The sequence below is a fragment of the Marinobacter sp. genome (assembly GCF_033722195.1).
Lineage (GTDB): Bacteria > Pseudomonadota > Gammaproteobacteria > Pseudomonadales > Oleiphilaceae > Marinobacter.
In genome coordinates, this window is record NZ_JAWVZL010000021.1 from 1 (window position 1) to 46,760 (window position 46,760).

Annotated in this window: 46 protein-coding genes and 1 pseudogene; 32 read left to right on the plus strand and 15 right to left on the minus strand. The window is 64.2% G+C overall.

Annotated elements, in window-relative coordinates:
• From R3280_RS06025 to R3280_RS06045, 5 genes and pseudogenes are all read left to right on the plus strand, one after another.
• Positions 1 to 866: pseudogene (locus R3280_RS06025) on the plus strand (PrkA family serine protein kinase); the annotation flags it as partial.
• A 66-nt stretch (positions 867 to 932) separates the two neighbouring features.
• The gene (locus R3280_RS06030; protein WP_318997726.1) at positions 933 to 2,222 is read left to right on the plus strand and encodes a YeaH/YhbH family protein; all 1,290 of its coding nucleotides are present in this window, start codon (positions 933 to 935) and stop codon (positions 2,220 to 2,222) included.
• Positions 2,219 to 3,766 (plus strand): SpoVR family protein, encoded by a 1,548-nt coding sequence (locus tag R3280_RS06035; protein WP_318997683.1) that lies wholly within the window; start codon positions 2,219 to 2,221, stop codon positions 3,764 to 3,766. The genes R3280_RS06030 and R3280_RS06035 overlap by 4 nt, the downstream gene beginning before the upstream one ends.
• A gap of 48 nt (positions 3,767 to 3,814) precedes the next feature.
• Positions 3,815 to 4,549: a DUF72 domain-containing protein gene (locus R3280_RS06040; RefSeq protein ID WP_318997684.1), complete on the plus strand. Its 735-nt coding sequence runs from the start codon at positions 3,815 to 3,817 to the stop codon at positions 4,547 to 4,549.
• Entirely contained in the window at positions 4,546 to 5,055 is a 510-nt protein-coding gene (locus R3280_RS06045; RefSeq protein WP_318997685.1) for a DUF5615 family PIN-like protein, read from the plus strand. The genes R3280_RS06040 and R3280_RS06045 overlap by 4 nt, the downstream gene beginning before the upstream one ends.
• Here R3280_RS06045 and R3280_RS06050 read toward each other — a convergent pair.
• The 4 genes from R3280_RS06050 to R3280_RS06065 form a co-directional block, all read right to left on the minus strand.
• Positions 5,038 to 5,517, minus strand: a complete 480-nt coding sequence (locus R3280_RS06050; protein WP_318997727.1) for a nuclear transport factor 2 family protein — start codon at positions 5,515 to 5,517, stop codon at positions 5,038 to 5,040. The two genes, R3280_RS06045 and R3280_RS06050, sit on opposite strands and share 18 nt — an antisense overlap.
• A 42-nt stretch (positions 5,518 to 5,559) precedes the next feature.
• Entirely contained in the window at positions 5,560 to 5,922 is a 363-nt protein-coding gene (locus R3280_RS06055) for a DUF488 domain-containing protein (RefSeq protein WP_318997686.1), read from the minus strand.
• Between the two features lie 211 nt (positions 5,923 to 6,133).
• Complete coding sequence (locus R3280_RS06060) at positions 6,134 to 6,856, minus strand: LrgB family protein (protein WP_318997687.1); 723 nt, start codon at positions 6,854 to 6,856, stop codon at positions 6,134 to 6,136.
• The gene (locus tag R3280_RS06065) at positions 6,849 to 7,217 is read right to left on the minus strand and encodes a CidA/LrgA family protein (protein WP_318997688.1); all 369 of its coding nucleotides are present in this window, start codon (positions 7,215 to 7,217) and stop codon (positions 6,849 to 6,851) included. Before R3280_RS06065 ends, R3280_RS06060 begins: the two co-directional genes overlap by 8 nt.
• 182 nt (positions 7,218 to 7,399) lie before the next feature.
• Between R3280_RS06065 and R3280_RS06070 the strand changes: the two genes are divergently transcribed.
• Positions 7,400 to 7,924 carry a hypothetical protein gene (locus tag R3280_RS06070; RefSeq protein ID WP_318997689.1) on the plus strand — a complete coding sequence of 175 codons (525 nt, stop codon included), beginning with the start codon at positions 7,400 to 7,402 and terminating at the stop codon, positions 7,922 to 7,924.
• On the opposite strand, the gene R3280_RS06075 is transcribed toward R3280_RS06070, so the two are convergent.
• Both R3280_RS06075 and R3280_RS06080 read right to left on the minus strand, forming a co-directional pair.
• Positions 7,921 to 8,379 (minus strand): EVE domain-containing protein, encoded by a 459-nt coding sequence (locus R3280_RS06075; protein WP_318997690.1) that lies wholly within the window; start codon positions 8,377 to 8,379, stop codon positions 7,921 to 7,923. The genes R3280_RS06070 and R3280_RS06075 overlap by 4 nt on opposite strands.
• A 42-nt stretch (positions 8,380 to 8,421) precedes the next feature.
• Positions 8,422 to 9,114, minus strand: coding sequence for a Crp/Fnr family transcriptional regulator (locus R3280_RS06080; protein WP_318997691.1), 693 nt, complete (start codon positions 9,112 to 9,114; stop codon positions 8,422 to 8,424).
• Positions 9,115 to 9,219: 105 nt separating this feature from the next.
• On the opposite strand from R3280_RS06080, the gene R3280_RS06085 reads away from it, so the two are divergent.
• The 4 genes from R3280_RS06085 to R3280_RS06100 all read left to right on the plus strand — a co-directional run bounded on the left by R3280_RS06085 (position 9,220) and on the right by R3280_RS06100 (position 13,610).
• On the plus strand, positions 9,220 to 9,990 hold the full coding sequence (locus R3280_RS06085; protein WP_318997692.1) for a class II aldolase/adducin family protein: 771 nt from the start codon (positions 9,220 to 9,222) through the stop codon (positions 9,988 to 9,990).
• A gap of 14 nt (positions 9,991 to 10,004) precedes the next feature.
• Positions 10,005 to 10,595: an HD domain-containing protein gene (locus tag R3280_RS06090; RefSeq protein WP_318997693.1), complete on the plus strand. Its 591-nt coding sequence runs from the start codon at positions 10,005 to 10,007 to the stop codon at positions 10,593 to 10,595.
• Positions 10,596 to 10,646: 51 nt separating this feature from the next.
• Positions 10,647 to 12,023 (plus strand): GntP family permease, encoded by a 1,377-nt coding sequence (locus R3280_RS06095; protein WP_318997694.1) that lies wholly within the window; start codon positions 10,647 to 10,649, stop codon positions 12,021 to 12,023.
• A gap of 132 nt (positions 12,024 to 12,155) precedes the next feature.
• Positions 12,156 to 13,610 carry a wax ester/triacylglycerol synthase family O-acyltransferase gene (locus tag R3280_RS06100; RefSeq protein ID WP_318997695.1) on the plus strand — a complete coding sequence of 485 codons (1,455 nt, stop codon included), beginning with the start codon at positions 12,156 to 12,158 and terminating at the stop codon, positions 13,608 to 13,610.
• Between the two features lie 9 nt (positions 13,611 to 13,619).
• Here the strand turns inward: R3280_RS06100 and R3280_RS06105 are convergent, their stop codons facing one another.
• Complete coding sequence (locus R3280_RS06105; protein WP_318997696.1) at positions 13,620 to 14,249, minus strand: TetR family transcriptional regulator; 630 nt, start codon at positions 14,247 to 14,249, stop codon at positions 13,620 to 13,622.
• Between the two features lie 291 nt (positions 14,250 to 14,540).
• On the opposite strand from R3280_RS06105, the gene R3280_RS06110 reads away from it, so the two are divergent.
• Together R3280_RS06110 and R3280_RS06115 are read left to right on the plus strand one after the other, a co-directional pair.
• Positions 14,541 to 15,644 carry a ferredoxin reductase gene (locus R3280_RS06110; RefSeq protein WP_318997697.1) on the plus strand — a complete coding sequence of 368 codons (1,104 nt, stop codon included), beginning with the start codon at positions 14,541 to 14,543 and terminating at the stop codon, positions 15,642 to 15,644.
• Between the two features lie 11 nt (positions 15,645 to 15,655).
• Positions 15,656 to 16,729 (plus strand): acyl-CoA desaturase, encoded by a 1,074-nt coding sequence (locus R3280_RS06115; protein WP_318997698.1) that lies wholly within the window; start codon positions 15,656 to 15,658, stop codon positions 16,727 to 16,729.
• Here R3280_RS06115 and R3280_RS06120 read toward each other — a convergent pair whose 3' ends face one another.
• The 3 genes from R3280_RS06120 to hemN form a co-directional block, all read right to left on the minus strand.
• A complete protein-coding gene (locus R3280_RS06120) occupies positions 16,730 to 17,176 on the minus strand; it encodes an Rrf2 family transcriptional regulator (protein WP_318997699.1) in 447 nt (148 codons plus the stop codon).
• Positions 17,177 to 17,589: 413 nt separating this feature from the next.
• Positions 17,590 to 18,027 carry an Rrf2 family transcriptional regulator gene (locus R3280_RS06125; RefSeq protein WP_318997700.1) on the minus strand — a complete coding sequence of 146 codons (438 nt, stop codon included), beginning with the start codon at positions 18,025 to 18,027 and terminating at the stop codon, positions 17,590 to 17,592.
• A gap of 391 nt (positions 18,028 to 18,418) precedes the next feature.
• Positions 18,419 to 19,837: an oxygen-independent coproporphyrinogen III oxidase gene (gene hemN, locus R3280_RS06130; protein ID WP_318997701.1), complete on the minus strand. Its 1,419-nt coding sequence runs from the start codon at positions 19,835 to 19,837 to the stop codon at positions 18,419 to 18,421.
• Positions 19,838 to 20,053: 216 nt separating this feature from the next.
• On the opposite strand from hemN, the gene R3280_RS06135 reads away from it, so the two are divergent.
• Positions 20,054 to 21,586 (plus strand): cryptochrome/photolyase family protein, encoded by a 1,533-nt coding sequence (locus R3280_RS06135; RefSeq protein ID WP_318997702.1) that lies wholly within the window; start codon positions 20,054 to 20,056, stop codon positions 21,584 to 21,586.
• A 145-nt stretch (positions 21,587 to 21,731) separates the two neighbouring features.
• Positions 21,732 to 22,967, plus strand: a complete 1,236-nt coding sequence (locus R3280_RS06140; protein WP_318997703.1) for a transporter substrate-binding domain-containing protein — start codon at positions 21,732 to 21,734, stop codon at positions 22,965 to 22,967.
• 16 nt (positions 22,968 to 22,983) lie between these two features.
• On the opposite strand, the gene R3280_RS06145 is transcribed toward R3280_RS06140, so the two are convergent.
• Positions 22,984 to 24,672, minus strand: coding sequence for an HAD family hydrolase (locus tag R3280_RS06145; protein WP_318997704.1), 1,689 nt, complete (start codon positions 24,670 to 24,672; stop codon positions 22,984 to 22,986).
• 79 nt (positions 24,673 to 24,751) lie between these two features.
• Between R3280_RS06145 and R3280_RS06150 the strand changes: the two genes are divergently transcribed.
• The gene (locus R3280_RS06150; protein WP_318997705.1) at positions 24,752 to 24,895 is read left to right on the plus strand and encodes a DUF2256 domain-containing protein; all 144 of its coding nucleotides are present in this window, start codon (positions 24,752 to 24,754) and stop codon (positions 24,893 to 24,895) included.
• A complete protein-coding gene (locus R3280_RS06155; RefSeq protein ID WP_318997706.1) occupies positions 24,892 to 26,412 on the plus strand; it encodes an FAD-binding domain-containing protein in 1,521 nt (506 codons plus the stop codon). The genes R3280_RS06150 and R3280_RS06155 overlap by 4 nt, the downstream gene beginning before the upstream one ends.
• A 3-nt stretch (positions 26,413 to 26,415) precedes the next feature.
• Here R3280_RS06155 and R3280_RS06160 read toward each other — a convergent pair whose 3' ends face one another.
• Positions 26,416 to 27,339, minus strand: a complete 924-nt coding sequence (locus tag R3280_RS06160) for an AEC family transporter (RefSeq protein WP_318997707.1) — start codon at positions 27,337 to 27,339, stop codon at positions 26,416 to 26,418.
• 209 nt (positions 27,340 to 27,548) lie between these two features.
• Between R3280_RS06160 and fabA the strand changes: the two genes are divergently transcribed.
• A complete protein-coding gene (gene fabA, locus R3280_RS06165; protein WP_318997708.1) occupies positions 27,549 to 28,058 on the plus strand; it encodes a bifunctional 3-hydroxydecanoyl-ACP dehydratase/trans-2-decenoyl-ACP isomerase in 510 nt (169 codons plus the stop codon).
• Between the two features lie 11 nt (positions 28,059 to 28,069).
• Positions 28,070 to 29,284 (plus strand): beta-ketoacyl-ACP synthase I, encoded by a 1,215-nt coding sequence (gene fabB, locus R3280_RS06170; protein ID WP_318997709.1) that lies wholly within the window; start codon positions 28,070 to 28,072, stop codon positions 29,282 to 29,284.
• Here fabB and R3280_RS06175 read toward each other — a convergent pair.
• Positions 29,268 to 29,816 carry a helix-turn-helix transcriptional regulator gene (locus R3280_RS06175; protein ID WP_318997710.1) on the minus strand — a complete coding sequence of 183 codons (549 nt, stop codon included), beginning with the start codon at positions 29,814 to 29,816 and terminating at the stop codon, positions 29,268 to 29,270. The genes fabB and R3280_RS06175 overlap by 17 nt on opposite strands.
• Positions 29,817 to 30,047: 231 nt before the next feature.
• Between R3280_RS06175 and R3280_RS06180 the strand changes: the two genes are divergently transcribed.
• From R3280_RS06180 to R3280_RS06215, 8 genes are all read left to right on the plus strand, one after another.
• On the plus strand, positions 30,048 to 30,503 hold the full coding sequence (locus tag R3280_RS06180) for a hypothetical protein (protein ID WP_318997711.1): 456 nt from the start codon (positions 30,048 to 30,050) through the stop codon (positions 30,501 to 30,503).
• Between the two features lie 276 nt (positions 30,504 to 30,779).
• Entirely contained in the window at positions 30,780 to 32,228 is a 1,449-nt protein-coding gene (sufB, locus tag R3280_RS06185) for a Fe-S cluster assembly protein SufB (protein ID WP_318997712.1), read from the plus strand.
• A gap of 81 nt (positions 32,229 to 32,309) precedes the next feature.
• Entirely contained in the window at positions 32,310 to 33,068 is a 759-nt protein-coding gene (gene sufC / locus R3280_RS06190) for a Fe-S cluster assembly ATPase SufC (RefSeq protein WP_318997713.1), read from the plus strand.
• Between the two features lie 9 nt (positions 33,069 to 33,077).
• Complete coding sequence (sufD, locus tag R3280_RS06195; RefSeq protein WP_318997714.1) at positions 33,078 to 34,364, plus strand: Fe-S cluster assembly protein SufD; 1,287 nt, start codon at positions 33,078 to 33,080, stop codon at positions 34,362 to 34,364.
• A 5-nt stretch (positions 34,365 to 34,369) separates the two neighbouring features.
• Positions 34,370 to 35,623 (plus strand): cysteine desulfurase, encoded by a 1,254-nt coding sequence (locus tag R3280_RS06200; RefSeq protein WP_318997715.1) that lies wholly within the window; start codon positions 34,370 to 34,372, stop codon positions 35,621 to 35,623.
• Between the two features lie 13 nt (positions 35,624 to 35,636).
• Positions 35,637 to 35,990, plus strand: a complete 354-nt coding sequence (locus R3280_RS06205; protein WP_318997716.1) for a HesB/IscA family protein — start codon at positions 35,637 to 35,639, stop codon at positions 35,988 to 35,990.
• Between the two features lie 35 nt (positions 35,991 to 36,025).
• Positions 36,026 to 36,568: a putative Fe-S cluster assembly protein SufT gene (gene sufT, locus R3280_RS06210; RefSeq protein WP_318997717.1), complete on the plus strand. Its 543-nt coding sequence runs from the start codon at positions 36,026 to 36,028 to the stop codon at positions 36,566 to 36,568.
• On the plus strand, positions 36,568 to 37,026 hold the full coding sequence (locus tag R3280_RS06215; protein WP_318997718.1) for a SufE family protein: 459 nt from the start codon (positions 36,568 to 36,570) through the stop codon (positions 37,024 to 37,026). Before sufT ends, R3280_RS06215 begins: the two co-directional genes overlap by 1 nt.
• A 6-nt stretch (positions 37,027 to 37,032) precedes the next feature.
• On the opposite strand, the gene R3280_RS06220 is transcribed toward R3280_RS06215, so the two are convergent.
• Positions 37,033 to 38,262, minus strand: a complete 1,230-nt coding sequence (locus R3280_RS06220; RefSeq protein ID WP_413468744.1) for a flagellar assembly protein T N-terminal domain-containing protein — start codon at positions 38,260 to 38,262, stop codon at positions 37,033 to 37,035.
• Positions 38,259 to 38,789 carry an LPP20 family lipoprotein gene (locus tag R3280_RS06225; protein ID WP_318997720.1) on the minus strand — a complete coding sequence of 177 codons (531 nt, stop codon included), beginning with the start codon at positions 38,787 to 38,789 and terminating at the stop codon, positions 38,259 to 38,261. Before R3280_RS06225 ends, R3280_RS06220 begins: the two co-directional genes overlap by 4 nt.
• 257 nt (positions 38,790 to 39,046) lie before the next feature.
• Here R3280_RS06225 and traF point away from each other — a divergent pair, with 257 nt between their 5' ends.
• The 6 genes from traF to trmL all read left to right on the plus strand — a co-directional run bounded on the left by traF (position 39,047) and on the right by trmL (position 46,687).
• Positions 39,047 to 40,309 carry a conjugal transfer protein TraF gene (gene traF, locus R3280_RS06230; RefSeq protein ID WP_413468745.1) on the plus strand — a complete coding sequence of 421 codons (1,263 nt, stop codon included), beginning with the start codon at positions 39,047 to 39,049 and terminating at the stop codon, positions 40,307 to 40,309.
• Between the two features lie 100 nt (positions 40,310 to 40,409).
• A complete protein-coding gene (locus R3280_RS06235) occupies positions 40,410 to 42,998 on the plus strand; it encodes an EAL domain-containing protein (RefSeq protein WP_318997722.1) in 2,589 nt (862 codons plus the stop codon).
• Positions 42,999 to 43,066: 68 nt separating this feature from the next.
• Positions 43,067 to 44,185, plus strand: coding sequence for a multifunctional CCA tRNA nucleotidyl transferase/2'3'-cyclic phosphodiesterase/2'nucleotidase/phosphatase (locus R3280_RS06240; protein ID WP_318997723.1), 1,119 nt, complete (start codon positions 43,067 to 43,069; stop codon positions 44,183 to 44,185).
• The gene (locus tag R3280_RS06245) at positions 44,182 to 44,952 is read left to right on the plus strand and encodes a pteridine reductase (RefSeq protein ID WP_318997724.1); all 771 of its coding nucleotides are present in this window, start codon (positions 44,182 to 44,184) and stop codon (positions 44,950 to 44,952) included. Before R3280_RS06240 ends, R3280_RS06245 begins: the two co-directional genes overlap by 4 nt.
• Before the next feature lie 85 nt (positions 44,953 to 45,037).
• A complete protein-coding gene (locus tag R3280_RS06250) occupies positions 45,038 to 46,216 on the plus strand; it encodes an acetyl-CoA C-acetyltransferase (RefSeq protein WP_318997725.1) in 1,179 nt (392 codons plus the stop codon).
• Between the two features lie 6 nt (positions 46,217 to 46,222).
• A complete protein-coding gene (gene trmL, locus R3280_RS06255; RefSeq protein ID WP_318997728.1) occupies positions 46,223 to 46,687 on the plus strand; it encodes a tRNA (uridine(34)/cytosine(34)/5-carboxymethylaminomethyluridine(34)-2'-O)-methyltransferase TrmL in 465 nt (154 codons plus the stop codon).
• Positions 46,688 to 46,760: the final 73 nt, after the last annotated feature.

Sequence of the window (46,760 nt, forward strand, 5' to 3'; positions counted from 1 at the left end):
CCCCGGACACCCTGAGCATGCTGGCCCAGTTCACCGTGCTCTCGCGCCTTAAAGAGCCGGAAAACTCCAGCATCTACTCCAAGATGAAGGTGTACGACGGACAGAACATCAAGGACACCGATCCCAAGGCCAAATCGATCCAGGAGTACCGGGATGCCGCCGGGGTCAACGAAGGCATGGAGGGCCTGTCCACCCGCTTTGCCTTCAAGATCCTGTCCAAGGTGTTCAACTTCGACACCACCGAGATCGCCGCCAACCCGGTGCACCTGCTCTATGTGCTGGAGAAGCAGATCGAGCAGGAACAGTTCCAGCCCGAGGTGCAGGAGCGCTACCTGCGCTTCATCAAGGAGTTCCTGGCGCCGCACTACGTGGAGTTCATCGGCAAGGAGATCCAGACCGCCTACCTGGAGAGCTACAGCGAGTACGGCCAGAACCTGTTCGACCGCTACGTGACCTACGCCGACTTCTGGATCCAGGACCAGGAATACCGGGACCCGGAGACCGGCGAGATTCTCGACCGCGGCGCCATCAACGACGAGCTGGAGAAGATCGAGAAGCCGGCGGGCATCAGCAACCCCAAGGATTTCCGCAACGAGGTGGTCAACTTTGTGCTGCGGGCGCGGGCCAACAACCAGGGCCGTAACCCGTCCTGGCTGAGCTACGAGAAGCTGCGCAGCGTGATCGAGAAGAAGATGTTCTCCAACACCGAGGACCTGTTGCCGGTCATCTCCTTCAATCCCAAGGCCAGCAACGAGGACCAGAAGAAGCACAAGCAGTTCGTCGAACGGATGGTGGACCGGGGCTATACCGAGAAACAGGTCCGGCTCCTGGCGGAGTGGTACCTGCGGGTCCGCAAGTCCCATTAGGAGTTCGCGCCGGGCCCGCCCGACGGGTCCGGTGGTCCGTTGCTGAACCGGAGCAGAATTATGGGTATGACCCACATTGTCGATCGACGCCTGAACGGCAAGAACAAGAGCGCGGTGAACCGGGAACGGTTCCTGCGCCGCTACCGCCATCACATCAAGAAGGCGGTGGCCGACGCGGTGCAGCGGCGCTCCATCACCGACATCGAGCGCGGTGAGAGTGTCAGCATCCCGTCCCGGGACATCGAGGAGCCCATTTTCCACCACGGCCAGGGCGGCAACCGGGAAATGGTCCACCCCGGCAACAAGGAGTTTGTCACCGGCGACACCCTGCCCAAACCCCCCAGTGGGGGTGGCGGTGGACAGGGGGACGGTCAGGCCAGTCCCGACGGCGAGGGCATGGACGAATTCGCCTTCCAGATCACCCAGGACGAATTCCTCGATTTCCTGTTCGATGACCTGGAGCTGCCCAACCTGGCCCGCAAGAAGCTCAAGGACACCGAGGCCTTCAAGTACGTGCGCTCGGGCTTCAGCACCCAGGGCGTGCCCGCCAAGCTGGATGTGGTGCGCTCCCTGCGGGGCGCCCATGCCCGCCGGCTCAGTCTCGGCGGGGCCCGCAAACGCAAGTTGCGGGAGCTGGAGGAGCAGCTGGCGGCGCTGAAGTCGGCACCGGACGACCTGGACGCGGCCTTCAGCCACAAGGACCAGATCGCGGTGCTGGAAGTGGAGATCGCGCGGCTGAAATCCAACATCCGCCGCATTCCCTTTATCGACGAGATCGACCTGCGCTACCGCCAGCACCTCAAGCAGCCGCAACCGGCCACCAGCGCGGTGATGTTCTGCCTGATGGACGTGTCCGGTTCCATGACCCAGCTCCACAAGGACATCGCCAAGCGCTTCTTCATCCTGCTCTACCTGTTCCTGAAGAAGAACTACAAGCGCATCGATGTGGTCTTCATCCGCCATCACACCAGCGCCAAGGAAGTGGACGAGGAGGAATTCTTCTACTCCCGGGAAACCGGCGGCACCATCGTCTCCAGCGCCCTGAAGCTGATGCACAAGATCATCGAGTCCCGCTATTCCCCGTCTGAGTGGAACATCTACGCCGCCCAGGCCTCCGATGGCGACAACTGGAACGACGACTCGCCGGTGTGCGGCAAGATCCTGGCGGACCAGATCCTGCCCCTGGTGCAGTACTACGCCTACGTGGAGATCACCCCCCAGGACCACCAGATGCTCTGGTACGAGTACGAGAAGATCATGGCGGAGAACCCCAACAGCTTTGCCATGCAACAGATTGCGGACCCGGGCCAGATCTATCCGGTCTTCCGCCAGTTGTTCGAGAGGAAAGCGGCATGACCGATACCATGGACAAGCCCAACGCCAAGACCGTGGAGCCCATCTCCACCACCTCGGAATGGACCTTCGAGCTGATCCAGCGGTACGACGACGAGATCGCCAAGTGCGCCGCCGAATTCGGCCTGGACACCTACCCCAACCAGATCGAGGTGATCAGCGCCGAGCAGATGATGGACGCCTACAGTTCGGTGGGCATGCCGGTGGGCTATCACCACTGGTCCTTCGGCAAGCAGTTCCTGAGCACCTCCCGGGGCTACCAGCGCGGCCAGATGGGCCTGGCCTACGAGATCGTGATCAATTCCGACCCCTGCATCGCCTACCTGATGGAGGAGAACACCCTGCCCATGCAGGCGCTGGTGATCGCCCACGCCTCCTACGGCCACAACTCCTTCTTCAAGGGCAACTACCTGTTCCGCACCTGGACCGACGCCAGCGCCATCATCGACTACCTGGTATTCGCCCGGAACTATGTGGCCGAATGCGAGGAGCGCCACGGTGTCGATGCCGTCGAACAGACCCTGGACTCCTGCCACGCCCTGATGAACTACGGCGTCGACCGCTACAAGCGCCCGGCGCCCATCTCCGCTGCCGAGGAGCAACGCCGCCAGAAGGATCGCGAGGAATACCAGCAGCGCCGTCTCAACGATCTCTGGCGCACCATTCCCAAGATGGGCGAGGACGACGAGTCCAAGGCGCGGCGCAAGGCCCGCTATCCCAGGGAGCCCCAGGAGAACCTGCTCTACTTCATCGAGAAGAACGCGCCCCTGCTGGAGACCTGGCAGCGGGAGCTGATCCGCATCGTGCGCAAGCTGGCGCAGTACTTCTACCCCCAGCGCCAGACCCAGGTGATGAACGAGGGCTGGGCCAGTTTCTGGCACTACACCCTGCTGCACCGCATGTACGAGAAGGGCCTGGTGACCGACGGCTTCATGCTGGAGTTCCTCCAGAGCCACACCGCGGTGGTCTACCAGCCGCCGTTCAACAGCCCCTGGTATTCGGGCATCAACCCCTACACCCTGGGCTTCTCGATCTTCTCCGACCTGCGTCGGATCTGCGAGAACCCCACCGCCGAGGACCGCCAATGGTTCCCGGACATCGCCGGCAGCGACTGGGTGGAGACCCTGCATTTCGCCATGAAGAACTTCAAGGACGAGAGCTTCATCCAGCAGTTCCTCTCCCCCAAGGTGATGCGGGACCTGAAGCTGTTCGCCATCGCCGATGACGAGGATGAGGACGTCTACCGCATCACCGCCATCCACGACGAACCCGGTTACCGGCTGCTGCGGGAGAAGCTGGCGCGCCAGTACAACCTGAGCTTCCGCGAACCCAACCTGCAGGTCTGGAACGTGGACCTGAGGGGCGACCGCTCCCTCACCCTGCGCCATATCCCGGTTGACGGCATTCCCATGGGCCAGGCCACCGAGGAGGTGCTGCGTCACGTGCACCGGCTCTGGGGCTTCGACGTGCACCTGGAAAGCGTGGACGAGGACACGGTCGTGGACGAATTCCACTGCCCGCCGCGGGATCTGGCGGAGTCCCGCTGACCGGCAGCGGCAGGCAAGCCATCGACAGGGACAGACACGGAGGCCATTGTGGCAACCGGCACAGGTTCACTGCGCATCGGTACCTCGGGGTACCAGTACGATCACTGGCAGAAACGCTTCTACCCCGAGGATGTGCCCAAAAAAGACTGGTTCGATTTCTACGCCGCACGCTTTGACAGCGTCGAGATCAACAACACCTTCTACAGCCTGCCCCAGGCGGACACCTTTGAGCGCTGGCGCGGGGCCGCGCCGGAAGGCTTCCAGTACAGCCTCAAGTTCAGCCGCTACGGCAGCCACATCAAGAAACTCAAGGACCCGGACCAGACCATCGCCACCTTCCTGGAGGTGGCCCGGGAGCTGGGCCCCAGCCTGGGTCCGATCCTGGTGCAGCTGCCACCACGATGGCGGCCCGACCCGGACCGGCTGGATGCGTTTTTAAGGCAAGCGCCCCGCCGCCACCGCTGGGTCATCGAGGTACGGGACCCGGCCTGGCTGAAGGAGGACATCTACGCGGTGCTGCGGCAGCACTCCGCCGCCCTGTGCATCCACGACATGATCAAGGGTCACCCCGCCGAGCTCACCGCCGACTGGACCTACCTGCGCTTTCACGGCAGGCAGTATCGCGGCAGCTACAGCCCGCAATACCTGAGCGCCCGGGCCGACTGGATTGCCGGCCAGCTCAGGGACGGCCGTGACGTGTACGTCTATTTCAACAACGATGAGGACGCCCACGCCCCCCACAACGCCCGCGACCTGAAGCGCTATGTGGACCGTCGCCTGTGACCCTGGTGGAGGGCGCTTTCTGCCCGCTGGAAACCCCGCGCTTCATGTGCGATGAAATGCTCCAGGGCCTGGGGGAATGGCTGCGGGTGGCCGGCTACGACACCCTGCAGGCCCGCAACGGCAGCCCGGATCGGGATGTCCTGGCACGGGCGGTGGAAGACGACCGCTGGCTGGTCACCTGCGACCGGGAACTGCTCCTGCACCGGGACGGCCCCATCCATGTCATCCTGCTCACCAGCGACGGCCAGGAGGCCAACATCCGGGAGCTGACCCGGCGCCTGGACCTGGACTGGCTGCACCGACCCTTCTGCCGCTGCAAACGCTGCAACACCCTGCTGGAAACCGGCCCGCTACCTGACCAGCCCGCCCCGGATGACCGGCCTGACCAGCAGGTCTACCACTGCCCCGAGTGCCGCCAGACCTACTGGGTGGGCGGCCATGTCCGGCGCATGAATCATACGCTCCAGCGCTTCAACCGGTGGCGGCGCTCAGAGGCCCAGCTCTGACAGCCCTGGATGATCGTCCGGCCGCCGGCCCTGGGGCCAGCGGAACTTGCGGTCACTCTCGGCAATGGGCAGATCGTTGATACTGGCATAGCGCTTGGCCATCAGGCCCTGCTCGTCGAACTCCCAGTTCTCGTTGCCGTAGGAGCGGTACCACTGGCCGCTGTCGTCGTGCCATTCGTAGGCGAAGCGCACCGCGATGCGGTTGTCCCGGAAGGCCCAGACTTCCTTGATCAACCGGTACTCCAGCTCCCGCTGCCATTTGCGGGTGAGGAACTCCACGATCTGCTCCCGGCCCCGGGGAAACTCCGCCCGGTTGCGCCACTGGCTGTCCGGCGTATAGGCCATGGAGACCTTGACCGGATCCCGGCTGTTCCAGGCGTCCTCAGCCATGCGGGCTTTCCGGGCGGCGGTTTCGGCGGTGAAGGGTGGCAGGGGTGGGCGTGAGGGACTGTCCATGTACATCTCCAACAATGGGCAAAGGCGCCGCAGGCGCCGGCTCAGCAATCAGACCTCATTATTGTTGAGAAACTCCGCCAGCGCGACCGCGTTGTTGCGGTCGGTTTCCTTGGCGCTGAACAGCAGGGTCACCCGGTCGCGCGCCTCCAGACATTCCTTGAGCCGGGCCAGGTCCTCGGGGTCTTCATCCTTCAGCTCCTGGCGGTAGCGGTCGCGGAACTCGGGCCAGCGGTCCGGGTCGTGGCCGTACCATTTGCGCAGCTCGGTGGAGGGCGCCAGGTCCTTGAACCAGTGGTCGAGCCCGGCTTTTTCCTTGCTCAGGCCCCGGGGCCAGACCCGGTCCACCAGCACCCGCAGGCCGTCGGAGCGGGCGGGGTCGTCGTAGACACGCTTGAGTCGGATATCGGTCATGCTGCCTCCTGCATCGATTCGGTGACTTACAGAAGACTGTGGGTGCTACTCGGGAGTCTACAAGGTTATGCGAAACATATGAGGGAGGGCGCGAGCGAGCGGGCAGGTCTTTCCAAAACACGCTGTTAATACGTCCCTGTACGCTCGGCCTCCGCCATCCATGGCTCCGGACGGTTTTGGAAAGACCTGCCCGCTCCCTCTCACATATGCGTCAAAACAGCAGGTCCACCAGCCAGGGCACGATAATGGCGGTGGCGAAAGCCGACAGCGCCATGGCCAGGCCGGAGAAGGCGCCCATCTGGCCGCTGACCTGGAAGGCCCGGGCGGTGCCGATGCCGTGGGCGGCAACGCCAATGGCAATGCCCTTGACGCTGTCGTCGCGAATGCGCAGCAGCTCGAACAGCTTGGTGCCCAGCACCGCCCCCAGGATGCCCGTGGCCACGGTGAGCACCGCGGTCAGCGACGGCAGCCCGCCGATCTTCTCGGAGATGCCCATGGCCACCGGCGCGGTGGCGGACTTGGGCGCCAGCGACATCTGCACCTCGGTGGAGCCCCCCAGCAGCCAGGCCAGGCCGATGGAGCTGGCGCCGGCGATGGTGACGCCGCACAGCAGCGCCACGGTGACCGGGATCCACAGGGCCTTGAGCCGGGAGAACTGCTGGTAGAGCGGCACCGCCAGCGCGACAGTGGCCGGGCCCAGCAGGAAGTGGACGAACTGGCCGCCCTCGAAGTAATCGCTGTAGGCGGTGTCGGTGGCCAGCAGCAGACCAATCAGCATCGCCACCGAGGTGACCACCGGGTTGAGCAGCGGGTTGGAGCCGGATTTGAGGTAGAGCCGGTGGGCCAGGCCGTAGGCCACCAGAGTGACGGTCAGCCCCAGCAGCGGCGAGGTGGAGAGGTAGACCCAGATATCGGTGAGGCTACGGTCATTCATCCGAGGCCACCTTCTTGCCCAGCGCACGGCCGGTGAGCTGCATGATGCCGGCGGTGGCGGCCATGGTCAGCACCGTGCTGAGTAACAGGGTAATGAGGATGGGCAGCCACTCGTCGGCGATGCGGCCGAAGTGCACCATCATGCCCACCCCCGCCGGCACGAACAGCAGAGACAAGTGACTCAGCAGACCGGTGGCGGCGCTGTCCACCGATTCGTCCACCCGGCCGCGCAGCATCAGTGTTACGAACAGCATCACCATGCCCAGAACCGGCCCGGGGACAGGCAGCCCCAGGAACCGTACCGTGATTTCGCCCACCAGCTGATAGATCAACAGAATGGTGATGCCGTTGAGAAATGCCATAGCCCGACTCCCCTGCCTACTGCCACTGACTGTTCAACCGATGCTAACGCCCGGCACGGGCCGCCGATACCCGACTTTTAGACGGCGTTCACCGTTTGTCGGAGCCAAGGTGGTTAACCTTTCCGGTTACACCGCCCGATCCACCCGTAACCCCATGCACCCGGAAAAGGAAGCCCGTAGCCATGCCCAGCGTCCGCACCAAGCCACTGCTGCCCTCAATCGCCCTCTCCGTCCTTTCGCTTACCGGCACGCTTGCGCTCTCCGGCTGTGCCGGTGGCCTGGTGACCGGCACCACCTACGGCGCCGCCGGTACCGCCGCTACCGCCCTGCACCTGGAGCGCCAGGCCCTCAGGGAGGATCTGCAGGAGGACTACCAGCAGTACCGGGAGCTGTTCCAGGATTCCCGCTGTGCGCCGGACCAGTACGAAATCAGTCCGGAGATTCTGGAGTACGTGCGGGAAAGCGCCCCCACTGAACGCGGCTACGCCCAAGCCCAGGACCTGCTGCTGGAGATCTACCGGGACACCACCCTGCAACGGGACATTCGGGCCCACGCGCTCTACCTGGCGGCGCTGGCAGAGGCCCAGCGGGAAGGCGGCTCCCTGGTCCAGGCCAGGGAATACCTGCAAGCCGTAAAAACCCAGTTCCCCGGCAGCCACGACTGCGCCGTCAACAAACTGCTGAAAGAGGGCCACCGGATCGATTAGCCGGCCATGCGCTGGATCACGTCCCACTGGTGGTCGGTGACCGGCATCACCGACAGCCGGCTGCCCTTGCGCACCAGGGGCAATTCCGACAGCCCCGGTTCCGCCTTGAGATGGGCCAGCGGAATCAGGCTGGACAGGGTGCGCTCGTACACCAGATCCACCGCCTGCCAGCGCGGCGCCTCCGGGTCACTCTTAGGGTCGTGGTAGGGCGAGTCCGGGTCGAACTGGCTGGGGTCGGTGTAGGCCTCCCGCGCCACCCGCACCACCCCGGCGATGCCGATGTTCCGACAGCTGGAATGATAGATCAGCACCCTGTCCCCCACCGCCATCTGGCGCAGGAAATTGCGGGCCTGGTAGTTGCGCACTCCGGCCCAGGGACTGGCTTTGTCCTGCTGCAGCTCGAAATCCTCAATGCCGCATTCGTCCGGTTCGCTCTTCACCAGCCAGTAGGCCATGGCACGCTTCCTCGTTTTGTTGGTCGCAGGGCAAGACGCCCCTCAGTCCAGGCCCTCAAGGTAGGCCGCCAGGGCCGGCGGATCGGTGATGGTGACCTGGCCGTAGGCCGAGGCCAGCAGGCCCTGGCCCTGAAAACCCTTCAGCACGCCGTGCACCCCCTGCCGGGTCATGCCCATCATGCTGGCAATGTGCTCGCGGGTCAGCCGCAGGGTCACCGGATGGCCTGGCACCTCGCCCTCCGACTGCATCTGGCTGAGGAAAAGCAGCCGCCGCCCCACCCGGGCCTCGATACCCCGCAGGGCATCCTCCTCGATCAGGGACATGGCACTCCAGAGCCGGCGGCTCACCAGGTCCAGCGCTACCGGATAGACCTCCGGATAGCGGGCCATAAGCTGCCGGAAGCCCTCCCCGGGCAATTCGACGACCGTGGCCGCCTCGTGGGCAGTTGCGCCGAACACCCGGGGCATGCCAGGGGAGAATACGGTATCGCCGAACCAGGCACCGGGTTCGAAGATCACCAGGATGGCTTCCCGCCCGGCGCTGTTCACCGAGCTGATCCGCACTGAGCCCTCGGCGATTACGGAGAGGGTGGACTGCATCACCCCCTTGCCGTAGATGGGTTCATCGGCACGGAAGCCGCGAACCCGGGCAAGCCCGGCCGCCGCCTCGATGCCGGCGGCGGGAAAGGGTCGGAACAGCGGGCACTGCCGGAGCACGGCTTTGATATCGGTCATCACTTAATTGTAAACCAGTTGACAGTGTTCGCCAGAGTCCAGGGCCTACACTCGTGCTATCCGGTCATGAACCGACAACAACAAACGCAATCCGGGAGGCCCCGCATGTCATCTCAACTCGCTATTCCCTCCAAGAAAGACAGCGTCAGCGCCGAAGAATGGCAGCTGCGTGTTGACCTGGCCGCCGCCTACCGGCTGATCGCCCTGCACGGCTGGGACGATTTGATCTTCACCCATGTGTCCGCTCGCATTCCCGGTGACGAGCACCATTTTCTGATCAACCCCTACGGTATGATGTTCGAGGAAATCACCGCCTCCAGCCTGGTGCGCATCGATCAGGAGGGCAACAAGATCAACCCGGACGACTTCGACATCAATCCGGCCGGCTTCACCATCCACAGCGCCATCCATGATGTTCGCGACGATGCCGTCTGCGTGATGCATACCCACACCACCGCCGGTGTCGCGGTGTCGGCCCAGCAGGAAGGCCTGCTGGCGCTTTCGCAGCAGAGTCTGTTTCCGCTGGCGAGCCTGGCCTACCACGACTACGAGGGCGTGGCGCTGCGGGAAGATGAGAAGGCGCGCCTGCAGAGAGACCTCGGGAATGCCAGCTTCATGATCCTGCGCAATCATGGTCTGCTCACCGTGGGCGGCAGCATCCCGGACGCCTTCCTGGGCATGTTCATCCTGCAGCGGGCCTGTGAGATCCAGATCGGTGCGCTGGCCGGCAACCGGCCACTGACGCCGATCCCCGATGGCATCGTCGACACCATCAAACAGCAGGCGGCACAGGTGACCCGCGGCATGGGCGGCAACCTGGCCTGGCCCGGCCTGTTGCGCAAGCTCGACCGCATCGACGCCAGCTTCCGCCAATAACCCGAGGAAACCCCATGACCGCAACCACCCAGCCCAAAGCCGGCTTCAGCCACATGAAGGACGGCAGTGCCCAGGACTGGCAGACCATCGCCGGCTGCTTTGGCGAGTTTGCCAAGGGCCTTCCGGACCGGATCCTGAGCCACCTCAAACTGCTTGAGGGCGACTTCGGCGGTTTTCCGGTGGACCGGCTGACCCACTGCCTGCAGACTGCCACCCTGGCCCACCGGGACGGCAAGGACGAGGAGTACGTGGTCTGCGCCCTGCTGCATGACATCGGCGACACCCTGGGCACCTACAACCACGCCGACGTGGCGGCGGTGCTGCTGCAGCCTTTCGTGAGGGAAGAGAACCACTGGATGATCAAGCATCACGCCATCTTCCAGGGCTATTATTTCTTCCACTACCTGGGCATGGACCGCAACATGCGGGAGCAGTACCAGGACCATCCCCACTACAGGCACACCCTGGAGTTCGTCAGCAAGTACGACTCGCCGGCGTTCGACGCGGAGGCAGAAACCCTGCCCCTGGACTACTTTGAACCCATGCTCCGGCGGGTTTTGGCCAAACCCAGGCAGTCCCTCTACAAAGCGGCAATGAACGAGTAAACGGTCGGGCCCGGCGGGGCCCGCCACCATAAACAAACAAGGTTCCGATCAATGATTGCAAACATTGGCCTGCTGGCAGGCCTGGCCCTGCTTATTGTCATGGCGCTGCGGGGCGTCAACATTCTGGTGGCGGCACTGCTGGCCAGCCTTGTGGTGGCCATCAGTAACGACATGGGCTTCTCCACTGCCCTGCTGCAGCATTTTCCGTTCGGCCCGCTGGGGGCTTTCAGTTTTGCCGGCAAGTTCTTCGTGCTGTTTCTCACCGGCGCCATCTTCGGCAAGATGATGGCCGCCAGCGGCGCCGCCGGCTCCATTGCCAGCTCGGTCACCCAGTGGTTGGGCGCGAAGCACACCATCCTGGTAACCATGCTGGTCTGCGCCCTGCTCACCTACGGCGGGGTGGTGGTGTTCGTGGTGATCTTCACCATGTACCCCCTCGGCGTGGCGCTGATGCGGGAGGCCAACCTGCCCAAGCGGCTGTTCTGCGGCGCCACGGCCCTGGGGGCCGGCACCTTCACCATGACCGCCCTGCCGGGCACCCCCTCCATCCATAACGTCATTGCCGCCTCGGCATTGAACACCAGCCTGTTCGCCGGCGCCCTGATCGGCATCGTGGCGGCGGTGGTGATGTTCGTTCTGGGCATGGTCTACCTGGAGCGGGAATGGAAGAAGGCCAAACTGGCCGGCGAGGGCTACCAGTCCAACAGTCAGGACCTGAACATGGAGAAGCTGGCGCCGGCCCTGGAGCACGGCCCGAGCTGGCGTCTCAGCGTCCTGCCACTGGCGGTGGTACTGGGCACCATCATCCTGCCGAGGCTGCTGCTGGCCACCGGTGCGGTAACCGCCGACACCGCCCTGATCGGGCCGCTGGTGGCCTTCGCCGACCGTGAACCCATCATCTGGCCCAGCTTTGCCCTGGTGCTGGGCTCGGCCAGCTGTGTGCTGCTGTTTGCCGGTTTTCGCAGCAAAGCCATGGCCAGCCTGGGCAGCGGCGCCGACGATGCCATCATGCCGCTGCTGAATACCGCCGCGGTGATCGGCTTCGGCGGCGTGGTGACCCAGACCGCGGGTTTTGGCGCCTTCGCCCAGTGGGTGCTGGAACTGCCGCTGCCTCCGCTGCTGTCGGTGTTTGCGTCGGTGAGCGTGGTATCAGCCATCGTGGGGTCCGGCTCCGGCGGCCTGCAGATCTTCATGCAGACCTTTGCCGAGAAGTATCTCAGCCTGGGCGTGGAGCCCGAGGTGTTGCACCGTATTGCCACTCTGGGGGCCGGCGGCCTGGATTCACTGCCCCACTGTGGCGCAGTCATTGCCATGCTGACCATCATGGGCCTGAAGCACCGGGAGGCTTACAAGGACATCTTCGTGGTGACCGTGGCCATTCCGGTGATCGCCACCCTGGTGGCCATAGCCGTGGTAGTGGTGGCCTGAGGCCATTGGCCCCGTCTGCCCGGAACCCTCAGGGCTCGTGTAGCGTCTGACTTCCTGCGTATAATTGCAGACTGCAATTTAACAAGAACGGCCCGGGCGGCGAAACGCGCCGGGCGGCGATAAGGACGATTCATGAAACGCCTGGGAACACTGGACGCCTCCTGGCTGGCAGTAGAGTCTGAAGACACCCCCATGCATGTGGGCAACATGCAGATCTTCTCACTGCCGGAGAATGCCCCCGAGACCTTCCTGCGGGACCTGCTGGACCGGATGAAGGCAGACTTCGAGATTGCGCCGCCCTGGTGCTATCGCCTGGTCCGGCCCGGCACCCTGGGCCGCCTGCTGGCGCCGGCCTGGAAGGTGGACCAGAAAATCGACCTGGATTACCACGTGCGCCACTCTGCCCTGCCGCGACCGGGCAGCGAGCGTGAGCTGGGTATCCTGGTGTCCCGGCTGCACTCCAATCCGCTGGATTTCTCCCGGCCGCTTTGGGAGTGTCATGTGATCGAGGGCCTGGAGAATAACCGCTTCGCCCTCTACACCAAGATGCACCATTCCATGATCGACGGCATCAGCGGTGTGCGGCTGATGCAGCGGGTGCTGAGCCACGACCCCACCGAGACCAACATGCTGCCGCCCTGGTCGATCCGGCCGCAGAGCACCCGGGGCAGCAAGACCGACCGGGAGGCCAGCATCACCGGCGCTTTCTCCCAGGCCATGGAGGCGCTGCGGATCCAGGCCGACCTGGCGCCGCGCCTGATGGGCGCCATGACCCGGCTGGTGCAGTCGGCCCGTCATCCCAATGATGACCTGACAGCGCCCTTTTCCGGACCCCGCTCGGTACTGAACAAGCGTGTCACCGGCCAGCGCCGTTTCGCCACCCAGCACTATCAGCTTGACCGCCTCAAGACCCTGGCCAGGCTGACCGATGCCAGCCTCAACGACATCGTGCTCTACCTCAGCGGCACCGCCCTGCGCCGCTTCCTGATCGAGCAGAACAACCTGCCGGACAGCCCCCTGACCGCGGGCATCCCGGTCAACATCCGGCCCGCCGACGACGAAGGCACAGGTACCGCCATCAGCTTCATGATTGCCTCCCTGGCCACCGACGAAGCCAACCCGATGGTACGGCTGGCGCAGATCAAGCAGTCCACCCAGCGCGCCAAGGAGCACCTGCAGACCCTGCCCCGCAGCGCCCTGAACCAGTACACCATGCTGCTGATGTCGCCCTACATCCTGCAACTGATGACGGGCCTGGGCGGCCGCATGCGGCCGGTGTTCAACGTCACGATCTCCAATGTGCCGGGCCCGGAACATACCCTCTACTACGAGGGCGCCAAGCTGGAGGCCATGTACCCGGTGTCGCTGATTGCCCATGGCGGGGCGCTGAACATTACCTGCCTGAGCTACGACGGTGCGCTGAACTTCGGCTTTACCGGCTGCCGCGATACCCTGCCCAGCATGCAGCGGCTGGCGGTGTACACCGGTGAGGCCCTGGACGAGCTGGAGAAGCTGGTGCTGCCGAAGAAGCCGGCGGCGAAAAGCCGGGCGAAAGCTCCGGTCCGGCGCACGGCCAACAAGAAATAGCCGGGCCCCCTACTGGCTCTGGCTCTTCCAGTGCGCGGCGCCGACAAAGATCAGCTGCAGGAAACGGGTGGTGCGGGTCCTGACCTGGGCCACCTGGTAGTCGTCGTCCGGTGAGATCCCCAGCAGATCGGTAAGACTGAAGGCCACTGTGCGCACCACGAGATCGCAGGTCAGGTCCAGGTCGTGGTCGCTGAGGTGATCCACCAGGCGCATGCGGCGCAGGTCGTTGGCCAGTTCACTGGCGAAGAAACGCATCTCGCTGCGGATGCCTTCCTGCACCGCCCGGCTCTCCCCCGCCAGGCCCTGGGCCATGAAAAAGAAGAAGCTGCGATTGGCCTGCACGTGGCTGATGAATATCGCCACCGACTCCTCCATCAGTTTGTCCGCCTGCAGCACATGGCCGCGGGCCTCCCGCATCATCCGCCGTAACACCAGCCCCAGCTCATCCACCAGCTGCAGCCCCAGGTCGTCCATGCTGCGGAAGTGGCGGTAGAAGGAAGTGGGCACCACGCCCGCTTCGCGGGTGACCTCACGGATACCCAGGCTGGCAAAGTGCCGGCCACGTCCCACCAGGGCCAGGGCGGCCGCCATCAGTTTCTCCCGGGTCTCACCTGGCTTGCGCCGTTTTCGCTCAGTCATAACCGCTCTCTGTGATCCTTGCCGACGACCGTACCGCTTCCACGGCGGGCCAGGGTAAAACAAGTGTACACAATTTCCGACGGCCCGGACCAGCGCCCGTGTCATTTCAGGCCAAACCCGCGCGCCAAGCACGCCATAACAGGGTCCTGAGCGCCCAGACAGTCCAAAACCCCGTCAATTCAGGCTCTTGGTGAACACCGCTGCCACACTGATTGCTGTTGACAGCCACCGGGACCCGTGTGTACATTCGTTCACAACTAGTGAACACTTGTACACATGGGGAGAGAAACCATGCTGTCGAGATTGGAAAACACGCCCGCCCTGCGCTGGCTGGGCAAGCAACTGTTCAACCGGGACGATCCGTCGGCCTTCTTCGACCCGCTGCTGGCGGCGGTCAATCCCATGTGGGTGCGCCAGTACGTGCCGGCCCGTGTGGTTGCCCTGCGGGATGAAACCGCCGACACCCGCACCTTCGTCCTGGCACCGGCCCGGCGCTGGGGCGGCTTTGTTGCCGGCCAGCATGTCAGCGTGGGAGTGGAGATCGACGGCGTTCGCCACCAGCGGACCTTCAGCCTGTCCAGCAGCCCGCGCCAGTGGCGCCGGGACGGCACCGTCACCCTGACCATCAAGCGGTTCCCCGGCGGCCTGGTGACCAACTGGATGCACGATCACCTGGAAGCCGGCTCCGTCATCGGCCTGGGGGAGGCCTTCGGAGATTTCCGGCTGCCGGACAACCCGCAGCCACTGCTCTACATCGCCGGCGGCAGCGGTATCACGCCGGTGTTGAGCCAGCTCGAGACCCTGGCCGCGGAAGGCTATGACGCGCCGGTCACCCTGCTCTACTACGTGCGCAGCCAGGCCGATGTGATCGGTGCCGACACGCTTTATGCCCTGCGCCAGAACTGGCCGGCCCTGGACCTGCGGGTGATCCACACCGAGCAGGGCGAGCGGCCGGAGCTGCTCCATGCCGGTCATCTCAAGCCGATCGCCCAGCTGGCGGAGCGCCAGTGCTATCTGTGTGGTCCCAAAGGCCTGATGGATCTGGCCACCGGCCTGCTGCAGGACGCCGGCATTACTGAAGACCAGCTCCACAGCACCTTCTTCTCGGTGCCCAAGGCCGCCCTGGCGGGCGACGACCTGGGGGGCGAAGTCAGCTTCAGCCGCAGCCAGACCGGTGTCCATTCCAGTGGCGACACGCCGCTGCTGGAGATTGCCGAGGCCGCCAGGCTGTCGCCCCGTTATGGCTGCCGCATGGGAATCTGCCATCAATGTGCCTGCAGGAAAACCAGCGGCACCGTGGTCAATCGCCTCACCGGCAAGGCCTCCGGCCCCGGCGAGGAAACCATTCAACTCTGCATTTCCGTGCCTCAGGGCCCGGTCACGATCGACCTGTGAGGAGGAGAGAGATGAAACAGCTCAACGAACAGCAACTGGACAATCTGGCAAAGGACCTGGACGCCATCCGGGAGGACGTCCTGGCGGATCTGGGTGAGCGGGATGCCCGCTACATCCGCCGTATCGTGCGCCTGCACCGCACCCTCGAGGTGGGCGGCCGGGTGATGATGCCGTTTGGTTTCATCCCGCCGGTGTTCGCCGCCGCGGTGGCCAGCCTGGGCATCTCAAAGATCCTGGAGAATATGGAGATTGGCCATAACGTCATGCATGGCCAGTACGACTGGATGAACGACCCCTCGCTGCATTCACAGACCTACGAGTGGGATACCGTCTGCACCGGTGATTCCTGGCGCCGTACCCACAACTACGAGCACCACACCTACACCAACGTGATCGGCAAGGACAGGGACTACGGTTACGCCCTGCTGCGCCTGAGCGACGACACTCGCTGGAAGCCGGCCCACAGCCTGCAGTTCATCAATTATATCCTGCTCAGTGTGCTGTTCCAGTGGGGTGTGGGCCTGCATGAGCTGGAGAGTGAGCGGATCCGCCGCCGCGAAATCAGCATCTGGGACAAGAAGGACTTCCTCAAGGACTTCTTCCGCAAGGGTGGCCGCCAGGCCTTCAAGGACTACGTGTTCTTCCCGCTGATCACCCTGCCGGTGGCACCCATCGTGCTGGCGGGCAACGTCAGCGCCAACCTGATCCGCAACCTGTGGTCCTCCACCATTATCTTCTGCGGCCACTTCACCCAGGATGCGGAGACCTTCACCGAGGCCGAGTGCGAGAACGAGAGCCGCGGCCACTGGTACCTGCGCCAGCTCACCGGCTCCAGCAACTTCACCGGCCCGGGCTGGATGCATACCCTGAGCGGCCACCTGAGTTACCAGATCGAACACCACGTGTTCCCGGATCTGCCGGCGCACCGCTATCGGGAAATCGCCCCGAAAGTGCAGGCAGTGTGCGAGAAGTACGGTATCCACTACAACACCGGCAGCTTTGCGCGCCAGTACGGCACCGTACTCAGACGGATCGCCCGCTTCTCCCTGCCGGACCGTGTCCGGACCCGGCTGGAAGCGGCCTGACTAGTCAACCATCTTGATCTGCAACAGCCGCCGCAAGTGCGGCTGTTTTGCTTCCGGCAGCAGGTCGGCAAGGGTGTAGCCGTCCAGTGTGTCGAAGAAAGCCTTCAGCGCCTCCGCCAGCACGTGTTTGATACCGCAGACCGGCTTGATCAGGCACTGGTTGTTGCTGCCAAAGCATTCCGCCAGCTCGAAATCCTGTTCGGTTTCCCTGATCAGCAGCCCGAGGTTGATGCCCCCCGGCTCCTGCCCCAGCCGCAAACCGCCGTTCTTGCCCCGAACCGTCTCCACATAACCCATGCGATTGAGCTGGTAGACCAGCTTCATCAGGTGATTGCGGGAGATACCGTAACTGTCGGCGATCTCGCGAATGGTCACCAGACGATCAGGTTTCAGGGCGAGGTAGAACAGTACCCTGACGGCGTAGTCGGAATAGCGGGTGATGTGCACGACAACCTCCCCTGGCCCGTCACAGGCAGCGACGCGCCAGCGGTCAGACCCTGATCATGGTTACCAGCAGAATCATCAGCCAGAGCGCCAGGCTGCAAGGAGTCAGCACTCGGTCTTGGCTCACCCCTTAAAGAAATACCTGGTTTGAATTTTATAATACACCGCCCGTACCGCTCGCGAAACTTGCCGGCAGCAATAGGCAGCGGTTTCAGGTCCAATTACGGGAGGAACAAACAACAGGATCATGAGGGACCGACCGAATATCGGTGAGCGCACAATAAAGGTGCATTAAAAGCATGAAAACGGGAGGTGAGAGCAGGGTTACCTGCTCGGGGTGGTGAACCAGGGCACAGCGGGACATCCGGACGGTCAGCCTCTCGAGCCCGGCAATCCGACCACCCGCGCTGGCAAGCTCAGGCGATCTGCAGGAGCCGCAACAGCTGGGGCTTCTTTTTCTCCGGCAGCAGATCCGCCAGACAGTGCTGGTCGAGCGCGGTCAGGAAGGCGTCAAGGGCTTCCGAGAAGACCCCCTTGAGGCCACAGACCGGCCCTATGGCGCAACTGGATTCCGATGAGAAACATTCAACCAGCTTGAGATCCTGCTCGGTTTCCCGCACCAGAACACCTATGTTGATGTTCTTCGGGTCCATATTCAGCCGCAGCCCGCCATTCTTGCCACGCACCGTTTCCACATAGCCCTTGCGGTTGAGCTGATGCACCACCTTCATCAGGTGGTTCTTGGAGATGTGATAGCTGTCGGCAATTTCCTGGATCGTGGTCAGGTGGTCCTTCTGCACCGCGAGGTAAATCAGGACCCGTAAAGAATAATCGGTATAACGGGTGATGTGCATCCGCCTGCTCCAAACAACGTGAACTGTATGGGCGTCCATGACACCCACACCCCGCACTCGGAATACCTGGCATGCTGGTGCGACGGCCGGCCCGGCGGCTTATCGAAACATGTCCCAGAGTTGCAAACCGGGCTAGATGATATATACGCAGCCCCCAGTTCCATGGTTCTGCAGGCTGACCATTATATTTTGTAAAAATGTATTGTGAAGTATCCGTATACAACTAGCCAGCCGGAAATTTATCTTTGAAGCATGGGGAAAGGACAATTGATTTATTTGAAGCACATATTAGTAAATAACATTGCCTGCCAGGTATTAAAGGAGCAAATGGAGGGCGTTGATTCGCCGCGACATTGCCGCCTCGGGTTGTGAGGCAGCATGGTGGCAGGTGCTAGATGATGCGGGAGAATCGCTGGCTCGCCCCGTCCTGGCGGTAGGCATCGAATAGCTGGCAAATCGCACGGATCAGGAGCCGGCCGGCCGGCAGCACCGACAGGCCCTCGCCACTGTCATGGACCAGGCCGTCCTGGATCATGGGTCGCAGGCGCCGGCGCTCACCGGCGAAGTAACGGTCGAAGTCCTCGCCGAACAGGCCGGTGAAGTCCGCCCGGTCCACGCGGAACTGGCAAATAAGCTGGCCGATCACCCAGCGCCGGATGCGATCGTCCCGGCTCAGGCGCACACCCCGAAGGGTGGCCAGCTCGCCGGCATCAATTCGGGCCTCCCAGGTCGGCAGGTCGTGGTGGTTCTGGAAATAGGCGCCGTCGGTCTGACCAATGGCCGATACCCCGAGGGAGACCAGGTCACAGTCACTGTGGGTGGTATAGCCCTGAAAATTGCGGTGCAGCCGACCCTCCCGCTGGGCAATGGCCAGGCTGTCGTCTGGCTGGGCGAAATGGTCCATGCCGATGTACTGATAACCCGCCGCCAGCAGGCGCTCGATGGTTTCATGCAGCATCACCAGTTTGTCCGCCGGTGACGGCAGGGTGTCGCCCTGGATGCGGGTCTGGGGGTAGAAGCGCTGAGGCAGGTGGGCGTAGCTGAAGATGGACAGCCGGTCCGGAGCCATCTCCAGCACGTGCCCCAGGGTGTCAGCGAAACTGGCCGGGGTCTGGTGAGGCAAGCCGTAAATCAGGTCCAGGTTGATGGAGCCGAAGCCCAGTCGCCGGGCTTCGGCCAGCACCGCCTCGGTCATCGCCCTGGGCTGGAGCCGGTTGACCGCCTTCTGGACCACCGGGTTGAGATCCTGCACCCCCAAGCTGACCCGGTTGAACCCCAGCGCCTTCAGGGTGGCGAGGGTCTGGTCGTCCACCTCGCGCGGGTCGATCTCGACACTGAAGTCCCGGCTGTCCTCCTGCGCCAGGTTGAAAAGCTCGCCGTAACCGGCCATCAGGGTGCGCATTGCGTCGTCCGGCAAGAAAGTGGGCGTGCCGCCACCCCAATGAAGCTGCCGTACCGGCCGGTGACCACCGTACAGCTCCGCCTGGATCGCCGCTTCCCGAAGCAGCCGCTCCACATAGGGCATGGCCTTGTCGCGCTTCCTGGTGATGACCTTGTTACAGGCGCAGTAGTAGCACAGGTGGGCGCAGAACGGCAGGTGGGTGTAGAGCGACAGGTCGCGTCCGCTGGCGCGGCTGGCAACCACATCCCGGGCCATGTCCCGGCCGGTGTAGTCGGTACTGAACTCAACGGCAGTGGGATAGGAGGTGTAGCGTGGCCCGCTCAGGTCGTAGCGGCGGATCAGGGCGTTGTCCCAGGCCAGCGGCGCGGCTTTGTAGGGCCGGTCTTGGGTCGGTGCGGTGGCGGTCATGGTCGGGCTCTTTTTTCGCGGCGTTACCGGAGCGGGTGCGGCACCAGTCTATTAAAAGAGACCGACGGCAGGCTTGATCCAGGTCAGGCTCGCATGCGACGGGCTGAACCACCCCGCGCCTGCCGGCGTACTTTCGATACCGCTTTATCAATTGCCACCGCGGCGTTACTGAACGGGTAGCGGGGGCCTTCAATCTGATCCCGGGTAAGGACCTTCATGGCGAACCTGATTCTCATTCTTGGCGACCAGCTCACCCCCGACATCAGCGCCTTGGCGGATGCCGACCCGGGAACCGACCGGGTGATCATTGCGGAAGTCCATGACGAGGCCAGCTACACCAACCACCACCGCAAGAAGATCGCCCTGCTGTTCAGCGCCATGCGGCATTTTGCCGACGAGCTTCGCCGCCAGGGCTGGCAGGTGGACTACCATCACTATGATCCCGACAGCTCGGCCCGCTCGCTGGAGGCGGTGGTGGCTGCGGCCGTCCGGAGTCATCGGCCGGAGCGGCTGATTACCACCGAGTGTGGGGAGTGGCGCCTGGATCACCAGATCCGCCAATGGCATGAGCGTCTGGACCTGCCGGTGGAGATCCGTGCGGACCATCGCTTTGTGTGTAGCAAGAAGGAGTTCGCTGACTGGGCCGAGGGCCGCAAGCAGCTGCGCATGGAATTCTTCTATCGGGAAATGCGCCGCAAGACCGGGCTGCTGATGACGCCGGAGGAAGAGCCGGAGGGCGGCCAGTGGAATTTCGACAGCGACAACCGCAAGAAGTGGACCGGCAAGCCCAAGGCACCCGGTCCTTTCCGGGTGGAGCCGGACGAGATCACCGCCGAGGTACTGGCCCTGGTGGACCGCCACTTTGACGATCACTTCGGCACCACCGAGGACTTCCACTTTGCCGTCACCCGGGAGGATGCCCAGAACGCTCTGGAGTATTTCCTGGACTACGCCCTGCCCTGCTTCGGGGACTACCAGGACGCCATGTCCGATGACGAGGACTGGCTTTTCCACTCCATCCTCTCACCCTACCTCAATTGCGGCCTGCTGGACCCACTCACGGTCTGCGAAGCAGTGGCACAGCGGTACTACAGCAACCAGGCGCCACTCAATGCGGTGGAGGGGTTCATCCGCCAGATCATCGGCTGGCGCGAGTTCGTCCGCGGGATCTACTGGCTCAACATGCCGGATTACGCCGAGCAGAACCGGCTGGCCAATCAGCGTGCGCTGCCCTGGTTCTACTGGACCGGCGACACCGGCATGCGTTGCATGCACAAGACCATCGACGCCACCCGTCGCAACGCCTACGCCCACCATATCCAGCGCCTCATGGTAACCGGTAACTTCGCCCTGCTGGCGGGTATCAAACCAGCGGATATCTGCGACTGGTACCTGGCGGTCTATGCCGACGCCTACGACTGGGTGGAGCTGCCCAACACCCTGGGCATGGTGATGCATGCCGACGGCGGCTACCTGGGCTCCAAGCCCTACGCCGCCAGCGGCAAGTACATCCACCGCATGTCCGACTACTGCGGCCAGTGCAAATACAACGTCAACAACGCCACCGAGGACGATGCCTGCCCCTTCAACTCGCTTTACTGGCATTTCATCCATCGTCATCGGGACGAATTTGCCAACAATCCCCGCATGGGCATGATGTACCGTAACTGGGACAAACAGAAACCCGAGCGCCGCGAAGCCCTTCTCAAGCGCGCTGACTGGCTGCTGGCCCATCTCGAGGAGATCTGATCCCGGGGTGAAATAACCAGAGGCGGGGCAGGTAAACGGTGCTATGCTCAGTCATGGGGCACGGCCAAGAGCCGGCCCCGACATGTCATGGTGGTGGATGATGAAAGCCCCATTGGTTGTGGCCATTCTTCTTGCTTCTGGCGCAATGCCTGTTGTCGCGGCCACCCTGAGCCTGTACACCTTCCACGCGCCCCCCTTCCAGATAGAGCCTGTCTCCGGCGGAAGCCCGACCACGGTGACCGGCACCACCGTTGACACCATCGAATGCGTTACCGGCCGGATGGGCTGGGACACCCGGATTCGCACGGTGCCCCAGAACCGCGCCATCCATGGTCTCTCTAACCATTCCGTGGATGGCTATTTCGCGGTCCGTGAATCCTCGAAACTGGAACCTTTCGCTCAAGCCACCGCCCCCGTGGCGCTGGAGAAATGGTATGTCTACTCGCGAGGCCCGATTGTCGATTTCCGCAGGGCCCGGATTGGCGTAGTGGCCGGCAGTAACGAAGCCCTCTGGCTGGAGCAGAACAAGTTCAGCCCCCATATGCAGGTTTCCTCTACGCCGCAGCTTTTGGCGGTACTGGACAGGGGCCGGGTGGACGCTGTCCTGCTCGATCGCCGGGTCATGCGCAGCTACCTTGAGGAGCTGCCCAACGAGGAGCGCCAGCGACTCGAACTGGAGAGCCGCTTCGTGCGTTTTGCGCCCCTGCACCTCTACCTGAACCGGGGGTTCCTGGCGATTAACCAGCCTTTCCTGGCGGCTTTTAACCACCACCTTCCGGGCTGCATCAAGACCGAATTTCAGCTCGACGAGCAGGAGGCTGACATAGTCCGCGCCCTTGCGCGGAAATTGCTGGACGATGCGATAGCGAGCAACCAGCTGACACGTCATTTGATCAACCATGTGCCCTACTCGGGTCTTGATGAGGTGCTGGCACTGGACCAGGCCTGGCAGGACCACGCCCCGGCCCGGCATTCGCCACTGGCGATCGAGCTCCTGCAAAACCCCACCTCGCGAAGCCTCGCCCGTTGGCAGGACTCGCAGCAGAAACTGGTAACCGAGATCTTCGTCATGGATGCCATGGGCGCCATCACTGCCCTGAGCCAGCTGACGTCGGACTTCTGGCAGGGCGACGAGCGCAAGTTCCAGGCCACCGTCGCCATGGGCTCGGGCGATATCCACCTCAGTGCCGTCCATTTCGACCATTCCTCCCGGCGCTTCCAGGTGATTGCCTCGGCACCGGTGTGGCTGCTGGGGGGCAGCCGCTTCGTGGGGGCGGTGGCGGTGGGCCTGGACGTGGAACTGGCGCTTGCCCTCACCAGCGAGGTCTTTCTGCCGCTGACTCCGCGAAATACCGCGGCGCTGCCGCCCGCAGCCGAATAGGCCTCGGCCGCCATGCTCAGGGCGGGCCCACCTCGCAGGCCAGCACCAGTGCCCAGAACTCGGAGAAATCGTTGACGACCACATCGGGTTTGTCGGGGTGGCGCCGGGTGCCGGGAAAAATCTTGTGGAGCCAGGGCAGGTCCCACTGGGCGCCATTGAAGAAGACCGCGGTCATGCCGGCCCGCTTGGCGGCAATGATGTCGGTGGTACTGTCACCCACGTACCAGACACTGGGGTCGGCGGGGTAATTGAGGTTTTCCGCCGCCAGCAGGAGCTGATCCGGATGGGGCTTTCGCAGCGGGGTGTCGTCACCGCAGACGTTGGTGTCGAACAGATGGGTCCAGCCGGTGCCCTCCACCGCCGCCAGCTCGTGCTCGAAGAACTCCCGGTCGCGGTTGGTAATCACCCCCACCGAGATCTCCAGCCGGTGCAGTCCTTCCAGCACTGCCCTTACCCTGGGCTCGAATGCATTCACGTTGCCGTAATGGTTGCGGTAATGCTGGTTGAAGGTCTTGTGGGCGATGGCCTTGGCGGCTTCGTCATCGCCAAACAGCACCTCGAAGATGTCGGTGCGTGAGATCTTCCGGTCCGCCTTGACCTTCGGGTGCAGCTTGGCGAACTCCCGCACATAGGCCACCAGCTTGGCGTCCTCCGGCGTCTTGCTGTCCTCCGGCATCACCATACGCTCCATCAGCTTGAGGCTGCGAAAATCCGGCAGCATGTCGTCGACGGCGTGGTACATGGCATCCAGGGTGTCCACCAGGGTGGCGTGCCAGTCGAACAGCACCACCCGCGGCCGGATCAGTTTGGCTACCGCCGGGTGCCAGTCCGGTTCCACCCGGGGTTCCGGCGGCCGTGGCGCCGGATGGTGGGGCGGGCGCACGGATGCTGGCGGCACTTCGAAGGCGCCGGGGTTGCACTGCTCGATCCGCTCCAGGCCGTCCATGAGGTCGTCGAAGCTGTCCAGGATGGCACTGGGGGCGTCGCGGTGGCTGAACCAGCTGTCGATCCGGCCCGGCTCCCAGCCCGCCCCGTTGTAGAACAACGCCGTCACGCCGGCGTGATTGGCGGTGATCATGTCGACGTAACTGTCCCCCACGTACCAGGCCGAGGCATCCGCCGGCAGCGCCAGCTTCTCCAGGGCCTTGAGGATCACTTCCGGGTCAGGCTTGTAGTGCACCACGTCATCGGCGCAGACGGTGGCATCGAACAGGCCCTGCCAGCGCCCGCCGTCCACGGTTTTCAGTTCGGTCTCCAGGAATTCCCGGTTGCGGTTGGTGGCCACCACCAGTTGGATGCCCAGCTTGCGACAGGCCAGCAGGTAGTCGTAGACACCCTCCTGGAAGGGTTTGACCCGGCCGAAATACTTGCGGTAGCAGTGGTTGTAGGCCTCGTGGGCGATCAGCCGGGCCTCACGGTCGTCGCCGAAGATGGCGTTGAAGATGTCGGTGCGGGATACCCGGCGCTCCGCCAGTATGCGTGGGTGCAGGCGCCGGAAGATGCGGATGTAGCGCACCAGGCGGGCGTCATCGGGCGTCTTGCAGCGCTCCTCCGGCAGCAGACGTTCCACCAACCCCAGCTCCTCGAGTTGGGGCAGCATGTCCTCCATGGCACTGAACATGGCATCGTGGGTATCCACCAGGGTGCCGTGCCAGTCGAACAGCATGACGCGGGGCACGGCCATGGAATCGGAAAAACGGGCCATCAAGCGGTCTCCCGGGGCAATACGGTCGTATGGATAGGCGTTGGCCAATCCATTATCCAGTAAAACCTATTCCGCGAGCATGCACAAAAAACCACACCTGCCCTCCAAAACCTGCCCGGTCTGCCAGCGCGACTTCAACTGGCGCAAGAAATGGGCGAGGGACTGGCCCAATGTCCGCTACTGCAGTGAACGCTGCCGGCGCACGGGAGCCGTGCGCCCATGACCACCGTGGTCTGGCTCAAGCGCGACCTGCGCAGCTTTGATCATGGCCCCCTGCTGGCCGCCGCCGAGCGGGGCGAGCCACTGATTCCCCTCTACGTAGTGGAGCCGGACTACTGGCGCCTGGCGGACACCAGTGAGCGCCACTGGGACTTCATCGCCGACAGCCTCGCCGATCTTGACCGGCAGTTGCGCCGTCTCGGCGGCCACATGGTCATTCGCTACGGCGATGTCACGCAGGTGCTGGCACAGCTGCGCCAACAGGGTCACCTGGAGCGGGTGTTCTGCCATCAGGAAACCGGCAATCACTGGACTTTCGAGCGGGACCGGCGGGTGATGGCCTGGTGCCGGGATGCGGGCGTGGAATTCCGGGAGTGGAGCCAGTTTGGCGTCGTGCGAAGACTGCGGGACCGGGACCTCTGGGACCAGGCCTGGAACCGGCAGATGCGCCAGACGCCCCTGCCTGCTCCGGGCCAGGTGAGGGTTCCGGAGGGCGTGGTTTCAACCCCTGTGCCAAGGCCGGAGTTCGCCCATGCCCTGCCCTGTCCGGACCGCCAGAAGGGCGGCAGCGAGTCCGGCTACAAACTGCTGGCGTCCTTCCTGGACCGGCGTTGCGTGGGCTACCAGTACAACATCTCCAGCCCGCTGACGGCGGTGCGGGCCTGCTCCCGCCTGAGCCCCCACATCGCCTACGGTACCGTCAGCCTGCGCACCATCTACCAGCAGGCGCGGGCGGTGGGCCAGCACCCCAACAGCCTGCCCCGCAAGAAACGCAGCCTCACCAGCTTCCGCTCCCGGCTGCACTGGCACTGTCATTTTATCCAGAAACTGGAGGACGAGCCGGAGCTGGAGTTCCGTGCCATGCACCGGGAGCTGGAGGCCCTCAAGCAGGGCCCCAACGACAGCGAGCGCCTGCAGCGCTGGCAGGAAGGCCAGACCGGCTGGCCCCTGGTGGACGCCAGCATGCGGGCGCTGCGCCACACCGGCTGGATCAACTTCCGCATGCGGGCCATGATGATGGCGGTGGCCAGCTACCAGCTCTGGCTGCACTGGCGCGACCCGGCCCTGCACCTGGCGCGGCTGTTCACCGATTTCGAGCCCGGCATCCATTACCCCCAGGTGCAGATGCAGTCCGGCCTCACCGGCATCAATGCCCTGCGTATCTACAACCCGCAACTGCAGTCCCGCAAGCTGGACCCGGAGGGCGAGTTCATCCGCCGCTGGGTGCCGGAACTGGCGGGCCTGCCGGCCGAACTCATCCACACACCCTGGCTGCTGACACCGGCCCAGAAGGCCCGTTTCGGCGGCAACACCTACATCGCCCCGGTGTGCGACCACGAACAGGCCGCCCGTTCGGCCCGCAAGGCAGTGGCGGATTTCCGCAAACAGTCGGTGTCCCGGGCCGAGACCGAGCGCGTGCTGAAACGCCACGGCAGCCGCAAGGGCCCGATTCAGAAGCGCCCCCGGTTGGACAGCGCGCCGGCGCCAGACAGCCAGCAGCTCAACCTGTTCGGCGACTGACCCTCAGGGCGACAGCACCAGGGACACCATCAGCGGGATGTACGCCAGGGCGAACAGGGTGCTCAGCAGCGTGGTGCCCGCGGCCTGTCGCGGCGAGGTGTCCAGCAGGGTGGCAATCACCACGGTATTGGCGGCAATGGGTGTGATGGAAATCAGGAACAGGGCCTTGTAGACCGCCGGCCCGTAAAGCTGCAGGAACTGGCTGTCCAGCCACCAGAACGCCAGCGCCGCCAGCGGCCAGGCCACGAACTTGCCGAAAAAGGCCAGGCCGGTGAAGCGGATATCCCCCGCCAACCCCCGCATGCTGGAGATCCCCATGCCGATGATCATCATGCCGAAAATGCTGTAGGCGCCGCGCAGGTTGTCAAACAGCGGGGCGAACACATCGGGAATGCTGGCACCGGACAGGTTCAGCACCACCCCCAGGGTGAAGGCATAGAGGGAGGGCAGCCGCGCCACCCGCCGCAGGCAGTCAACCACGCCGTAGCGGCCCCGCGCCGCCAGGTAGAAGCCCACCGAGGTCTCGAACAGGGTGGTGCCCAGCATGGCCACGATGTAGAGCCCCACCCCCGCCTCGCCGAACAGCAGCAGTGCCACCGGGATGCCGAAATAGCCGGTGTTCCCAGTGCCGGCCGCCAGCGGCATGATGTTGGCGCCGGGCCCCCTGAGCCAGTGTCTGGCCAGCAGCATGTGAACCACACCCACCAGGGTGGAGAGGCCGAAGGTCAGCAGCGGCAGGGCGATCACTTCCGGCGACAGCGGCGCCTTCATGGTGCCGTAAAACACCACCGAGGGGGTGATCATGTACAGCATGATGCCGGCGATGTGGCGGCCGCTGGCCTCCAGATAGCGGCCGGCCACCCAGCCCATGACCACGGTGATATAGAGGGGAATGAGCTTGTAGAAAAGCGCCAGCGCCGCTGCCATGACTGCTCCCGGGCAAGTGAGAGCGGCAGTCTAGCACGCCCTGGCGTGAAGGCATGCCCGGCCCTGGCCGACCGTACCGGCCGGTTGCGTACCAGCGAAGCACAAGGCCAGGAACCTCCGGTCAAGAAATCACAACCGGCAGTCAACCCCCGACCCGGCCAAAGGGTCTACACTGAAGGTATTCATTTCAGCCAGGGGAAAGCACACCGATGTATCCAGACCATTTCGACAAGCAACAACTGATCGATTGCGGCGAAGGCCGGCTGTTCGACAAGGGCCCGCAACTGCCGGTCAAGGAAATGCTGATGCTGGACCGCATCACCCACATCAGCGACAGCGACGGCGCCTACGGCAAGGGCAGCATCGTGGCGGAACTGGACATAAACCCGGACCTCTGGTTCTTCAAAGTCCACTTCCCCGGCGACCCGGTGATGCCGGGCTGCCTGGGGCTGGACGCCATGTGGCAGCTGGTGGGCTTCTTCCTGGGCTGGGTCGGCGCTGAAGGCAAGGGCCGTGCGCTGGGTTCGGGTGAGGTCAAGTTCTCCGGCCAGGTACTGCCGGAACACAAACTGGTGACCTACCGCATCGATATCAAACGTCTGATCCGCCGCAAGCTCAACATGGCGATCGCCGACGCCACCATGGAGGTGGACGGCCGCGAGATATACGCCGCCAAGGATCTGCGGGTGGGTCTGTTCACCACAACGGATAATTTCTAGGAGCCATGACTATGCGCCGCGTCGTCGTTACCGGGATGGGCATCGTCTCCAGCCTGGGTACCAACAAAGAGGAAGTCACCCGCTCCCTGAAGGATGTCAAACCCGGCATCGGCTTCAGTGAGGAAGCCCGGGACGCCGGCCTCCGAAGCCACATCTGCGGCCAGATCAACCTGGATCTGAAAGAGCTGATCGACCGCAAGCTGATGCGCTTCATGTGCCCAGCGTCCGGTTACACCTACCTTTCGATGAAGGAGGCCATCGAACAGGCCGGCCTGACCGACGAGCAGATCCGCGCCAACAGCACCGGTATCGTAATGGGCATGGGGGGTGTATCCAGCGTCGAGCTGATCGACTCCATCGACACCCATCGCGAACGCGGTCTGCGCCGGGTCGGCCCCTACCGGGTACCGCGGATCATGGGCAGCGCCATCAACGCCTGCCTGTCCACCGCCTACGGCATCACCGGCATCAACTACGGCATTACTTCCGCCTGCGCCACCAGCGCCCACGCCATCGGGCACGCCGCCGACCAGATTGCCCTGGGCCGTCAGGACGTGATGTTCGCCGGTGGCGGCGAGGACATTCACTGGTCCCTGAGCCTGCTGTTCGACGCCATGGGCGCCCTGTCCACCAAGTACAACGACACCCCGGAGAAAGCCTCCCGCACCTACGACGCCGACCGCGACGGGTTTGTCATCTCCGGTGGCGGCGGGGTGCTGGTACTGGAAGCCCTGGAGCACGCCGAAGCCCGCGGCGCCAAGATTCTTGCCGAACTAGTGGGCTTTGGCGCCACTTCCGACGGCGCCGACATGGTGGCCCCCAGTGGCGAAGGCGCGGTGCGATGCATGCAGCAGGCCATGAAAAATCTGGACGGCGAGATCAGCTACATCAACACCCACGGCACCAGCACGCCGGCCGGTGACGTCACCGAGCTGCGCGCCATCGGCCAGGTATTCGGTGACAAGATCCCGCCGCTTGGCTCCACCAAACCGCTGAGTGGCCATGCCCTGGGGGCGGCGGGTGTGCATGAGGCGATCTACTGTCTGCTGATGCAGCAGAACAGCTTCGTCACTCCCTCTGCCAACATCCAGAACCTCGACCCGGACGCCGGACTCTTCCCCATCGTGCGGGAGCGCAAGGACAATGCCTCCCTGCCGCTGGTGATGAGCAACAGTTTCGGCTTTGGCGGCACCAACGCCAGCCTGGTGTTCAGCGTACCGCGCTGAGCAAGGCCGCAACGCCGGGCTGGTCCGCGCGGCCGGCCCGGAATTCCGCCGGGGAGGTGCCCATCCATCGTTTGAACGCTCGGCTGAAGGCACTGAGTTCCGAGAAGCCCAACAGCTCCGCCACTTCCGTCAGGGGCCGCTCCGGCTCCTGCAGGTAGCTCAGCGCCTGCTCCCGGCGCACCTCGTCCAGCAGCCCAAGAAAGGTCAGGTTCTCTTCTTTCAGGCGCTTGTAGAGCGTGTAGCGGCTCATATTGAGCTGGGCGGCCACCGCCTCCACGCCGACACGACCCTCCGCCAGACGTTCGGCAATCAGCGCACGAACTTTGCGTCCGAATGTCAGCGACGGCAGTACCCGGTGCTGTATCAGCAGCCACAGGCGCTGCAGCTGCGACGGCGACAGCCGCACCTGGGGCTGGTCCAGCTGTTCCACCTCCACATCCGCGTAGCGCGCCAGCTCCAGGCGGGACACGCCGGCGGACTGGAGGGTTGAAACCATGGCGGTAACCAGCGGACCCAGTGCATCGACACCCATGTCATGATCTCCTGAATGGTGCATTGCCTGGCAGATTGGGCCAGGCGCTTGAGCGTACACTTGTTCGCTGAAAACAGCCACCGCTCGCCGGTCCCGGCGCCCCCTCCATAGGTCTTAGGTGCCTCTGCGAAAGGCCTCGGGCGGCAGCCGGCCGGTTTGCGACCCTGGCCACGGAATCACCCCACCGCAGGCGGTTATGCTGGCCGCCCCATACATGGATGGAGCCTGCCGGTGCCTGGAATTATCCGATTGCTGTCTGTCACCCTGCTGACCCTCACCACAGCCGCCGCGGCCGGCGCCGACACCCTGTCCACGCCGGCGGCGATCGACACCCACACCGGGGCCTTCATGACCCGGGTGGCAGACGGAGATGTTGGCGCCGCCTACCGCTCGCTGCGGCCCTACCTGGGAGTCCCCGCCGAGCCGTACGACGCCTCCGCCGAGGAAGCCAGAACCTACTTCAACCAGGTGGCCGAGCGGGTCGGCGACACCCTGGCGGTCAGCCAGGCCCGCCGGGAAGCCATAGGAGCCGATTTCTACCGGGTCACCTGGCTGCAGAAGTTCGACACCGCCGCCATTGCCTGGACCTTCACCTTCTACCAGCCCCTGGAAGGCTACAAACTGGTGGGCGTGAGTTACTCCACCGAGTTGTCCGACCTCTACCGGCCGGTTGCCAGGGCCGACTAAAGCCGTTTACCGCCTGCCCCCCCGATTGCGCTATAATCCCCGCTGCCTCAAATTAATACCTGACTATTTTACTCTGATATTGTATAATTGATCACCAGAAGCCATCCAATAACCAGCCCCCGGGCGTATACCCGCCGCGCAAGCCGTGGTTTCGGGATGCCGGGAAATAATGGCTTCCAGCGACATCCGCCAGCGCCAGCCAGACCCTGAGAGCGCGGGCCGCCAGGTAAACAGAGAGGGCCGCAGGCCCCAGATGAGAGAGACGGAGCAACGATCATGGCGAACACCGACAAGCAGGTGAACGAGCTGATCAAACGGGAGTACGAGCACGGTTTCGTAACCGAGATCGAGGCCGACACCTTTGAGCCGGGCCTGAACGAAGACATCATCAAGCGTCTTTCCGACATCAAGCAGGAGCCTGAGTTCATGCTGGAGTGGCGGCTGAAAGCCTATCGCCGCTGGCTTGAGATGGAGGAGCCGGACTGGGCTCACGTCAACTATCCCAAGGTGAACTACCAGGACATCTCCTACTATTCTGCGCCGAAGAAGAAAGAGGACATGCCCCAGAGCCTGGACGAAGTCGATCCGGAGCTGCTGAAGACCTACGAGAAGCTGGGCATTCCCCTGCACGAGCGCGAGAAGCTGGCGGGCGTGGCGGTGGACGCGGTGTTCGACTCGGTGTCCGTGGCCACCACCTTCAAGGAGCCGCTGGCGAAGGCCGGCGTGATCTTCTGCTCCATCTCCGAGGCGATCCGTGAGTATCCGGACCTGGTCAAGAAGTACCTGGGCTCGGTGGTCCCCGCCGGCGACAACTTCTTCGCCGGCCTGAACTCAGCGGTGTTCTCCGACGGCACCTTCGTGTACGTACCCAAGGGCGTGCGCTGCCCGATGGAACTGTCCACCTATTTCCGCATCAACGCCGCCAACACCGGCCAGTTCGAGCGCACCCTGATCATCGCCGACGAGGGCAGCTACGTCAGTTACCTGGAAGGCTGCACCGCTCCCATGCGGGACGAGAACCAGCTCCACGCCGCGGTGGTGGAACTGGTGGCGCTGGACGACGCCCAGATCAAGTACTCCACGGTGCAGAACTGGTACCCGGGTGACGAGAACGGCAAGGGTGGCATCTTCAACTTTGTCACCAAGCGTGGCGCCTGCATCGGCAAGAACTCCAAGATCTCCTGGACCCAGGTGGAAACCGGCTCCGCGGTGACCTGGAAGTACCCCAGCTGCGTGCTGCGGGGCGATAACAGCGTGGGCGAGTTCTACTCGGTGGCGCTCACCAACAACTTCCAGCAGGCCGACACCGGCACCAAGATGATCCACCTGGGCAAGAACACCTCCAGCACGATCATCTCCAAGGGTATTTCCGCTGGCCGCAGCAGCAATGCCTATCGCGGCCTGGTGAAGTTCGGCCCCGGTGCCGAGGGCGCCCGCAACTTTACCCAGTGTGATTCGCTGCTGATCGGGGACCGCTGTGCGGCCCACACTTTCCCCTACATCGAGAACCGGAACAAGAGCGCGATCCTGGAGCACGAGGCCACCACCTCCAAGGTCAGCGACGAGCAGATGTTCCTGTGCCGCCAGCGCGGCATCGACCCGGAGCAGGCGGTGTCCATGATCGTCAACGGCTTCTGCAAGGAAGTCTTCAAGGAGCTGCCCATGGAGTTTGCGGTGGAAGCCGGCAAGCTGCTGGAAGTCAGCCTTGAGGGCTCGGTGGGCTAAGCCGACGCCGGAATTACGCGGCCGCCGCGAGGCTTGGGCCGGCCACTGAATTTGAACGATGACTGAGAGAGAACGACATCCATGCTGAGCATCAAGAACCTGCACGCCTCTGTCGAGGGTAAAGAGATCCTCAAGGGCATCAACCTGGAGATCAAGGCCGGGGAAGTTCACGCGATCATGGGGCCCAACGGTTCCGGCAAGAGCACCCTGTCCCAGGTTCTGGCGGGCAATGACGCCTTTGAGGTCACCCAGGGCGAGGTGATCATGGATGGCAACAATCTGCTGGACCTGGAGACCGAGGAGCGCGCCCGCGAAGGCGTGTTCCTGGCCTTCCAGTATCCGGTGGAGATCCCCGGCGTCAGCAACATGCTGTTCCTGCGCACCGCGGTCAACGCCCTGCGCCAGCACCGGGGCGAGCCGGAACTGAACGCTGCCGAATTCATGAAACTGGCCCGGGAAACCTCCAAGCAGGTGGACCTGGACCCGGAATTCCTCAAGCGCGGCGTCAATGAGGGCTTCTCCGGTGGTGAGAAGAAGCGCAACGAGATCCTCCAGGCACTGCTGCTGCAGCCGCGGCTGGCGATCCTGGACGAGACCGATTCGGGCCTGGACATCGACGCCCTTAAGATCGTCGCCGACGGCGTAAACGCCCTGAAATCCCAGGACCGTGCCGTGTTGATGGTCACCCACTACCAGCGCCTGCTCAACCACATCGTACCGGACCAGGTGCACGTGCTGGCAGGCGGCCGCATCATCAAGTCCGGCGGCCGGGAACTGGCACTGGAACTGGAAGAGCGCGGCTATGGCTGGCTCGGTATCAACGAAGCCGTGACCGGTTAAGGAGGCGCTATGAAACCGGCACCAACCCTTTCCCGCAGCTTCCTTGAAACCACCGGCGAACACCTGCCGGCGCCCCTGCTGGAACTGCGCAAACAGCGTGGCACTGCACTGGTGGACATGCCCCTGCCCACCCGCAGGACCGAGAACTGGAAATACTCCAGCCGCTACCTGCAGTTGCCCGACAGCCTGGCCACCGGTCTGGCCTCCGAGGGCAAGGGCGGCCCCGCGCTGGCCGTGGACGGCTATCACGTGGTGTTCCGCAACGGTGTCATGCTGCCGGAAGCCAGCGATTTCCCGGATGTGGACGGCATCACCATCAAGCGCTTTGCCGACCTGAGTGACGACGAAGCCCGTACCCTGGCGGAGCGCCTGGACAACACCCTGGATGCCAACGCGGTGCAGCTGGCCCGGCTGAACAGCGCACGCTTCGAGGACGGCCTGTTCATCAGCCTCACGGCTGACGCCGTGCTGGACCAGCCCCTGTTCATCATCTGCGAGACCGACGCTCACACCAGCGGCTCGGCCTATCCGCGCATCTACGTGGAAGCCGGCAGACACAGCCAGATCACCGTGGTTGAGGAATACATAAGCACCGGCCACGAAGCCGCCATGGTCAATGCGGTCAGTGAGTACAGCCTGGCGGATGGCGCCCAGGTCACCAGCGTGCGGCTGGCCCTGGACGGCGAGAACGTCCAGCACATCGGCGCCACCGGTGCCCGCGTCGGCGGCCATAGCCGGTTCGAGAGCCACACCGTGGGCTTCGGTGGCTCCCTGCGCCGGCACGACCTGCAGGTGCGCCTGGAATCCCCCGGCGCCGAGTGCAAGCTCAACGGCGTGGCGGTAACCCAGGGCAAGCAGCATTACGACAACCACACCACCATCGAGCACGTGGCGCCCCACTGCAACAGCGAGGAGAGCTACCGCAACATCGCCGCGGACCAGTCCCACGCCATCTTCAGTGGCCGCATCCATATCCATCAGGATGCCCAGAAGTCCAACGCCAACATGAGCAACAAGAACCTGCTGCTCTCCACCGGTGCCGAAATCGACACCAAGCCGGTGCTGGAAATCTACGCCGACGACGTCAAGTGCGCTCACGGCGCCACCGTCGGCCAGCTGGACGAAGACTCCATCTTCTACCTGGTGTCCCGCGGTATCGGCCGGCGCGAAGCCACCGTGCTGCTCAGCATGGCCTTTATCAACGAGCTGATCGAGCAGATTCCGGTGGCGTCGGTTCGCGAAACATCCCAGGGACGGCTCAACCACTTTATTGACCAGACCTTCGTGGAGGCCTGAGCACCATGACAGATCTCTCAGTAGCGAAAGCCATGAGCCATCCGGGCCTGGACGTGGATGCGATCCGGCGGGATTTCCCGATCCTAAGCCAGACCATCAACGGCAAGCCCCTGGTCTATCTGGACAACGGCGCTTCCGCCCAGAAGCCCAACGCCGTGCTGGAGGCCATGGACCGCTACTACCGGGAGAGCCATTCCAATGTCCACCGCGGCGCCCATACCCTGGGCGACCGGGCCACGGCGGCCTTCGAGGGCGCGCGGGAGACAGTGCGCGGTTTCATCAACGCCGCCAGCATCAAGGAAGTGATCTTCACCCGTGGCACCACCGAGGCCATCAACGTGATTGCCAACGGGCTGGCGGACCGCCTCAACCCCGGTGACGAGATCCTGCTCAGCCACATGGAGCACCACGCCAACATCGTGCCCTGGCAGATGCTTGCCGAGCGATCCGGCGCCCGGGTAGTGCCCATGGCGGTGACACCGGAGGGCGAGCTGGACCTGGAATCCTTCGAGAACCTGCTGGGCGAGCGCACCAGAATCCTGGCCTTTACCCACGTGTCCAACGTGCTGGGCACCGTCAACCCGGTGTCCGAACTGGTGGCCCGTGCCCGCAAGCACAACGTCATCACGGTGGTGGACGGCGCCCAGGCGGTGCCCCACTACCAGCCGGATGTGCAGGCGCTGGACTGCGACTTCTATGTATTCTCGTCCCACAAACTGTTTGGCCCCACCGGCATCGGTGTGCTCTACGGCCGCGAAGCCCTGCTGGAAGCCATGCCGCCCTATCAGGGTGGCGGCGAGATGATCGAGCGGGTCAGCTTCGAGCGCACCACCTGGAACATCCTGCCCTACAAGTTCGAGGCGGGCACGCCGGCCATTGCCGAGGCGGTGGGCCTGGCGGCGGCCATCGACTACCTGGCCGGTCTGGACCGGGCTGCCCTCGAAGCCCATGAGCAGGCCCTGCTGGAGCACGCCAACAGCCTGGTGGCCACCGTGCCCGGCATGGAGATTGTCGGTACCGCGGCCCACAAAGTGCCGGTGCTGTCCTTTAAAATCGAAGGCCTGCACCCCAGTGATATAGGCACCCTGCTGGACCAGCAGGGTATCGAGATCCGTACCGGCAACCATTGCGCCATGCCGCTGATGGACTTGTACGGGGTGCCGGGCACCGCCCGCGCATCCTTTGCGTTCTACAATACGCTGGAAGAGGTGGACGCGCTGTTCAACGCGCTCCGCAAGATCCAGCGCCTGTTCGTTTGATGGAGGCGAATCGATGACGGCAGAAACCTATACGCCGACCGTCGGGGTCACCATGACACCCAGTGCGGTCAAGCATGTGCGCAAACAGTTGGCAAAAAAGCCGGACGCCAAGGGCATTCGCCTGGCGGTGAAGAAAAGCGGCTGCTCCGGCTTCAAGTACGAGACCCAGTGGGTGGAGCAGGCCGGCAGTGACGACCAGGTCTTCACCGTGGACGACGTCAGCATCTACGTCGAGCGCCAGCACCTGCCCATCGTCAACGGCACCGAGATCGACTTCATCACCGAGGGCGTCAACTCGATGTTCTATTTCCGCAATCCCAACGCCACCGCGGAATGCGGTTGTGGCGAGAGCTTCTCCGTCGTCTGACGGCGGACCCGGACCAGACGAGGCCAGAGAGACAGATGCAAGAACGGGAAGTGGTCCTGACCAAGCGCGAAGTGGAGGCACGGCTGGTGCCCTCCGGTACCGAAATCATGATTCCCTCGGATACCTTCGTGACCATCACCCAGGCCCTGGGCGGCACCTTTACGGTGGCGGTCAACGGCAACCTTGCGCGCATTGAAGGCCACGACGCCGATGCCCTGGGCAAGGAGCCGTTGCAGAGCAGTTTCGAGACCCCGGCTGACGGCACCATCAACGAGAACCAGGTCTGGGAAGCCATGCGCAACTGCTACGACCCGGAGATCCCGGTCAATGTGGTGGACCTGGGCCTGATCTACGACTGCCGGATCGAGAACGGCACCGAGCAGGGCAACAAGGTCTACATCAGGATGACCCTGACCGCGGCCGGCTGCGGCATGGGCCCGGTGATCACCGACGACGTCAAACGCAAGGTGGAGCATGTGCCCAATGTGGATTCGGTGGAGGTGGAACTGACCTTCGACCCGCCCTGGAGCAGCGACATGCTGACCGATGAGGCCAAGCTGGAACTGGGGATGTTCTGATGACAAGTGCAAGCACGCAGTACACCAGCAATCCGCTGGGCACATCGGTCACCATCGACGACGTGATCGGCGACCTGGAGTTCCTCGACGACTGGGAGGAGCGCTACGCCTACATCATCGACCTGGGTAAGCAGCTGCCTCCGTTCCCGGAACAGGAGCGTACCGATGAGAACTTTGTCCACGGCTGCCAAAGCCAGGTCTGGCTCAGCCATCACCTGGACGAAGACACCGGCAGGCTCTTCCTGCTGATCGACTCGGACGCCATGATCGTGCGCGGCCTGGCCGCCATCATCCTGGTGGCACTGAACGGCAAGACCCCGAGAGAACTGCTCACCACCGACATCGACGAGCTGTTCGAGCGGCTGGACCTGTTCCGTCACATCTCCCCCACCCGGGGCAATGGTCTTCGCGCCATGGTGGGCAAGATCCGCGACCTCGCCGCCCGGGAAGCTGCCTGAGCCGACCTACCAGATGATCGCCAGATCATCCCGCTGCAGATTGGCCTGACCCGCCGGCATCGGAATCAGGCCATTGCTGAATTCCGGATGCACACTGTCCAACCTGACCTTGACCTCGGCGTCCCGCAGTTCCGGTGTGGCCCCGGGGGCGTCGAAATAGCTGTAGCTGCGATACAGGTGCAGCTCATCGCCGGGGCGCAGGCCCGCGGCGGCGCCGGAATCCAGGGTCACCTTCTCACCGTCCACCCGGGTAATACGGGTCATGAACGGCTGGCAGGCCAGGGCCTGATTCACTGCGGTTTTCATTTCCGCCAGCAGGCCGTTCACCGCCTGGCCGTAGTCCGTGGCCTGGAAACCGGCTGAGCCAAAACCTGTGGAGGCACCCGGGCCAGCATTCCACTGACCCTCGGTGCTGAATCGCTGCTGGTAGATCGGGGTGCCGCTGAAGCCGTCATAGATCATCAGGTCCGCCACGAATCGTCGGCTCTGGTCCACCAGCCCCACCCCCCGCTGCAGACGGTCCAGCACCGAAGACCCCCAGGCCGATGGGTCGGCGATGCCCAGGTCCCGGATCACGCCGGTCACCACGAACTGCACGCCAAGCTCCCGGGCCAGACCCACCACATTGGTAAGCCGGTTGTCGAAGCGCTGTTCGGTGGGGGCATTGCGCAGGCTTTCGAACATCCTTACGGTGGTGGCGCCGTAGACCTGCAGGTCCCCTTGCTGCTGCAACGCCGCCTGCAGTGCCTGCGGCAAGATCTCGCCGGCATCGTCCAGGCGGCCAACTCTTGCCTGGTCCGGGTAAAGAATGGGAAATCCCGTCACCGCCACCTGTTTGCGCAGCCGGAAGGCGTCGCCGGCCCCACAGCTGGCACTGGCGGACATGTCGGCCCGCACGGTCACCCGCAGCAGGTTGCCATTGCGGTATTCGTTGATAATCCGCACGTCCCGGGCCTGGGCGCGGGAGGCCACGGTGAGACGGGAATCGGTCAGCACGCCGTTGGTCAGGGTCTCTTCGCTGGCGATCTGGGCCTCGTACTGCAGGGCCACTTCCCGCAGGGCGGCGCGGCGGGCGTCGTTGCGGGCGGTGTCCAGGTCACCGTTGCGGATAACCGCCTGGCCGGTGCCCTCCAGTACCACCGCCTGGGCGGCCGGCACCAGTACCAGCAGCAGGAGCAGGCCGCAGGCCAGGCTGCGGCGGACAGAAGCAATCTGGGTCACGGCGGCGGGCCTCATTCGATGTAGTAGAGCGAGTCGACGCTGCGGCTCTGCACGTCGCCGATGCTGTCATTGTGCCGGGGCATGGGAATCGGGCACAGCTCCCGGACCTCATGGTCGTCCACATTGGCCACACAGGCCCGGAAACGGGGTTCAAGCTTCAGTTCCATGACCGACTCCACCACGCCATCACTGTGCTCGTTGACCGCCACCAGTTTGGCACCCCGGATATAGGAGTCCACATAGGCCCGAAATACATCGCTGCGCAGGACAAAATCATTCACCGTGGAGCTGCCGTAGATCACCGTGCCATAGACCCGCTCGGCCAGGTTGCGGTAGGCATCCAGCTGCGAGGCCCGGCGGGCCATCAGCCGCTTCTGGGTGTTGAGACGGTCGGTGGCCGGCGCCTCGTAGGTGCCAAAGCCACTCACCCTCACGGTGATGGGCTCCAGCGGTGGCTCCTCAGCAGCCTGGCGATGGCCGCCCAGGGGGGCGCATCCGGCCAGGGAAACCATCAGGGTCAGGCTGATCCAGCGAACTATCATGACGGGGAATCTCCGGAAAGTCGTCGTTTTGCCATTGCCATGAAAAATTCGGGCCAACCTCGATAACTCCCTGTAATGGGAACGAAACCACGGATTCGGGCGTTTTCCTCTGCAGCGGAGCGGCAAGAAACTACCGGCGTTTACCTACGGGAACATTCGGTAACGGTGCCTCCCCCAAGTGTTCATGTATCTTCCAGTAATGTACCGGTAACTTTTCCCAGAATCACAACAACCTTGTGGAGCCTTACAAACCCATGATGTCCCCATCGGTTTCCCGACTCGCCCTGGCCATTGGCCTGACCATCACCACCAGCTCGGCGCTGGCAGGTGCCCAGGCATTCCAGACTGCACGTTCCCTCGCCATGGGCGGCACTGGTGTGGCGGTGGCCCATCCCGCAGGTGCCAACGTTTCAAATCCTGCGATGCTGGCGGCGGACCAGCACAGCTGGTCCGACGATTTCGGGCTGATCCTGCCTTCGGTCAACGCCCGCTTTGCCGACGAAGAGGAAACCATCGACCAGATCGACGACATCCAGGGCACCATCGACCGTTTCCAGACCATCGACAAGAACTCCTCTCCGCAGGAGGCCCGTGACGCTGCCGGGCAGCTCCGGCAACAGCTGAATGAATTCGACAAGGATACGGTCCGGGTGGATGCCGGTCTGGGCGTGAGCCTGGCTGTGCCCACCGATGGCCTGGCGGTTGGCGTGTTCACCAGCGCCAGTCTGCGGGCCACCGTGCGAGGGGAATTCGACCAGGACGATGAGCAGTTCCTGCGTAACCTGGAAACCGCCAGCACAGCGGACCTCCTGCAGGCCGACCTGGATCGTGACCTGCAGTCCCGGGGCCGCATCCTGGCCTCCGCGGTTGGGGAAGTGGGCATCAGTTTCGCCCGCGCCATTGAATTGAACAACGGCGAGCGCCTGCAGCTGGGCATCTCCCCCAAGTACGTCCAGATGCGCACCTTCCAATACACCGAAACCGTGTCCGGATTCGAGGATGGAAACTTCGACGCCAGCGACAGCGAAACCGAGAAGTCCGGCTTCAACTTCGACCTGGGAGTGGCCTACGCCTTTGGCGATGCCAAGCAGTGGAATGCCGGCCTGGCGGTTCGCAATGTGATCCCCATGGAGCTGGACTCCGCCGCCAACCGCCCGGAGCTGGGGGAGCGCAAGCGCACCTACGAGCTGGGACCGCAGGCCACCGCGGGTATTGCCCACCGTGGTGACTTTCATGTTGTCACCGCGGAGCTGGACCTGACCGAGAACCAGGCCTTCGGCTTCGAGGACGACACCCAATGGCTGGCCGTGGGCGCCGAATTTGACGCCTTCCGCTTCGCCCAACTGCGCCTGGGTGCCCGCCAGAACCTGGCCAGCAATGACGACAGCCGCGGCGTGGAGGAGTCCACCCAGTTCACCTTCGGCGTCGGCCTGGCGCCGTTCGGAGCGCGCCTGGATGTTGCCGGCCTGGTGAGCGATGCCGATGTGGGCGCCGCCATCGAACTTGGCGCGGCATTCTGACACAGCCGGCCAGACTACCCGGCCGGCCTGTCGCCGGCCGGGCACCGCCACGGACTACCAAGCCATGCTGAGCCGAACCAACGGGAAGCAAAGGCCAGGGATGGGAAGATTATCGAGTCAGACGCTGGCCTGCCTGCTGCTCCTGCTGGCGGCCTGGTCCGGCTTTGCCGTGGCCGGCGGCCTGACGCCCGGGGCCGGGTCGGTGGACCTGTCTCACCACAGTCAGTTCGTGGTGGGCGACGGCAAGCTGACGCCCGACCAGGTCCAGGACCTGCCGGAGAGTCGCTGGCAGGGGCTGGACAAGGACATCAACCTGGGCTATACCGATGCTCCTCACTGGTTCCGGGTGCGTCTGGAGAACAGCCACGATGAGCCCCTGCGGCGGCTGATCGAACTGGGCTATCCGATGCTGGACCGGATCGATTTCTTCACGGTCCAGGACGGGAATCTGGTGAAGCAGGCCAGCACCGGCGACAGCCTGGCTTTCGATACCCGACCGACACCTCATCGGGCTTTTGTGTTCCCGGTCACCCTGGCGCCGGAAACCACCAACGAATTCTATTTCCTTATCCAGACCTCCGGCTCACTGCAGCTGCCCCTGACGCTGTGGCAGGCCGACGCCTTCGCTTCCCACAGCGACGCCGAGCTCACCATGGAGAGCATGTTCTACGGGATTATGCTGGTCATGGCGCTGTTCAATCTGTTCCTCTTCTTCTCTTTGCGGGAGCGCGCCTATCTCTATTACGTGGGGGTGGTGAGCTCAACGCTGGTGTTGATGGCCAGCCTGGACGGCGTTGCCTTCCAGTATCTGTACCCGGACTTGCCGGCGCTGCACAAACAGGTGCTTCTGGTGATTGTCCCTCTGTGCCAGGTGGCCCTGTGCCTGTTCGCCCGGGAATACCTGGAGCTGCAGCACCGCTACCCACTCTGGAACCGGCTGTTCCTGGTTCTGGCGGCGGTAGCCGCTCTGGGAGCCATTACCTCCTTCGTGTTGCCATTCAATCTCTCCACCCGGCTGACCGTCAGCCTGGCTATTCCGGTGGCCCTGGCCAACCTGGTCGCCGGCATCAGCCTCTGGCGGCGCGGCGACAAGAACGCCCGCCTGTTTTCCATCGCCTGGGTCGCGCTGCTGGCCAGTGTTCTGCTGACAGTACTCAACAAACTGGGCCTTCTGCCAACGTCGTTGCTGACCGAACACGGCATACCGCTGGGGGCCTCGGCCCAGGCGCTGCTGTTCTCGTTCGCACTGGCGGATCGCTTCAACCGGGAGCGACGCGCCTATTTCCACGAGAAACAGCTCGCCCTGGCGGCCGTGCAGCAGCAGCGAGAAGCGGAGGCCGCCCTGCTGCGGGCCTCCAGCCATCATGAACTGACCGGGCTGCCGGACCGCAGTATTTTCGAGCGGGTGGTGGACAGGGCCATCAGCGGCAACGCCGCCGCCCCCTCGGCGGTGTTCATGCTGCACCTGCGCCGCTTTGACGACATCAACAAGACCCTCGGCCACAAGGATGCCGACCAGATGCTCAACCTGTTCGCCTGTCGGATGAACCGGCTGGTGGCGGGCACGGTGCAGGCGGTCTATCTGGAAGGCAATGGCGACCAGACCAAGTGCGTTGCCCATATCGAGGGTGTCAGCTTTGCCTTTGCGCTCCAGGACGACGACCACCAACGATTGCTGGAACAGGCCGCCGAGCTGGCGGAGCGCTTTGCCGAGCCCATCGAATTCCGGGGCCTGATGCTGGAGCTGAGCTTCGTAATTGGCGCCAGCTTCGTGGAGCCGGAAGTGCGCGACACCCAGTCGCTGCTGCGCCACGCCTTTATCGCGCTGGATCAGACCGGCGCCGGCGGCAGCAACCTGGCGGTCTACAACGCCGAGATGAACCCCTACAGCCCGCGCCGTCTGACTCTCATGACGGACCTGCGGGAGGCGCTGCGAAGCGACGGCCTGGAACTCTACTTCCAGCCCCAGCTGCAGCTGAAAAGTGACCGCATCGCCGGCTTCGAGGCGCTGCTGCGCTGGGCTCATCCGGAACATGGCTTCGTGCCCCCGGACGAGTTCATCCCCATGGCTGAGCAGACCGGCCTGATCAAGCCGGTCACCCAGTGGGTCATCCGGGAGGCGCTGAGTTTCTGCAAGGCCCTGGACGACGTCGGCTGCGACGCCACCGTCTCGGTCAACATTTCCGCCATGAACCTGCGGGAGCCGGACTTCTGCGACGCCGTCTGCCGGCTGCTGGAGAACAACCATGTAGCGGCCCGCCGGCTGGTGCTGGAAGTCACCGAGACCGCCGCCATGCTGGACCCGCAACGAAGCCTCAGCGCCCTGTCTGCCCTGCAGGCGGCCAAGGTCAGGCTGTCCATCGACGACTTTGGCACCGGCCACTCCTCGCTGGCCTATATCCGCAAGTTGCCCGTCAACGAAATCAAGATTGACCGCTCCTTTGTCATGGCCATGGACACGAATGCCGGCGATGCCACTATCGTGCGCACCACCATCAACATGTGCCATGACCTGGGCTACGAAGTGGTGGCCGAGGGCGTCGAGAACAAGGCCACCCTGGAGCTGTTGCGCCGGTTCGGCTGCGACTATGCCCAGGGCTACCATCTGGCCAGGCCGATGAACATCGACAACGCCCTGGCCTGGCTCAGGCAATCCAGCCTCGTCAAGCATTCCGGCCTGTCCGCCTGACCCCCGGTTGCCCCGCCTGGCCGGGCACCGGATAATCCCCTGTCATTGTCGGGAACCGGGAAACCGTTATGGAGATCTATCTGGTGGGCGGCGCCGTCCGCGATGCGCTGCTGGGCCTGCCGGTCAAGGACCGCGACTGGGTGGTGGTGGGCGCCACCCCCGAGGACATGCTGGCCCGGGGCTACCGCCAGGTGGGCGCGGACTTTCCGGTGTTCCTGCATCCGGACACCAATGAGGAGTACGCCCTGGCCCGCACTGAGCGCAAGCAGGGCCACGGCTACCACGGCTTCACGGTCTACAGCGCGCCGGACGTCACACTCGAGGATGACCTGCGCCGGCGGGATCTCACCATCAACGCCATGGCCCGGGACAGCGAGGGCCAACTGGTGGATCCCTTCGGCGGCCAACAGGACCTTGTGGCCCGCAGCCTGCGCCATGTCTCCCCCGCTTTCGCCGAGGACCCCCTGCGGGTGCTGCGCACGGCCCGTTTTGCCGCCCGCTTCGCCAGCCTCGGCTTCGAGGTGGCGGACACCACCCGCACCCTGATGGCGGCAATGGTATCCGCCGGGGAAATGGAACACCTGGTACCGGAGCGGGTCTGGCAGGAACTGCAGCGGGCATTGCTGGAAAACCGTCCGGCGGTGTTCTTCCAGGTACTGGATCAATGTGGCGCCCTGGGCCGGCTGATGCCGGCACTCTCGACCCCGGCAAATCTCAGCACCGGCCTCGCCTGCCTCTCCTGCCTGGCCGGGTCCGACGCCTCTGGCCCCGCCCGCTTCGCCGGTCTGGTGGGCGCCCTGCCGGAAGCCGAGGTGCACGATCTGAGCCGGGCGCTGAAGGCGCCCAACGATTACCGTGACCTGGCACTGATGACCGCCCGTCATGCCGACGCCCTGCGCCGGGCCGATGGCGCCGAGGCCCAACTGGCGGTGCTGGAGGCCTGTGATGTCTGGCGCCGACCGGAGCGCTTCGATGAGCTGCTGACGGTTTGCCAGTGCCTGGAACCACCCCTGGCTGACAGCCTCGCCAGCCGGCTGCGAGAAGCCGAAGCCGAGGCCTGGTCCGTGGACGCCCGCAAACTGATGGCCGAGGGCCACCAGGGCAAGGCTCTGGGGCAAGCGATCCGACAGGAGCGCCTGCGTCGTATCCAGAGCCTCAATGACACCGAATCGGGAACACAACCATGACCGACACCCGCCACCAGCCGACCACATCGGAAACACCGGTGGTGCTGATCACCGGCGCCGCCCATCGGCTTGGCGCCCGCACGGCCGTGCACCTGCACGACCGGGGCTGGCGGGTGATCGTTCACTATCGCCATCGGGCGGGCCAGGCCAACGATCTGGTAGCCTCACTCAACCAGCGCCGGCCGGATTCCGCCCACGCGCTGGCGGCGGACCTGCAGGCGGCAGAGGCACCGGCAGACCTGGCCGGCCGGGCGATCGCGCTCTGGGGCCGGCTCGACGGTCTGATCAACAATGCCTCCGCGTTCTACCCTACCCCCACGGCGGAGATCTCCGTGGCAGACTGGGACAACCTGATCAACACCAACCTGCGGGCGCCTTTCCTGCTGGGCCAGGCCTGCCTGCCGGCCCTGCGGGCGAGCCAGGGCTGCATCATCAACCTGATCGACATCTATGCCGAGCGGCCGCTGGCGGATCACCCCATCTATTGCGCCAGCAAAGCCGGCCTTGCCATGCTGACCCGGTCCTGGGCCCGCGACCTGGGGCCGGAAGTGCGGGTCAATGGCGTCTCCCCCGGGGCCATTCTCTGGCCTGAAGGCGAGGACGCCGTCAACACCGACTACCAGGCCGCCATCCTGGCCCGAACCCCGCTGCAGCGCACCGGCAATCCGGACGACATCGCCGGCGCCATCGCCTACCTGCTCTGCGACGCCCCCTTCGTCTCCGGCCAGATCCTCGCCGTGGACGGCGGCCGGAGTCTCAATATCTGACTCTGACGCACCGGTTTTGGGAGCCTCCGGCGGCTGGGGTACAATGGTGCCAGCGATCGCCTTTTCCCCAACCCGGAGACCACCCATGCGTGACGTCGTCATTGTTGCCGCCAAACGAACCGCCATCGGAAGTTTCGGTGGCGGCCTCTCCAGCCTGTCAGCCGACAAACTGGGCACCGCCGTAATCCGTGCCCTGCTTGAGGATACCGGCATCGACCACGGCCAGATCGACGAAGTCCTGCTGGGCCAGGTGCTCACCGCCGGGGTCGGCCAGAATCCCGCCCGCCAGGCCGCCATCAACGCCGGTCTGCCCGCCGGTATCCCCGCCATGACCATCAACAAGGTCTGCGGCTCCGGCCTCAAGGCCGTGCATATGGCGGTCCAGGCCATCCGCTGTGGCGATGCCGAACTGCTGATCGCCGGTGGCCAGGAGAGCATGAGCCAGGCCCCCCACGTGCTGCCCAACAGCCGCAACGGCCAGCGCATGGGCGACTGGGCACTGGTGGACACCATGATCAAGGACGGCCTGTGGGACGCCTTCAACGGCTACCACATGGGCATCACCGCCGAGAACGTGGTGGAAAAATACGACATCAGCCGGGAAGACCAGGACGCCTTCGCCGCTGCCTCCCAGCAGAAAGCCGCCGCCGCTCGCAAGGCCGGCTATTTCGACGGCCAGATCGTGCCGGTGGAGGTGCCCCAGCGCAAGGGCGACCCGCTGGTGGTGGATAAGGACGAAGGCCCCCGGGAGGGCGTGGATACCGCTTCCCTGGCCAAGCTCAAGCCGGCCTTCCGCAAGGAAGGCACGGTGACCGCGGGCAACGCCTCCTCGCTGAACGACGGCGCCGCTGCGGTCATGGTGTGCAGCGCAGAAAAAGCCGAGGAGCTGGGCCTGACGCCGCTGGCGCGGATTGCCGGTTATGCCAATGCCGGGGTGGATCCGGCGGTGATGGGCACCGGCCCGATTCCTGCCACCCAGCGCTGCTTGGAGAAAGCCGGCTGGAGCATTGGCGAACTGGACCTGATCGAGGCCAACGAGGCCTTTGCCGCCCAGGCCCTGGCGGTCAACCGCAACCTGGGCTGGGACCCGGAGCGGGTCAACGTCAACGGTGGCGCCATCGCCCTGGGCCATCCCATCGGCGCTTCCGGCTGCCGCATCCTGGTGACCCTGCTGCATGAAATGATTCGCCGTGACGAGAAAAAGGGTCTGGCGACTCTTTGCATCGGCGGCGGCATGGGGGTCGCCCTGGCGGTCGAACGCTGAGTGGCGCTGCTCAATGTGGTGCTCTACGAGCCGGAAATCCCGCCCAACACGGGCAATATCATCCGGCTCTGCGCCAACACCGGCTGCCGCCTGCACCTGATCGAACCGCTCGGGTTCGCCATGGACGACCGGCAGCTGCGCCGGGCCGGGCTGGACTACAGCGAGTACGCCCAGGTGGTCGTACACGCCAGCTACCCAGACTTTCTGGCCAGCGAAAAGCCCGACCGGCTGTTCGGCCTGACCACCAAAGGTAGCCGGTCCTATTACGAGGTGGCCTTCCGGCCGGGGGATTACCTGATGTTCGGCCCGGAAACCCGGGGCCTGCCGGCCTCGGTGAGAGAGGGCCTGGCGGCGTCAAACCGGCTGCGGGTACCGATGCGGCCGGACAGCCGCAGCCTCAACCTTTCCAACACTGCGGCGCTGGTGGTCTACGAGGCCTGGCGTCAGCTTGGTTTCGAGGGCGGGGTCTGAACAGGCGAAAAACGGAGCAATGCGGCAGTCGACGCAGCGGGCCCACGGCCTGCTGCGTCAACAGGTCAGGCAG

What these genes read in the sequence shown, in the direction of transcription:
- R3280_RS06030 (WP_318997726.1), top strand. Translation starts at nt 933, where the DNA reads ATGACCCACATTGTCGATCGACGCCTGAACGGCAAGAACAAGAGCGCG.
- R3280_RS06035 (WP_318997683.1), top strand. Translation starts at nt 2,219, where the DNA reads ATGACCGATACCATGGACAAGCCCAACGCCAAGACCGTGGAGCCCATC.
- R3280_RS06050 (WP_318997727.1), bottom strand. Translation starts at nt 5,517, where the DNA reads ATGTACATGGACAGTCCCTCACGCCCACCCCTGCCACCCTTCACCGCC.
- R3280_RS06055 (WP_318997686.1), bottom strand. Translation starts at nt 5,922, where the DNA reads ATGACCGATATCCGACTCAAGCGTGTCTACGACGACCCCGCCCGCTCC.
- R3280_RS06060 (WP_318997687.1), bottom strand. Translation starts at nt 6,856, where the DNA reads ATGAATGACCGTAGCCTCACCGATATCTGGGTCTACCTCTCCACCTCG.
- R3280_RS06065 (WP_318997688.1), bottom strand. Translation starts at nt 7,217, where the DNA reads ATGGCATTTCTCAACGGCATCACCATTCTGTTGATCTATCAGCTGGTG.
- R3280_RS06070 (WP_318997689.1), top strand. Translation starts at nt 7,400, where the DNA reads ATGCCCAGCGTCCGCACCAAGCCACTGCTGCCCTCAATCGCCCTCTCC.
- R3280_RS06075 (WP_318997690.1), bottom strand. Translation starts at nt 8,379, where the DNA reads ATGGCCTACTGGCTGGTGAAGAGCGAACCGGACGAATGCGGCATTGAG.
- R3280_RS06080 (WP_318997691.1), bottom strand. Translation starts at nt 9,114, where the DNA reads ATGACCGATATCAAAGCCGTGCTCCGGCAGTGCCCGCTGTTCCGACCC.
- R3280_RS06085 (WP_318997692.1), top strand. Translation starts at nt 9,220, where the DNA reads ATGTCATCTCAACTCGCTATTCCCTCCAAGAAAGACAGCGTCAGCGCC.
- R3280_RS06090 (WP_318997693.1), top strand. Translation starts at nt 10,005, where the DNA reads ATGACCGCAACCACCCAGCCCAAAGCCGGCTTCAGCCACATGAAGGAC.
- R3280_RS06095 (WP_318997694.1), top strand. Translation starts at nt 10,647, where the DNA reads ATGATTGCAAACATTGGCCTGCTGGCAGGCCTGGCCCTGCTTATTGTC.
- R3280_RS06100 (WP_318997695.1), top strand. Translation starts at nt 12,156, where the DNA reads ATGAAACGCCTGGGAACACTGGACGCCTCCTGGCTGGCAGTAGAGTCT.
- R3280_RS06105 (WP_318997696.1), bottom strand. Translation starts at nt 14,249, where the DNA reads ATGACTGAGCGAAAACGGCGCAAGCCAGGTGAGACCCGGGAGAAACTG.
- R3280_RS06110 (WP_318997697.1), top strand. Translation starts at nt 14,541, where the DNA reads ATGCTGTCGAGATTGGAAAACACGCCCGCCCTGCGCTGGCTGGGCAAG.
- R3280_RS06115 (WP_318997698.1), top strand. Translation starts at nt 15,656, where the DNA reads ATGAAACAGCTCAACGAACAGCAACTGGACAATCTGGCAAAGGACCTG.
- R3280_RS06125 (WP_318997700.1), bottom strand. Translation starts at nt 18,027, where the DNA reads ATGCACATCACCCGTTATACCGATTATTCTTTACGGGTCCTGATTTAC.
- hemN (WP_318997701.1), bottom strand. Translation starts at nt 19,837, where the DNA reads ATGACCGCCACCGCACCGACCCAAGACCGGCCCTACAAAGCCGCGCCG.
- R3280_RS06135 (WP_318997702.1), top strand. Translation starts at nt 20,054, where the DNA reads ATGGCGAACCTGATTCTCATTCTTGGCGACCAGCTCACCCCCGACATC.
- R3280_RS06140 (WP_318997703.1), top strand. Translation starts at nt 21,732, where the DNA reads ATGCCTGTTGTCGCGGCCACCCTGAGCCTGTACACCTTCCACGCGCCC.
- R3280_RS06145 (WP_318997704.1), bottom strand. Translation starts at nt 24,672, where the DNA reads ATGGCCCGTTTTTCCGATTCCATGGCCGTGCCCCGCGTCATGCTGTTC.
- R3280_RS06150 (WP_318997705.1), top strand. Translation starts at nt 24,752, where the DNA reads ATGCACAAAAAACCACACCTGCCCTCCAAAACCTGCCCGGTCTGCCAG.
- R3280_RS06155 (WP_318997706.1), top strand. Translation starts at nt 24,892, where the DNA reads ATGACCACCGTGGTCTGGCTCAAGCGCGACCTGCGCAGCTTTGATCAT.
- R3280_RS06160 (WP_318997707.1), bottom strand. Translation starts at nt 27,339, where the DNA reads ATGGCAGCGGCGCTGGCGCTTTTCTACAAGCTCATTCCCCTCTATATC.
- fabA (WP_318997708.1), top strand. Translation starts at nt 27,549, where the DNA reads ATGTATCCAGACCATTTCGACAAGCAACAACTGATCGATTGCGGCGAA.
- fabB (WP_318997709.1), top strand. Translation starts at nt 28,070, where the DNA reads ATGCGCCGCGTCGTCGTTACCGGGATGGGCATCGTCTCCAGCCTGGGT.
- R3280_RS06175 (WP_318997710.1), bottom strand. Translation starts at nt 29,816, where the DNA reads ATGGGTGTCGATGCACTGGGTCCGCTGGTTACCGCCATGGTTTCAACC.
- sufB (WP_318997712.1), top strand. Translation starts at nt 30,780, where the DNA reads ATGGCGAACACCGACAAGCAGGTGAACGAGCTGATCAAACGGGAGTAC.
- sufC (WP_318997713.1), top strand. Translation starts at nt 32,310, where the DNA reads ATGCTGAGCATCAAGAACCTGCACGCCTCTGTCGAGGGTAAAGAGATC.
- sufD (WP_318997714.1), top strand. Translation starts at nt 33,078, where the DNA reads ATGAAACCGGCACCAACCCTTTCCCGCAGCTTCCTTGAAACCACCGGC.
- R3280_RS06200 (WP_318997715.1), top strand. Translation starts at nt 34,370, where the DNA reads ATGACAGATCTCTCAGTAGCGAAAGCCATGAGCCATCCGGGCCTGGAC.
- R3280_RS06205 (WP_318997716.1), top strand. Translation starts at nt 35,637, where the DNA reads ATGACGGCAGAAACCTATACGCCGACCGTCGGGGTCACCATGACACCC.
- sufT (WP_318997717.1), top strand. Translation starts at nt 36,026, where the DNA reads ATGCAAGAACGGGAAGTGGTCCTGACCAAGCGCGAAGTGGAGGCACGG.
- R3280_RS06215 (WP_318997718.1), top strand. Translation starts at nt 36,568, where the DNA reads ATGACAAGTGCAAGCACGCAGTACACCAGCAATCCGCTGGGCACATCG.
- R3280_RS06220 (WP_413468744.1), bottom strand. Translation starts at nt 38,262, where the DNA reads ATGAGGCCCGCCGCCGTGACCCAGATTGCTTCTGTCCGCCGCAGCCTG.
- R3280_RS06225 (WP_318997720.1), bottom strand. Translation starts at nt 38,789, where the DNA reads ATGATAGTTCGCTGGATCAGCCTGACCCTGATGGTTTCCCTGGCCGGA.
- traF (WP_413468745.1), top strand. Translation starts at nt 39,047, where the DNA reads ATGTCCCCATCGGTTTCCCGACTCGCCCTGGCCATTGGCCTGACCATC.
- R3280_RS06235 (WP_318997722.1), top strand. Translation starts at nt 40,410, where the DNA reads ATGGGAAGATTATCGAGTCAGACGCTGGCCTGCCTGCTGCTCCTGCTG.
- R3280_RS06240 (WP_318997723.1), top strand. Translation starts at nt 43,067, where the DNA reads ATGGAGATCTATCTGGTGGGCGGCGCCGTCCGCGATGCGCTGCTGGGC.
- R3280_RS06245 (WP_318997724.1), top strand. Translation starts at nt 44,182, where the DNA reads ATGACCGACACCCGCCACCAGCCGACCACATCGGAAACACCGGTGGTG.
- R3280_RS06250 (WP_318997725.1), top strand. Translation starts at nt 45,038, where the DNA reads ATGCGTGACGTCGTCATTGTTGCCGCCAAACGAACCGCCATCGGAAGT.